General features: G+C 69.2%; 54 protein-coding genes and 1 tRNA gene (1 of these 55 only partly in view). 22 read left to right on the forward strand and 33 right to left on the reverse strand.

Going from position 1 to position 55,578, the window contains the following annotated elements:
• Positions 1–120: 120 nt before the first annotated feature.
• Positions 121–459: a hypothetical protein gene (locus HCC78_RS16000; RefSeq protein WP_172329800.1), complete on the reverse strand. Its 339-nt coding sequence runs from the start codon at positions 457–459 to the stop codon at positions 121–123.
• A gap of 81 nt (positions 460–540) precedes the next feature.
• The gene (locus tag HCC78_RS16005; protein ID WP_253949199.1) at positions 541–2,379 is read right to left on the reverse strand and encodes an ABC transporter ATP-binding protein/permease; all 1,839 of its coding nucleotides are present in this window, start codon (positions 2,377–2,379) and stop codon (positions 541–543) included.
• A gap of 860 nt (positions 2,380–3,239) precedes the next feature.
• On the opposite strand from HCC78_RS16005, the gene HCC78_RS16010 reads away from it, so the two are divergent.
• Positions 3,240–3,620, forward strand: a complete 381-nt coding sequence (locus HCC78_RS16010) for a hypothetical protein (RefSeq protein WP_172329801.1) — start codon at positions 3,240–3,242, stop codon at positions 3,618–3,620.
• On the opposite strand, the gene HCC78_RS16015 is transcribed toward HCC78_RS16010, so the two are convergent.
• From HCC78_RS16015 to clpS, 3 genes are all read right to left on the reverse strand, one after another.
• Complete coding sequence (locus tag HCC78_RS16015) at positions 3,601–4,410, reverse strand: SDR family NAD(P)-dependent oxidoreductase (protein WP_172329802.1); 810 nt, start codon at positions 4,408–4,410, stop codon at positions 3,601–3,603. The two genes, HCC78_RS16010 and HCC78_RS16015, sit on opposite strands and share 20 nt — an antisense overlap.
• Complete coding sequence (locus tag HCC78_RS16020) at positions 4,407–5,369, reverse strand: class I SAM-dependent methyltransferase (protein ID WP_253949200.1); 963 nt, start codon at positions 5,367–5,369, stop codon at positions 4,407–4,409. The genes HCC78_RS16015 and HCC78_RS16020 overlap by 4 nt, the downstream gene beginning before the upstream one ends.
• 68 nt (positions 5,370–5,437) lie before the next feature.
• Complete coding sequence (clpS, locus tag HCC78_RS16025; protein WP_108262804.1) at positions 5,438–5,758, reverse strand: ATP-dependent Clp protease adapter ClpS; 321 nt, start codon at positions 5,756–5,758, stop codon at positions 5,438–5,440.
• Between the two features lie 152 nt (positions 5,759–5,910).
• Here clpS and HCC78_RS16030 point away from each other — a divergent pair, with 152 nt between their 5' ends.
• Positions 5,911–6,618, forward strand: a complete 708-nt coding sequence (locus HCC78_RS16030) for an HAD family hydrolase (RefSeq protein ID WP_172329804.1) — start codon at positions 5,911–5,913, stop codon at positions 6,616–6,618.
• Between the two features lie 6 nt (positions 6,619–6,624).
• Here HCC78_RS16030 and HCC78_RS16035 read toward each other — a convergent pair whose 3' ends face one another.
• Positions 6,625–7,344 (reverse strand): Crp/Fnr family transcriptional regulator, encoded by a 720-nt coding sequence (locus tag HCC78_RS16035; protein WP_172329805.1) that lies wholly within the window; start codon positions 7,342–7,344, stop codon positions 6,625–6,627.
• Positions 7,345–7,861: 517 nt separating this feature from the next.
• Here HCC78_RS16035 and HCC78_RS16040 point away from each other — a divergent pair.
• The 3 genes from HCC78_RS16040 to HCC78_RS16050 all read left to right on the forward strand — a co-directional run bounded on the left by HCC78_RS16040 (position 7,862) and on the right by HCC78_RS16050 (position 16,347).
• Entirely contained in the window at positions 7,862–9,499 is a 1,638-nt protein-coding gene (locus tag HCC78_RS16040; protein WP_253949201.1) for a D-alanyl-D-alanine carboxypeptidase family protein, read from the forward strand.
• 320 nt (positions 9,500–9,819) lie between these two features.
• Positions 9,820–15,621: an ExeM/NucH family extracellular endonuclease gene (locus tag HCC78_RS16045; RefSeq protein ID WP_172329807.1), complete on the forward strand. Its 5,802-nt coding sequence runs from the start codon at positions 9,820–9,822 to the stop codon at positions 15,619–15,621.
• A 258-nt stretch (positions 15,622–15,879) separates the two neighbouring features.
• Positions 15,880–16,347 carry a MarR family winged helix-turn-helix transcriptional regulator gene (locus tag HCC78_RS16050; RefSeq protein ID WP_371743845.1) on the forward strand — a complete coding sequence of 156 codons (468 nt, stop codon included), beginning with the start codon at positions 15,880–15,882 and terminating at the stop codon, positions 16,345–16,347.
• A gap of 2 nt (positions 16,348–16,349) precedes the next feature.
• On the opposite strand, the gene HCC78_RS16055 is transcribed toward HCC78_RS16050, so the two are convergent.
• Genes HCC78_RS16055 through HCC78_RS16090 form a run of 8 tightly spaced genes read right to left on the reverse strand, consistent with a single transcriptional unit; the run spans position 16,350 to position 22,985 of the window.
• The gene (locus tag HCC78_RS16055; RefSeq protein WP_172329808.1) at positions 16,350–16,838 is read right to left on the reverse strand and encodes a flavin reductase; all 489 of its coding nucleotides are present in this window, start codon (positions 16,836–16,838) and stop codon (positions 16,350–16,352) included.
• A complete protein-coding gene (locus HCC78_RS16060; protein WP_172329809.1) occupies positions 16,835–17,785 on the reverse strand; it encodes a PDR/VanB family oxidoreductase in 951 nt (316 codons plus the stop codon). The genes HCC78_RS16055 and HCC78_RS16060 overlap by 4 nt, the downstream gene beginning before the upstream one ends.
• An 8-nt stretch (positions 17,786–17,793) precedes the next feature.
• Positions 17,794–18,543 (reverse strand): SDR family NAD(P)-dependent oxidoreductase, encoded by a 750-nt coding sequence (locus tag HCC78_RS16065; RefSeq protein WP_253949202.1) that lies wholly within the window; start codon positions 18,541–18,543, stop codon positions 17,794–17,796.
• A gap of 11 nt (positions 18,544–18,554) precedes the next feature.
• The gene (locus HCC78_RS16070; RefSeq protein ID WP_172329811.1) at positions 18,555–19,070 is read right to left on the reverse strand and encodes an aromatic-ring-hydroxylating dioxygenase subunit beta; all 516 of its coding nucleotides are present in this window, start codon (positions 19,068–19,070) and stop codon (positions 18,555–18,557) included.
• Entirely contained in the window at positions 19,067–20,341 is a 1,275-nt protein-coding gene (locus tag HCC78_RS16075) for a Rieske 2Fe-2S domain-containing protein (RefSeq protein ID WP_172329812.1), read from the reverse strand. The genes HCC78_RS16070 and HCC78_RS16075 overlap by 4 nt, the downstream gene beginning before the upstream one ends.
• Positions 20,342–20,356: 15 nt before the next feature.
• Positions 20,357–20,722, reverse strand: coding sequence for a hypothetical protein (locus tag HCC78_RS16080; RefSeq protein ID WP_108259982.1), 366 nt, complete (start codon positions 20,720–20,722; stop codon positions 20,357–20,359).
• 11 nt (positions 20,723–20,733) lie between these two features.
• Positions 20,734–21,882, reverse strand: coding sequence for an acyl-CoA dehydrogenase family protein (locus tag HCC78_RS16085; RefSeq protein ID WP_172329813.1), 1,149 nt, complete (start codon positions 21,880–21,882; stop codon positions 20,734–20,736).
• Positions 21,879–22,985, reverse strand: a complete 1,107-nt coding sequence (locus tag HCC78_RS16090; protein WP_172329814.1) for an amidase — start codon at positions 22,983–22,985, stop codon at positions 21,879–21,881. The genes HCC78_RS16085 and HCC78_RS16090 overlap by 4 nt, the downstream gene beginning before the upstream one ends.
• Positions 22,986–23,283: 298 nt before the next feature.
• On the opposite strand from HCC78_RS16090, the gene HCC78_RS16095 reads away from it, so the two are divergent.
• Positions 23,284–23,907 (forward strand): nuclear transport factor 2 family protein, encoded by a 624-nt coding sequence (locus tag HCC78_RS16095; RefSeq protein WP_253949203.1) that lies wholly within the window; start codon positions 23,284–23,286, stop codon positions 23,905–23,907.
• A gap of 12 nt (positions 23,908–23,919) precedes the next feature.
• Here the strand turns inward: HCC78_RS16095 and HCC78_RS16100 are convergent, their stop codons facing one another.
• Positions 23,920–24,525 (reverse strand): riboflavin synthase, encoded by a 606-nt coding sequence (locus tag HCC78_RS16100; RefSeq protein WP_172329815.1) that lies wholly within the window; start codon positions 24,523–24,525, stop codon positions 23,920–23,922.
• A 106-nt stretch (positions 24,526–24,631) separates the two neighbouring features.
• On the opposite strand from HCC78_RS16100, the gene HCC78_RS16105 reads away from it, so the two are divergent.
• The 3 genes from HCC78_RS16105 (at position 24,632) to HCC78_RS16115 (ending at position 29,102) form a co-directional block, all read left to right on the forward strand.
• Positions 24,632–25,987, forward strand: coding sequence for a capsule biosynthesis protein CapA (locus HCC78_RS16105; protein ID WP_172329816.1), 1,356 nt, complete (start codon positions 24,632–24,634; stop codon positions 25,985–25,987).
• The gene (locus HCC78_RS16110) at positions 25,972–27,108 is read left to right on the forward strand and encodes a polysaccharide biosynthesis/export family protein (protein ID WP_172329817.1); all 1,137 of its coding nucleotides are present in this window, start codon (positions 25,972–25,974) and stop codon (positions 27,106–27,108) included. The genes HCC78_RS16105 and HCC78_RS16110 overlap by 16 nt, the downstream gene beginning before the upstream one ends.
• A 122-nt stretch (positions 27,109–27,230) precedes the next feature.
• A complete protein-coding gene (locus HCC78_RS16115) occupies positions 27,231–29,102 on the forward strand; it encodes a capsular polysaccharide biosynthesis protein (RefSeq protein WP_253949208.1) in 1,872 nt (623 codons plus the stop codon).
• 423 nt (positions 29,103–29,525) lie between these two features.
• Here HCC78_RS16115 and HCC78_RS16120 read toward each other — a convergent pair whose 3' ends face one another.
• The 4 genes from HCC78_RS16120 to HCC78_RS16135 all read right to left on the reverse strand — a co-directional run bounded on the left by HCC78_RS16120 (position 29,526) and on the right by HCC78_RS16135 (position 32,974).
• Complete coding sequence (locus tag HCC78_RS16120) at positions 29,526–30,350, reverse strand: DUF4167 domain-containing protein (protein WP_172329818.1); 825 nt, start codon at positions 30,348–30,350, stop codon at positions 29,526–29,528.
• Positions 30,351–30,584: 234 nt separating this feature from the next.
• Entirely contained in the window at positions 30,585–31,421 is an 837-nt protein-coding gene (prmC, locus tag HCC78_RS16125; protein ID WP_172329819.1) for a peptide chain release factor N(5)-glutamine methyltransferase, read from the reverse strand.
• Complete coding sequence (prfA, locus tag HCC78_RS16130; protein WP_172329820.1) at positions 31,418–32,473, reverse strand: peptide chain release factor 1; 1,056 nt, start codon at positions 32,471–32,473, stop codon at positions 31,418–31,420. Before prfA ends, prmC begins: the two co-directional genes overlap by 4 nt.
• Before the next feature lie 42 nt (positions 32,474–32,515).
• A complete protein-coding gene (locus HCC78_RS16135; protein WP_172329821.1) occupies positions 32,516–32,974 on the reverse strand; it encodes a DUF1499 domain-containing protein in 459 nt (152 codons plus the stop codon).
• 100 nt (positions 32,975–33,074) lie between these two features.
• Here HCC78_RS16135 and mazG point away from each other — a divergent pair, with 100 nt between their 5' ends.
• The 3 genes from mazG (at position 33,075) to HCC78_RS16150 (ending at position 36,209) form a co-directional block, all read left to right on the forward strand.
• Positions 33,075–33,905 carry a nucleoside triphosphate pyrophosphohydrolase gene (gene mazG, locus HCC78_RS16140; protein WP_172329822.1) on the forward strand — a complete coding sequence of 277 codons (831 nt, stop codon included), beginning with the start codon at positions 33,075–33,077 and terminating at the stop codon, positions 33,903–33,905.
• Positions 33,906–33,976: 71 nt separating this feature from the next.
• Positions 33,977–34,981: a Fe(3+) ABC transporter substrate-binding protein gene (locus HCC78_RS16145; RefSeq protein ID WP_172329823.1), complete on the forward strand. Its 1,005-nt coding sequence runs from the start codon at positions 33,977–33,979 to the stop codon at positions 34,979–34,981.
• Between the two features lie 112 nt (positions 34,982–35,093).
• Complete coding sequence (locus HCC78_RS16150) at positions 35,094–36,209, forward strand: M12 family metallopeptidase (RefSeq protein ID WP_172329824.1); 1,116 nt, start codon at positions 35,094–35,096, stop codon at positions 36,207–36,209.
• Positions 36,210–36,221: 12 nt separating this feature from the next.
• On the opposite strand, the gene HCC78_RS16155 is transcribed toward HCC78_RS16150, so the two are convergent.
• The 3 genes from HCC78_RS16155 to HCC78_RS16165 are packed head-to-tail and all read right to left on the reverse strand — an operon-like array spanning position 36,222 to position 38,587.
• Positions 36,222–37,262, reverse strand: a complete 1,041-nt coding sequence (locus tag HCC78_RS16155) for a succinylglutamate desuccinylase/aspartoacylase family protein (RefSeq protein WP_172329825.1) — start codon at positions 37,260–37,262, stop codon at positions 36,222–36,224.
• 30 nt (positions 37,263–37,292) lie between these two features.
• Complete coding sequence (locus HCC78_RS16160) at positions 37,293–38,063, reverse strand: GNAT family N-acetyltransferase (protein ID WP_172329868.1); 771 nt, start codon at positions 38,061–38,063, stop codon at positions 37,293–37,295.
• Entirely contained in the window at positions 38,060–38,587 is a 528-nt protein-coding gene (locus HCC78_RS16165) for an outer membrane protein assembly factor BamE (RefSeq protein ID WP_253949204.1), read from the reverse strand. The genes HCC78_RS16160 and HCC78_RS16165 overlap by 4 nt, the downstream gene beginning before the upstream one ends.
• A gap of 53 nt (positions 38,588–38,640) precedes the next feature.
• Between HCC78_RS16165 and HCC78_RS16170 the strand changes: the two genes are divergently transcribed.
• The 9 genes from HCC78_RS16170 (at position 38,641) to queF (ending at position 46,940) form a co-directional block, all read left to right on the forward strand.
• Positions 38,641–39,237 (forward strand): DUF177 domain-containing protein, encoded by a 597-nt coding sequence (locus HCC78_RS16170; RefSeq protein WP_172329826.1) that lies wholly within the window; start codon positions 38,641–38,643, stop codon positions 39,235–39,237.
• Positions 39,238–39,424: 187 nt separating this feature from the next.
• Entirely contained in the window at positions 39,425–39,631 is a 207-nt protein-coding gene (gene rpmF, locus HCC78_RS16175) for a 50S ribosomal protein L32 (RefSeq protein WP_108261419.1), read from the forward strand.
• A 21-nt stretch (positions 39,632–39,652) separates the two neighbouring features.
• Positions 39,653–40,765: a phosphate acyltransferase PlsX gene (plsX, locus tag HCC78_RS16180; protein WP_172329827.1), complete on the forward strand. Its 1,113-nt coding sequence runs from the start codon at positions 39,653–39,655 to the stop codon at positions 40,763–40,765.
• Positions 40,762–41,736: a beta-ketoacyl-ACP synthase III gene (locus tag HCC78_RS16185; protein WP_172329828.1), complete on the forward strand. Its 975-nt coding sequence runs from the start codon at positions 40,762–40,764 to the stop codon at positions 41,734–41,736. Before plsX ends, HCC78_RS16185 begins: the two co-directional genes overlap by 4 nt.
• Before the next feature lie 103 nt (positions 41,737–41,839).
• Positions 41,840–42,148: an integration host factor subunit alpha gene (gene ihfA / locus HCC78_RS16190; protein WP_172329829.1), complete on the forward strand. Its 309-nt coding sequence runs from the start codon at positions 41,840–41,842 to the stop codon at positions 42,146–42,148.
• A gap of 79 nt (positions 42,149–42,227) precedes the next feature.
• Positions 42,228–45,188: a MerR family transcriptional regulator gene (locus HCC78_RS33230; protein ID WP_216671190.1), complete on the forward strand. Its 2,961-nt coding sequence runs from the start codon at positions 42,228–42,230 to the stop codon at positions 45,186–45,188.
• A 67-nt stretch (positions 45,189–45,255) separates the two neighbouring features.
• A tRNA-Pro gene (locus HCC78_RS16200) sits at positions 45,256–45,333 on the forward strand.
• Positions 45,334–45,363: 30 nt separating this feature from the next.
• On the forward strand, positions 45,364–46,479 hold the full coding sequence (locus HCC78_RS16205; protein WP_172329830.1) for a 2'-deoxycytidine 5'-triphosphate deaminase: 1,116 nt from the start codon (positions 45,364–45,366) through the stop codon (positions 46,477–46,479).
• Positions 46,476–46,940, forward strand: coding sequence for a preQ(1) synthase (queF, locus tag HCC78_RS16210; protein ID WP_172329831.1), 465 nt, complete (start codon positions 46,476–46,478; stop codon positions 46,938–46,940). Before HCC78_RS16205 ends, queF begins: the two co-directional genes overlap by 4 nt.
• A gap of 4 nt (positions 46,941–46,944) precedes the next feature.
• On the opposite strand, the gene HCC78_RS16215 is transcribed toward queF, so the two are convergent.
• From HCC78_RS16215 to HCC78_RS16240, 6 genes are all read right to left on the reverse strand, one after another.
• Positions 46,945–47,298, reverse strand: a complete 354-nt coding sequence (locus HCC78_RS16215; RefSeq protein ID WP_172329832.1) for an Mth938-like domain-containing protein — start codon at positions 47,296–47,298, stop codon at positions 46,945–46,947.
• 53 nt (positions 47,299–47,351) lie between these two features.
• Positions 47,352–47,900: a hypothetical protein gene (locus tag HCC78_RS16220; protein WP_172329833.1), complete on the reverse strand. Its 549-nt coding sequence runs from the start codon at positions 47,898–47,900 to the stop codon at positions 47,352–47,354.
• A 43-nt stretch (positions 47,901–47,943) separates the two neighbouring features.
• A complete protein-coding gene (locus HCC78_RS16225; protein WP_172329834.1) occupies positions 47,944–48,693 on the reverse strand; it encodes a sulfite exporter TauE/SafE family protein in 750 nt (249 codons plus the stop codon).
• A 74-nt stretch (positions 48,694–48,767) separates the two neighbouring features.
• Positions 48,768–49,601 (reverse strand): 1-acyl-sn-glycerol-3-phosphate acyltransferase, encoded by an 834-nt coding sequence (locus HCC78_RS16230; protein ID WP_172329835.1) that lies wholly within the window; start codon positions 49,599–49,601, stop codon positions 48,768–48,770.
• Positions 49,601–50,395: a GNAT family N-acetyltransferase gene (locus HCC78_RS16235; RefSeq protein ID WP_253949205.1), complete on the reverse strand. Its 795-nt coding sequence runs from the start codon at positions 50,393–50,395 to the stop codon at positions 49,601–49,603. The genes HCC78_RS16230 and HCC78_RS16235 overlap by 1 nt, the downstream gene beginning before the upstream one ends.
• Positions 50,396–50,514: 119 nt before the next feature.
• Complete coding sequence (locus HCC78_RS16240) at positions 50,515–50,688, reverse strand: DUF3553 domain-containing protein (RefSeq protein WP_172329871.1); 174 nt, start codon at positions 50,686–50,688, stop codon at positions 50,515–50,517.
• A 32-nt stretch (positions 50,689–50,720) separates the two neighbouring features.
• Between HCC78_RS16240 and HCC78_RS16245 the strand changes: the two genes are divergently transcribed.
• Entirely contained in the window at positions 50,721–51,317 is a 597-nt protein-coding gene (locus HCC78_RS16245; protein ID WP_172329836.1) for a histidine phosphotransferase family protein, read from the forward strand.
• Between the two features lie 23 nt (positions 51,318–51,340).
• Here the strand turns inward: HCC78_RS16245 and HCC78_RS16250 are convergent, their stop codons facing one another.
• The 5 genes from HCC78_RS16250 to HCC78_RS16270 all read right to left on the reverse strand — a co-directional run.
• Positions 51,341–52,606 (reverse strand): glutamate-5-semialdehyde dehydrogenase, encoded by a 1,266-nt coding sequence (locus HCC78_RS16250; protein WP_172329837.1) that lies wholly within the window; start codon positions 52,604–52,606, stop codon positions 51,341–51,343.
• Positions 52,603–53,706 (reverse strand): glutamate 5-kinase, encoded by a 1,104-nt coding sequence (gene proB / locus HCC78_RS16255; RefSeq protein WP_172329838.1) that lies wholly within the window; start codon positions 53,704–53,706, stop codon positions 52,603–52,605. The genes HCC78_RS16250 and proB overlap by 4 nt, the downstream gene beginning before the upstream one ends.
• Complete coding sequence (gene obgE, locus HCC78_RS16260; protein ID WP_172329839.1) at positions 53,694–54,731, reverse strand: GTPase ObgE; 1,038 nt, start codon at positions 54,729–54,731, stop codon at positions 53,694–53,696. The genes proB and obgE overlap by 13 nt, the downstream gene beginning before the upstream one ends.
• Positions 54,732–54,844: 113 nt before the next feature.
• Positions 54,845–55,375 carry a GNAT family N-acetyltransferase gene (locus HCC78_RS16265; protein WP_172329840.1) on the reverse strand — a complete coding sequence of 177 codons (531 nt, stop codon included), beginning with the start codon at positions 55,373–55,375 and terminating at the stop codon, positions 54,845–54,847.
• A 1-nt stretch (position 55,376) separates the two neighbouring features.
• Positions 55,377–55,578: the final stretch of a GNAT family N-acetyltransferase gene (locus HCC78_RS16270; protein ID WP_172329841.1), read on the reverse strand. The gene runs 347 nt beyond the window's last position; 202 of the gene's 549 nt are visible here — the last part of the coding sequence; its start codon lies off the right edge, out of view — the gene reads right to left on this strand; the stop codon is at positions 55,377–55,379.

Below are 55,578 nucleotides of genomic sequence, written 5' to 3' on the forward strand. Positions count from 1 at the left end.
GGCTCACACCATACGAATACATCTGCAAGATATGGACATCAGAGCCAGACAGATTCATCCTCGATCCGATCCACCAGATGCCGGGACTGAACAACTAGGCGCCGCCGCGGCGGGGGCGGCTCAGCACTCGCCGTGCGGAACCATCACGACCGAGCTGTAGACCCCGCCCGACTGTTCCATCCGCGCGCAGGCGGCGGTCATCGAATTGTACCAGTAGGCCACCTGCCCGGAATTGCGGGTGTTGTCGTAGCCCAGCCCGGACAGGGTCGCCGCGGAGCCGTCGACGGAACGACCCTGGAACCCGGTCAGGTCGGTCGAGTCGCCGCCCGAGGCCTGGACGGTCCCGGCCCCGCCCATGGCCGGCGCGCCGCCGCCCGCGGTCATCATCGGCATCTGGTCGCAGGCCGACAGCGCGGCGAGGCCGAGAACGAGGGCGGCGGAGGCTCTGGGGAATGTCATGGCGGGTCCTTTTCTGTGCATGCGGCCCGGAGGCGCGTCGCGACCGACCCTAGCAGCCGCCGCCCGCGCCGTGAACCGCCCTCACCCCGCCGCATCCGCCTGCGCCGCCCAGAGCGCCGCGTAGCGCCCGCCGGCCGCCAGCAGCTCGGCATGGCGGCCCTGCTCCACCACGCGCCCCGCCTCCAGCACCAGGATGCGGTCGGCATCGACCACGGTCGACAGCCGGTGCGCGATGGTCAGCACGGTGCGCCCCTTGCCCATCGCCTTCAGCGCGCCCTGGATGTCGCGCTCGGTCTGCGTGTCGAGCGCGCTGGTCGCCTCGTCGAGCAGCACGATGGGCGGGTTCTTCAGGATGGTCCGGGCAATGCCGACCCGCTGCTTCTCGCCGCCCGAAAGCCGCAGCCCGCGCTCGCCCACCTGGGTCTGGTAGCCCTGCGGCAGCGCCGCGATGAAGCTGCCGAGCTGCGCCGCCTCGGCCGCCGCCTCGATCTCGGCGCGCGTCGCCTCCGGCCGCCCGTAGGCGATGTTGTAGAGCAGCGTGTCGTTGAACAGCACCGTGTCCTGCGGCACCACGCCGATCTGCGCATGCAAGCTGTCCTGGGTGACGTCGCGCACGTCCTGCCCGTCGATCGCCACCCGTCCCCCGGTCACGTCGTAGAATCGGAACAGCAGCCGGCCGATGGTGCTCTTGCCCGCGCCCGACGGCCCGACCAGCGCCACGGTCTCGCCCGGGGCGGCGGCGAAGCTCAGCCCGTGCAGGATCGGCCGCGCCGCCTCGTAGCCGAACTCGACCGCCTCGAAACGGACCTCGCCCCGCGGCACCTTCAGCGCGGGCGCCCCGGGCTTGTCGGCGACCTCGGGCGGCTGGTCGAGCATGTGGAACATCGCGCCCATGTCGACGAAGCTCTGGCGGATGTCGCGGTAGACCGAACCGAGGAAGTTCAGCGGCTGGATCACCTGGATCATGTAGGCATTGACCATGACGAAATCGCCCACGGTCAGCGTCGCCCGCTCCACCCCGACGGCGGCCATGACCATCACCGCGACAAGTCCCGCGGTGATCAGGAAGGACTGGCCGAAATTCAGTGCCGAAAGCGAATAGGAGGATTTGACGGCCGCCGTGATGTAGCCCTCCATCGCCCGGTCGTAGCGCGCGGCCTCGCGCGCCTCGGCCCCGAAATACTTGACCGTCTCGAAATTCAGCAGGCTGTCGATCGCCTTCTGGTTGGCATCCTGGTCCTGGGCGTTCATCTCGCGGCGCAGCCCCAGCCGCCATTGCGTCACGCGGAAGGTGAAGGCCATGTAGGCGGCCAGCGTGACCGCGACGGCGACCAGGTACCAGATGTCGAACAGCGTCACGAGGACGGCGCAGATCAGCACCAGTTCCAGCACCAGCGGCCCGATGGAAAAGAGCATGAAGCGGAGCAGGAACTCGATGCCCTTCACGCCGCGCTCCATCACGCGGCTGAGCCCGCCGGTCTTGCGGGTGATGTGGTAGCGCAGGGACATCCGGTGGATGTGGGTGAAGGTCTCCACCGCCACCTCGCGCAGGGCCTGCTGGCCGACGCGCACGAAGATCACGTCGCGCAGCTGCTGGAACCCCACCGTCATCAGCCGCGCCATGCCGTAGGCGACGGTCAGCCCGACCGCGCCGAGCGCCAGCATCGGGACGCCCTCGCCCGAGAGCCGGTCCACCGCGCCCTTGTAGAACAGCGGCGTCGCCACGCCGACGAGCTTCGCCAGAGCCATCGATAGCACGGCCAGCACGACCCGCAGGCGGAATCCGGGACGGTCCCTCGGCCAGAGATACGGGCCGACCCGGGCGAGGATCTCGCGCGGGCGGGCTTCGGCGGCAGGTTCGGCCGCATCGGCAGGAAGGGCGGCGGCACCGCGGGCGGCGGGAAAGGAGGATGATCGCAAGGCTGGCTCCGGCGGACTGGCCCGGCGACGCTAGACCGCCCCGCGCCGCTTGGCCAGCACCCGCGGGCAGCACCGCGGGCCGGGACGTGCCGCGGCAGCGCTGCGGGGCCAGGGCCATTGCCCAGGCAGCAGCCGCCATCCGAGCGCGTCGGCCTGAAGATCAGAGGCCGAGCCGGACCGGGGGCCGACGGAATGGCCGCCGGGGCGCACCGCCGGAGCCACCCGGCCGCCGCAATTGCTCCGCCCCGGCCATCCGCGCGTCATTCCGCTTCCAACGGGGACCTGGCAAGGCAGCAAAGGCCCCCCCCGGGCCTGCCGCCATCATGCGCCATCCCGACGCGGCCGGGTTCCGCGCAACCGGTGAACACACAGAGCTGGCTCGGGCCCGTTGCGCCATTCGATCCGTCTGCGCCGAGAACAGGGCAACCGGCATGCGGCCCGATTGCGTCCCAGGTCCGCCGATGATGCCGCCGCGACGCGATCCGCGGAGAGACTGCGGCAGCTCAGGCAGATCGGACAGCCGCTGAAACCGCCCGGCCCCGGCGCATCATGCAGGGCTTGCAGCCTTGCGATCGAGCCGGCGCGGCATTGCCTTTCCCATGGCACGCGGGGGCGGGAACGCCCGCCCGCGGAGCGCTGGACGGCCTGCCGCACGGTGCGGTCCGCGCCCGCACCCGAAGCCTCCCCAGGGAACGCTCCCCGGCCGGCACCTGCCCCGGAGCGCGACGCCAATGGATCGATCAGCTGCCGGGCCACCGGAGAGATGGCGGACCCGACGATCCGGCAAGGGCAGCCGACGCCGCATTTGACCGCGCCTGCTCCGCCGCGCATGATGGCAGCGAAACCGTCAGGAACACCCCATGCGCCTGCTTGCTCCGTCCCTGCTCCTCGGACTCTCCCTCATCGCCGCCTGCGGCACCCCGCAGGAGCGCTGCAGCAGCGACATCGCGCGCGAGCAGCGGCGCGTGGAGTCGCTGATCTCGGAGACGCGCACCAACCTGGCGCGCGGCTATACCTACGAGACCGAATACAGGGACGTGAATGTCGGGATGACGCTGTGCAACCGCGGTCCCAGCGTCGGCTGGTGCGTCGACAACCGGACCCGGCCGATCCGCCGCGCCGTCGCGATCGATCCCGAATCCGAGCGGCGCAAGCTCGACGCGCTGCTGAAGAAGCGCGACCAGCTGCGCAGCGCCTCCTGCACGGCCGATGGCCGGCCGGTCAGTGCGCCGGTGCGCTGACCGGGTCGATCAGGGTGCGGCCGCCGTCGATCGTCAGGATCTGGCCGGTCATGAAGGCCGAGCCTTCCGAAGCGAGAAACTGCACCGTCTCGACGATTTCCTTGGGGCCCGCAATGCGCTGCAGCGGCGTGTTGTCGACGATGCTCTGGCGGTAGTCGCGGTTTTCCTTCAGCGAGGATTTCAGGCTGTCGGACATGACCGAGCCGAAGGCGACCGAGTTGACCCGGATGCGGTGCTCGGCCAGCGCCACGGCCAGTGATCGGGTCAGCTGGTCGAGCGCGGCGGTGGAGACCGAGAAGGCCAGAAGCTCGGGCTGCGAGCGGCGCGCCGCGATCGAGGAGACGTTGATGATCGAGCCGACCGGCCCGTCGGCATTCTCGTCGGCTTCGGCCTGGGCGATCATCCGCTTGGCCGCGAGCTGGCTGAGCCGGTAGGCCGGCATCAGGTTCTGCTGCAGCAGCTCCTTCAGCGTCTCGTCCCCCGAGGCGCTCAGCGGGTCGTCGGCGATCACCTGCCGGCTGCCATTGACGAGGATGTCGAGCCGGTCGAAGGCATCGAGCGTCGCCGACATCAGGTTGGCCAGCGTCAGCCGCTCGCGCAGGTCGCCGGCGAACCAGGCGGCATGCTCCTTCTCGGGCAGCGCGTCGAACTCGTCCGAAAGCTTGTCCTCGTCCATGTCGACCATCATGACGCGCGCGCCCTGGTCGAGAAGATGCCGCGAAACCGCCAGGCCGATGCCGTTGGCGGCTCCGGTCACGATCGCGGTCTTTCCTTCCACGGACAGGCTCATGCGCGTCTCCCTGCAGTCTTGCCGGTTTTCGGAGATGCGGCTTCTATCACCTTGTAGCCCGACTGGGCCACCACTTCCGTGACGGAAGCGAAATGTGCCTCCAGCGTCGCCTCGTAGGGAAGGTGCCGGTTGGCGACCATCCAGAAGCGGCCATGCCGCGACAGCATGCGCGCGGCCGCCTGGATGAAGGCGCGGCCGAGATCGGGGCTGGTCTCGCGCCCGGTGTGGAAGGGCGGGTTCGACACCACGAAATCCATCCCCTCGGGCTCGTGCCAGGCGGTGGCGTCGGCCCAGTGGAAGCGCGCGCGCGGATCGGAGATGTTGGCCTTCGCGGCTTCCAGCGCGCGGTGGTCCTCCTCGACGAGATGCAGCCGGGTGACGGCGGCATTCTCCAGAACGGCGGCCGAGAGATAGCCCCAGCCCGCGCCCAGATCGGTGCCCGCGCCCTTCAGCGGCGGCAGGGACTCGGCCAGGAGCTTCGACCCCGGGTCCACCCCGTCGGCGGAGAACACGCCGGGCCCGGTGCGGAACTTGCCGACCATGGGCCAGTCCGCGGCGATGCGCGCCCAATCGCCAAAGACCGGCGCGGCGGCGAACCAGAACAGCCGCCCGTGGGATTTGACGAAGCTGTCGGACACCTCGACCCGCTCGCGGCATTCCTTCAGCGCGGGCTCGACCCCGTCGGTCTTCTGGCCGTCGACCAGCAGCGGCGCGCCCTCGGGCAGCGCGGCGGCCGCCTCGGCGATGCGCAGCCGGGAAGCCGGGCGGGCGCGGCCGAGGAAGACCAGTGCCGCGGCATAGCCGCCGCCCGGTTCGGTGCGGGCGGCGATGCCGCGCGCGGCGCAGGCGGCATGCAGCCTCGCGGAGGGGGAGATCACCTCGATCCGCTCGGGCGCGATGCCCGGCAGGACCGGCGGCTCGGGCGGGTCGAAGACGGCGATTCGACCGGCGGCAGGCATCGGCGCTGCGCCCGTCTCGAGGGCCAGGGAAACACGTTTCAACATGGGAAGACGGGCCGCGGCGGCCGCTATTCCTTTTCCATTGTGCATTGCAGCGGATGCTGGTGGCGGCGGGCGAAATCCATCACCTGCCCGACCTTGGTCTCGGCCACCTCGAAGGAGAAGACGCCGACGACGGCGACTCCCTTCTTGTGGACGGTCAGCATCAGCTCGAAAGCCTGGCTGTGGCTCATGCCGAAGAACCGCTCCAGCACATGCACGACGAATTCCATCGGCGTGTAATCGTCGTTCAGGATCAGCACCTTGTAGAGCGGCGGACGTTTCGTCTTGGGCCGCGTCTTGGTGATGACCCCGGTGTCGTTGTCGGTCTTGCCGTCCTTGCCGGACATGATCGGGTCGATTAGAGGCACTTACGCGGGCTCCGGAGCTCTTCAAATTCTCTCAGGTGCAGCACAATATACTTCGGCGCCCCGATGATGAAAGGGGTTTGCGCCAGGATGGTGACACTCGTTACCGAATCGTTCCCGAGAATAGGTGCCAAATGGTCAAGAATGTAACAACGGTGGCCTTCGATGCCGATGACACGCTGTGGCACAACGAACAGTTCTTCAAGCTGACCGAAGCACGATTCGCGGATCTTCTTGCAGATTACGCCGCGCAGGACCACCTGGCGGAGCGGCTTCTCGCTGCGGAGCGGCGAAATCTCGGCCAGTACGGCTACGGCATCAAGGGCTTCATGCTGTCGATGATCGAGACCGCGCTGGAGGTGACCGAACACCGGATCCCGGGCAAGGTGATCCAGGAGATCATCGAGGCCGGCCAGGAGATGCTGCGCCATCCGATCGAGCTGCTGCCCCATGCCCGCGAGGCGGTGGAGGCAGCGGCCGGGACGCATGAGGTGCTGCTGATCACGAAGGGCGACCTGCTGGACCAGGAACGCAAGCTGGCGCAGTCCGGACTGGGCGACCTGTTCGACGGGGTGGAGATCGTCTCGGAAAAATCCGAGGAGACCTACTGCGCGGTCTTCGCGCGCCACGGCCACGCGCCGGAGCGGGCGCTGATGGTCGGCAATTCGCTGCGCTCGGACATCCTGCCGGTGATCGGCATCGGCGGCTGGGCGGCCTTCGTGCCCTACCACCTGAGCTGGGCGCTGGAACATGCCGAGGCGCCGGAGGGCCATCCGCGCTTCCGCGAGCTGCGCGACCTGGGCGGGCTGGCCGGCATGATGCAGCACGCGGAAGCGGACTGAGCGCCCTCAGCCCGCGCCGCGTTCCGCCATCGCCTCCGTGTCGCGGAACACGATCCGCTTGCGGCCGGTCTCGATCAGCCCAAGCCGGTTCAGCCGGGAAATCGCGCGCGACACCGCCTCGCGGTTGGCGCCGACCTGCGCCGCCATCGACTCGTGGGTCGGCGCGGGCTGCAGCACCCCGCCCGGCCGGCATTCCCCGGCATCGCGCGCCATCCGCAGGAGCAGCTGGCAGAGCCGGGTCTCCACGTCGTGCATCACCAGACCGAAGACCTGGTCGTTGAGCAGGCGCGTGCGGCGCGCGAGCTCGGTGGCGAGGTTCAGCGCGATCGCCGGTTCGGACAGCAGCAGTTCGCGGAAGCTGCGGGTCGGCATGTGCAGCAGCTGGCTGTCGGTCTCGGCATGGACCGTCAGGGAGCGCGGCTCGGCATCCAGCACCGCCATCTCGCCGAACAGCGTGCCGGGATGGATCCTGCTGAGCACCAGGTCCCGCCCGCCCGGCGAGCTGTCGCGGCCGACAAGGCAGCCGGAGAGCAGCACGAAGACCCTGTCGCCCGCATCGCCCTTCTCGAACAGCGTCTGCCCGGCGGACAGCCCCCGGCGGCGGACCCCCCCCTGCAGGCGGGCCAGCGCGGGACCGTCCAGCGAGGCGAAGATCGGCACCTCGTGCAGGATCTTGCGGATGTCTTCCTCGGCAAGGTCCGTCTCGGGATCACTGGGCATGGACATGCATCCGTCCTCTCTCATGGCCGCGCAATCCTAGCCGCGGCGGCCCGTGCCGCAAGGCGCGAGCGCATCGCAGCCGGGGCGGAATCGCCGCAGCGGCACCGGATTCCCTGAGCCCGCAGGAAGGAACGGCCGGACCCGGCCGCTTTCCGCCGCCCGCCGCGGCGGCAAAACCGATGTGCATTTGCAACAGGCACCGGACCAAAATCGCCATACATGTTGGGGGACACCCAGACTGTCCCCTCAACATGCCCGATTCGTTAAAGCAGGGTAAACGGCACCGCGGCGAAAACCACAGTGCAAGCAACTAAATGCTCTGACATGCAAACGGGGCTGTGCTAGCCTTTCGGCCAAAGGCAGGTGCCGACCGGAAAACCGGCGGCAAGAAATCAGGCAGGTGACGTCAATGAAACGTCTGGGGCAGCGGGCAGGCTGGGCCGCCGTGATTGCGGCGCTCCCCCTCATCATACTCGCATCCATATCCACACCCGCAGCCGCGCGGCAATATGCGGATTTCGTCATGGACGCAAGAACCGGGGAGGTGTTGCATTCGCAGAACGCCGACACCCGGCTGCATCCGGCATCGCTGACCAAGATGATGACGCTCTACGTCACGTTCGAGGCGGTCGAGCACGGGGAGATCTCGCTGGACACCAAGGTGCGGATCACAAAGGCGGCGGCGGCGGAGCCGGCGTCGAAGCTCTATCTCAAGGCAGGCAGCTCGATCGAGCTGCGCTACCTGATCCGGGCGGCGGCGGTGAAATCCGCCAATGACGCGGCCCATGCCATCGCCGACGCGGTGGGCGGGTCGGTCCCGGGCTTCGCGGCGCGGATGAACCGCACGGCCAAGGCGCTGGGAATGAAGAACACCACCTTCAAGAACCCGCACGGCCTGACCACCCCCGGCCACCTGTCGACGGCCCGCGACATGTCGATCCTGGGGCGGCACCTGTTCTACGACTATCCCGAATACTACAACCTGTTCTCGCGCATCACGACGGATGCGGGCGTGACGACGGTGGCCAACACCAACCGCCGCCTGCTCAGCTCCTACCGCGGCGCGGACGGGATCAAGACCGGCTACACCAATGCGGCCGGGTCGAACCTGGTGGCGTCGGCCGAGCGCGGCGGCGTTCGGATCATCGCCACCGTCTTCGGCGGCTCCTCCTCCGCAGCGCGCAACAAGCGCGTCGCCGAGCTGCTGGATCTCGGATTCCGCAAGGCGCCGAAATACGCGAAGGTCGACAAGCCGCACAAGCCGAACTACGCGATCGCCAGCGCGCGCACCGTCGTCCACAAGAGCGTCGTGCCAATGCGGCGTCCGGACCATGTCATCGCCCTCGCCGCGGCCCGCAGCAACATCGTGATTGCCGAGGCCGACATCCAGGAGGCGCTGGAAGAGGCGCAGGCTGCCCCGGACACCGCCAGCAGCCTGCCCGAGGAAGTCGTGGCGCGCTCCTTCGTGCCGATGCCGCGGCCGGACGACCTGCTGCCCGGCCAGGCGGCGCCGGCGGACGCGGCGACGGACATGGCGCGTGCGGCCCTAGCGGATGAAGAGGTCGAGGAAGCCGCGGCCGAGATCGTCGCCACCACCGCCGCCGTGGACACCTCCGAGGAGGAGGACACGGTCGAGGTCGCCATGGCAGGGACCGCCACCGATGCGCCCCCCGCCCCGGCACCGTCCTCCGCCGCCAACGGCACGCCGCTGCGCATCACCATCGCCAAGGCGCTCGGCCAGGCCGCTTCCCCGGCCGCAGCCGAGGCCGCCGAGGCGCCGGTCGAGACCGCCGCCCTCGCCATCGGCCCGGAAAACATGGAACGGCCCGAGCCGCGCCCCGCCGTGACCTTCTCCACCTCGGACATGGCGCTGGAGGAAGACGGCGGCCAGAATGCGGCGCCGGTCACGGTGTCGACCCGCCAGGGGCCGGACAGCTGGGGCATCGCCGTCGGGCGCTATTCGACCCGCTGGCAGGCCGAGCGCGTGCTGCTGCGCACCGCGCTGCAGCAGGTCGACCTGCTCGGCAAGGCCAAGCGCGCGGTGGTGTCCAAGCCGACCGGATTCGAGGTCCAGTTCGTCGGGCTGAGCGAGGCCGAAGCACAGCAGACCTGCCTGCGGCTGAGCGCCCGGGACGAGCGCTGCTCGGCCTTCGGCTCCTGACGACAGGCAAGAAAATGTCCATCCAGGGGCGGCGGGGCGCGGGCTTCCGCCGCCCCTGCCTTTTTTCCGGGCAGCGAGTCAGGGCCTGCCCCGGCATTGCGATGGCAAGCTTTTTTCCTTTCCATCCGGTAAAACTTTTTACTTGTCGCAAAGATTTCACACAGCCCTAATAACGGTGCAGTGAAATCGGTGGGGGGGGTCCCATTGCACGGCACACTAGCATCCGGCGCGCCCCGCAACGGGATCCGGACAACTGCGCCATGCCCGACGGCCCGCTTCGCCTTGCGTGACCAGACAAGCGAAGAAGGCAGGCACCGGCCATGACCCTGATCTATTCCGAAGGCTTCGAAACCGACGGCAACGGCACCCGCTACGCGACCTCCGTCGCCGAATTCACCGACGGTTCGGGCGATTTCTTCCTGCGCACCGACGGCTCGGATATCGGCAGCTTCTACCAGGTGGCCGGGGCCGAGGGCAGCTACTTCTTCGCCGGCATGGATCTGGACGGCGAAGGCGCCGAGGGCTCGCAGGTCCTGACCATCACCGGCATCGACATCTCCGGCTATTCCGGGCTGGAACTCTCGGTCATGGTCGCCGAGGACGACGACGGCGAAAGCCAGGACTGGGATGCCGATAGCGGCTTCACGGTGGACTATTCCGTCGATGGCGGCGCCTGGCAGACCGCGCTGTCCTTTGTCGCCTCGGACACCAATACCGAGCCGATGCAGGACACCGATTTCGACGGCACGGGCGACGGCCCTGCCCTGTCCGCCACCTTTGCCGCCTTCGCCGCGATGCTTTCCGGCACAGGCAGCACGCTCGACCTGCGCTTCAACCTGTCGAACCTGAACGCGGGCGACGAGGACGTGGCCTTCGACAAGATCGAAATCTCGGGCACCGAGGAAGCGCAGTACTATTACCTGCAGGTCACCGAGATCTGGCCCGGCCAGACCGGCCAGGACATTACCGCCGACTGGTTCGAGATCGCAAACGAGGGCAATGCGTCCTGGATCTCGGGCACCAGCCCCGACCTCTGGTACGACGATGACAGCGCCGATACCGCGGCCGCCGATCCGATCGAGGGCATCTCGCAGATCCTGCCGGGCGAAAGCGTTGTCGTGGTGATCGGCACCGAAGCCGATGCCGAGGCCTTCCGCGCGGTCTGGAGCCAGGTCATCGACCTTTCGGGCGTGCAGGTCGGCTATACGGACGGTGCCGGGCTCGGCCAGGGCGGCGATGCGGTTGTCCTGTTCGAAGGAGCCGAGGGAGCGCTCGAGGAAATCGAAAGCGAAGCCTATCCCGATGCCGACGACGACAGCGGCAAGTCCTGGGATGTCGCGGCGCAGGCCTTCTCGGAGACAGGCACGGAGGGCGCGGTCGCCACGCTCGAGCTGGGCGGCACCGGCGACGAACCGGCCATCGGCTCGCCCGGCAACGGCGCGGCCATCGAAATCGAGGAGCCGTCCGACGCGCCCTCGATCTTCTCCTACATCCAGGATTTCGACAGCGAGACCACCCCCGGCGGCAGCTACACCGATGCCGGCGATGCCGCGACCGACCATGACCTCGCCAACAACGAGGGCGAGCCGCCGGTCAACTCGGTGGTCTCCGGACTGGTCCTGAATGGCCAGCTCGCCTTCTCGGCCTCCTACATCAACACCCGCGGCGGCGAAGGGCTGACCGACGGCGACTTTGTCGGCGTGGCGGACTACACCGGCACCGTGGGCGAATTCACCTCCGGGGCGCAGGGCTACGAACTGCAGGATTCCGACGGCGCGATGCTGCTGGCCTTCGAGACGGTCGACACCAGGAATGCGGCCGAGGTCATCGTCACGCTGGACGCGTTCCTCCAGGAAACCGGCTGGGAGGCCGAGGACCTGATCCGCATCGGCGTCGATACCGACGGCGACGGCGAGATGGACGTGATGCTGCTCGACACGACCGGGCAGGACATCGACGACCTCGGGATCGAGGGCGCCTGGCAGACGCTGTCGGCCACGCTTCCCGCCGAGGCGGACGAGGCCACGCTTATGGTGCTGATCGACAGCGACAGCAGCTCGGAGTCGCTCTACGTCGACAGCGTCTCGGTCGCGACCGCGCCCCTGACCGAGTTCCGCTTCACCCAGAGCTTCGAGAACGAGACCGCCCGCCCGAACATCTATTTCGACGACGGCGATCCCAATGCCGACCATGACCTGGCCAACGAGGACCGGCCGAATGCCCGCCGCGTCGACAGCGAGACGTCCTCCATCGCGACGACCGGCGAACTCGCCTTCGACGCGCGCTTCGAGGCCACCCGCCCTTCGCAGGACGGCATGACCGACGGCTCGCCCAGCGGCGTCAGCGTCAACACCGGTTTCGTGCATGCGATGACGGACGGAGAGAACGGCTACCAGTTCAAGGACACGGACGGCAATTTCGTGCTCGAATTCGAGCGGATCGAGAACATCGCCGCCGACCTCGTGACCGTGTCGCTCGACGTCTTCGTCAACGAAACCGACTGGGAGGCGCGCGACCGCATCGCCATCGGGCTCGATCTCGACGGCGACGGCGCGATCGACCAGTACCTCGTCGATTCCACCGGCCAGCTGGTCGATGACGTGATCGCCGAAGGCGAATGGGTGACGCTGACTGCCGAGGTGGTGATGCCCGACAGCGTCCAGCTGATCGTCGAGCATGACGCCAACTGGAAGGCGGAATCGATGATGATCGACAACATCGTCATCGAGGGGCAGACCGGCGTCGCGGGCATCCCCGCCGATCCCGCCCCCGAAGCGCAGGGCAGCCTCGTCCACAGCCTCGCCTCGGTCACTTCGGTCGAGGGCGGCGCGGAAATCGTCGCCAAGCTGCACGGGCTGGACCTGCTGGCCGTCGGCAACGGCGCGGGCGTCAGCCTCTTCGACATTTCCGACATCGCCGATCCGGTTCTGGACACGCAGATCGACCCGGCAAGCCTGGGCGCGGACGCCTCCGAAGTGACCTCCGTCGCCACATGGGGCGAAGGCGACGCCGCCGCGCTCGCCTTCGCGGTCCCCGCGGCCGATGTCACCGCCAACGGCACGGTCTATTTCGGCAACCATGCCGACGGCACCTTCACTGCGGTCGAGGTCGGCGCCCTGCCCGACATGGTGACCTTCTCGGAGGACGGCAGCTACCTGCTGGTCGCCAACGAAGGCCAGACGGCGGATGGCGACAACGCGCCGGACGTCCTGCCCAACCCCGACGGCTCGGTCTCGATCATCTCGCTCGGCCGGGACGGAGACGGGCTGCTGACCGGCACCTACAGCATCGAGAGCTTCGATTTCTCGGACGCCTCGATCACCGCCGAGGCGCTGGCCGCCAAGGGCGTGCGGATCGATCCCTCGGCGCCCTCCATCGCGGCGGATATCGAACCCGAGTTCATCGCCGTGATCGGCAGCACCGCCTACATCTCGCTGCAGGAGAACAACGCGGTCGCGATCATCCCCGACATCGCGACCTTCACCGGCTTCACCATCGACAACATCGTCTCGGCCGGAGAGATCGACCACCTGCAGCTCGGCTTCGGCCTCGACACCTCCGACAAGGACGGCGGCGCCGAAATTGCCACGGCGGACGTTGTCGGCCTCGCCATGCCGGACGGGCTGGTGGCCTTCGAGATCGGCGGCGCCTCCTATTTCGCGGGCGCCTCCGAGGGCGACACCCGCGGCACCGACGAGGAACGCGCGGCCGATGCCAATGTCGATCCGGACGCCTATTCGGAAACCGATCTGGCCGATGAAAACCTCGGCCGCCTGACCGTCTCCACCATCGACGGCGACACCGATGGCGACGGCGACATCGACCAGCTGACCGCCTTCGGCACCCGCTCCTTCGCGATCTACGATGCCGACGGCAACCGGCTCTACGACTCCGGCGACCTGCTGGCGCGGATCGTGCTCGCCGAGCAGGGCGAGGAGCGCTATCCCGACGGCCGGTCCGACAACAAGGGCGTGGAGCCCGAATATGTCGAATTCGGCGAGATCGGCGGCACGCCCTACCTCTTCGTCGGGCTGGAGCGCGCCCAGAGCGTCGTGGTCTTCGACATCACCGATCCGGAAAACCCTGTCTATGACAGTTTCATCGACCTGCCGGGCGTGGACGAGCCCGAGGGGCTGAAATTCATCCCCGCAGCCGACAGCCCCACCGGGACCCCGGTTCTGGCCGTCGCAGGCGAGGCAAACAGCACGCTGGCGCTGGTCGAACTGGGATCGAACATCCCCGAATACACGATCGGCGAAGTCCAGGGCTCGGGCGCCGAAAGCGCCATGGTCGGCCAGCAGGTCACCGTCTCGGGCATCGTGGTCGGCGACTATGACGACGAAGGCGAACTGAGCGGCTTCTACCTGCAGTCGGCGGACGGCGCGACCGACGGCGACGACGCCACCTCGGACGGCATCTTCGTCTATGTCGGCGACGCCGGCGGCGATGTGACGAATGTCTCGGAAGGCGACATGGTCACCGTCACCGGCACGGTGGACGAGTATTTCGGCCAGACCCAGATCGACACCGTCACCTCCATGGCCGTCACCGTGCCGGACGAAGGCAGCGCGGTCCTGCCCACCGCGGCGGTGCTCGACCTGCCCGGCAGCGGCTCCTATGCGGACGAGGCGACCTACGAGCAGTACGAGGGCATGCTCGTCAGCATCGAGGACACGCTCTATGTCAGCGAATACTACCAGCTGGCGCGCTACGGCCAGGTCACGCTGACCGAGGGCGGACGGCCCTATACCTACACCCAGGTCAGCGAGCCCTCCGTCGAGGGCTATGCCGCCTGGCTGGAGGAACTGGGCAGCCGCCAGATCATCCTCGACGACGCCAGCAACGCCCAGAACGCCTATACCGGCGACGGGGACGTGATCCCCTTCCCCGATGGCGGGCTCTCGGTCGACAACTACTTCCGCGGCGGCGACACGGTCACCGGCCTGACCGGGGTGCTGAGCTGGAGCTGGGCGGGCTCTTCGGGCACCGATGCCTGGCGCCTGCGCCCGACGGAGTCCGCGCCGGTCACCTTTGACGGGGAGAACCCGCGCGAGGACAGTCCGGAAGATGTCGGCGGCTCGCTGAAGGTCGCCAGCTTCAACGTACTGAACTACTTCACCACGCTCGATGACGGCTCTTCCTCGGTGAACGGCGATCCGCGCGGCGCCTCCAGCCAGGCGGAGCTGGACGCCCAGACCGGGAAGCTGGTCTCGGCCATGCTCGGCATGGATGCCGACGTGTTCGGCCTCGTCGAGATCGAGAACGAGTTCGGCGACCAGAACGGCGACGGCCGATTCGCTGTGCAGCACCTGACCGACGCCCTGAACGCGGCGGCCGGATCGGACATCTACGCCTGGGTCGATCCCGGCCAGGGCACCGTCGACAGCACCGACGTGATCACCGGCGCCTTCATCTACAATGCCACCACGGTCGAGGTGACGGCGGGCTCGACCGTCGCGATCCTCAACGACACCACGAACCCGCTCGAATTCGACAACGCGGTCTTCGACGGCTCCTCCACCAACCGCGCCTCGCTGGCGGTCAGCTTCACCGAGCTGGCCACGGACGAAAGCTTCACGGCGGTGATGAACCACTTCAAGTCGAAGGGCTCGGTCAACCCGGCCGAGGGCAACGCGGATGCCGGCGACGGCGCGGGCGCGAACAATGCCATCCGCCTGCAGGCGGCGCAGTCGGTCGATGCCTGGCTGGCCACCGATCCCACGGGCTCCGGCGACACCCGGACACTGGTGATGGGCGATCTCAACGCCTATGCGATGGAGGATCCGATCGCCTGGCTGGAAGAGAACGGCTATGCCGATCTCGCCCGCGCCTTCGCCGGGGACGACGCCTACAGCTACGTCTTCGACAGCCAGCTCGGCACGCTCGACTACGCCCTGGCCAATGCCGACATGTTCGACTTCGTCACGGGGGCAACCGAATGGCACATCAATGCCGACGAGGTGCCGCTCTTCGACTACAATGACGACGTGCTCGACAGCGGCGAGAGCAGCTACGAGGAAGAGCCCGGCGGCACCGAGCTCGACGATGCCGGGCCCTGGCGCACCTCGGATCACGACCCGGTGCTGGTCGGGCTGGACCTCACCGCGGACAACCTGCTCTGAGCCCGCCACGCGGAGGCGCCCGAGGCGCCCCCGCCATGCGCCGCCTGCCCCCGGGCCGCGGCGCTTCCGGAGAGACCTGGCCCGACCCGGCTGCCCCATGGCCTTCCTTCCCGGGGGCAGCCGGGTCGGGCCTTCCTGCAGGTCCGGGCGATGCCGCGCGGATGGCTGGCCGCGGACCGGGTCTGCGGTCATTTTCACGTTTCGCGCCCTTTCCGCATGGGTTAGGACCTCTGCAGGACAAGCAGGGCGGCAGGACGCGTGAGCAGCCGGAAAAGCAGGATTTGGGATGCCGGGCTCGACCATGAGCGGCGGCGCTGGCCGTTCTTCTGGATCAGCCAGGTGAACGAGGCCTACATGCGCGCTCTCGAGCGGCGCATCAAGCCGATCGGCATCGACGCGCCGCGCTGGCGCGCGATGATGAGCCTCTACGAGGAGGACTACCTGTCGATCTCGGAAATCGCCGAGCTGTCGGCGGTGAAGCTGAACACGACCACCAAGGTGGTGCAGCGGATGATCGCCGACGGGCTGGTGACGACGCGGGTGCGCCCCACCGACGGACGCGTGACCGAGGTCTGCCTGACGGCGGAAGGCAACCGCCTGCGCGCGCTGGCCGTCAAGGAAGCCGCCTTCGTCTTCGAGGCGAGCTTCGGCAAGGTGCCTGTGGAAGACATGGACCGGATGAACGCCCTTCTGGCGGGCGTCCTCGAGGATTTGCGGAAGCTCTGAGATCAGGCCGGATGGGCGAGCCGGTGATAGCCGCGCCCGAACCAGACGAGCCCATGGTCGGGCCTGTCGCGCAGGCGCACCGCCTCGACCTCGCAGAAGATCACCGAATGCGTGCCCTGCACCTTGCGCGACACGATCCGGCAGTCGAAGGCGGCATTGGCGTCCCGAAGCACCGGCGCGCCGGTGGCGAGCCGCAGCCAGCTCCCATGGGCGAAGCGGTCGACGCCCTCGCGGTAGCGGGCGAAGACGCCGGACAGCTCCTCGTGCCCTGCCCCCAGCACGTTGACGCAAAGGACGCCGTTGGCGACCAGCCGGTCATGCGCCCGCGAGGCGGTGTTGATGCAGGCCAGCAGCATCGGCGGCGTGTCGGTGACCGAGCAGACGGCGGAGGCGATGATGCCGTGCCGCCCCTCCGCCCCGTCGGTGGTGATCAGGTTGACTGCCGCGCCGAGACGGCTCATCCCCTCGCGGAAGGCGCCGACATCGCTCATATGTCCAGCACCAGGCGTTTTCCGGAGGCGCGCGAGCAGCAGGCGCAGATCATCTCGCCCTCCTCGCGTTCCTCTTCGGTCAGGAACTGGTCGCGATGGTCGATGCCGCCCTCGATCACGTCGGTGACACAGGTGCCGCAGACGCCTTCCTCGCATTTCACCTCGATCTTCACGCCCGCCTTTGCCAGCGCCTTGGCGATCGTGTCCTCGGGGCCGACCGTCACGGTGATGCCGGAGACCGCCGCCTCGACTTCGAAGCTGTCGCCGGTGACGTCGACATCCGCCGAGAAGTACTCGCGATGGACATTGGCCGTCGCATGGCCCGCTGCCTCGGCCGCGCCGATCACCCAATCCATGAAGCCCTGCGGGCCGCAGACATAGAGATGCGTGGCCGCATCGGGTGCAGGCAGGTCGCGGGCGAGGTCGAGCTTCTGCCCAACCGCGCCATCGTCGAAATGGAAGGCGACGCGATCCGCGAAGGGCGCGTCCTCCAGCAGGTCGAGGAAGGCGGTGACCTCCTCGGAACGGGTGCTGTAATGCAGCGTGAAATCCCGCCCCAGCGCATGCAGCCGGTGCGCCATGGCGATCATCGGCGTGATGCCGATGCCGCCGCCCAAAAGGACCGTCTTCGCCGCGCTTTCCTCCAGCGGGAAATGGTTGCGCGGGCCTTCCACCGTGAAACTCGCCCCCGGCACGGCCAGGCGGTGCACCGCTTCGGAACCGCCGCGCGAGGCCGGGTCCTTCAGGACGCCGATCTCGAATTGGCCGGTTTCCGCCGGATCGGAACACAGCGAATACTGCCGCCAGAGGTCCAGCTCCGGCAGGTACAGATCCAGATGCGCGCCGGCCGTCACCGGCGGCAGCGCGTCGCCGGTCAGGCGCAGGCGGATGATGTTGCCGCGGTCCTCGATCCTCTCGGCAACCGTCAGCGTCATGGGATTCGTCATGTCGAAGCTCATCTGAGGTAGAGTCCGCCGTTCACGTCCCAGCAGGCGCCGGTGACGAAGCGCGCCTCGGGCGAGGACAGCATCGCCACCATCGAGGCCACGAAGGACGGGTCGCCGAGCCGGCCGACGGGAATGTTGGCGAGCATGCCCGGCATCTTGTCGGCGGGCACGATGTCATGGACCATGGGCGTATCCATCGGTCCGGGCGAAATGGCGTTGCAGGTCACGCCGTACTGGGCGAGGTCGCGGGCGAAGACCTTGGTCAGGGTCAGGATCGCGCCTTTCGAGGCCGCGTAATGCGCCCCGGTCGCCGCGCCGCCATTCTGGCCGGCAAGCGAGGCCATGTTGACGATGCGGCCATAGCCGCGGTCGCGGAAATGCCGCCCGAAGGTCTGGCAGCCGGCAAAGACGCCGCCGGCATTCACCGCCATGATGGCGTTGAACTCGGCCGGGTCGATCTCCAGGATCGGCTGCGCCTTGGTGCGGGCGGCATTGTTCACCAGCACCTCGACAGAACCCCAGCGCTCGATGCACTTGTCGAGCACCGCCGCGAAGTCCCCGGGTTGGCCCACATCCAGCGTCGCCGTCACCGCGGTTTCCCCGGCAAGGTCCAGCTCCGAGGCCAGCGCCGCGGCGGGCTCCAGGTCGATATCGGCGATCACCACGCGGAAGCCCGCGCGGTGGAGCGCGCGGACCGCCTCGGCGCCGAAACCCTTGGCGCCCCCCGTAATGACGGCGGTCTGGATCTGTTCGGGCAAGGGCGCCGCCATCAGAAGAGGTAGCTGATCGAGGTCAGCATCCCGTCGGAGTTCAGCAGGCGCACGACCTTGTCGCGGATCTTCAGCCCCTCGGGCGTCGAAACCAGCACATAGCCCATGTCGGCGGCGAACAGGCGCTGGCGGCCGAACTTGTCCTCGACCACCGTCTCGGCAGCGCGGACATGGATCAGCTCGCCCTCGACCGCCTCGATCACGATGCGCGACACGGTGCGCACGGTCTGGGCGGGCGGTGCCGAGGAGATGGAGAACCCGGCCTGGAAGCGCGCGACGCGGTCCTTGCGCATCTTCGCGCCATCGTAACAGAGGTTCAGCGCCTCGGCATAGCCGGAGGCGGGCTTCAGCGCCTCGCCCGGCTCGGTGATCGGCATGACATAGGTGCCCTGCCCGTCCCAAAGCGCCAGCCACGGGTCGTAATCCTTGCGGTCGAGCATGTCCGCCTCGGCCCAGAGGAAAGCGGTCACCTCCATCAGCGTGGCGCCGGTCTCGATCCTGGTCATCTCGGTCATGCCGACATCATCCTCTTCCACATTGCGTAGGCCGCGCGCATGCCGGTTTCGGCGCTGATATGGCCGCGCGGACCGTCGGTGCCTGCCGTTTCGTCGACCATGCCGCGGTTGACGAGGATCGGCAGCGTCTCGCCGCCCTTGGTGCCGCGCTGCACCCGTTCCCAGACTTCTGCGTCATCGGGGCTGCCGAAGCCCATCGGCCCCTGGAAATGCTCGTGAAGCCGCAGCCGCATGCGGTTCGCCGCCGCCGGCCCGCCCTCCATGCCGAGCGCGATATGGCGGATCTCGGTCTCTTCCACGGTCACGGGCCGCAGCACGCGGAAGAAGGACAGCGAGAAGGACACGTTGGGGAAGAGGTTCAGGTTGAAGCCTGCGCCGCCGACGGCACGGACGATCTTCTTCACCTGCTCTTCCGGATAGCCCTCGCCGCGCAGCTCTTCGGCAAGCTCGGCAAAGCGCTCGGGGATCGGCGCGTCGAGATTCTCGTCGAGATCCACGAGTTCCGGCATCATCACCATGACCGAATGGCCGTTGCCCAGATCCTCGACGAAGCCGCGGCCATGCTCGAGGAAGCTGAAGACCTGCTCGGTCTCGCCATCCAGCGACTGCAGGAAGGACTTGTGGACGATCGGGAAATGGTAGGCGTCGGTGGTGTTCTCCAGCTGCACCTTCCAGTTCATCGGCACCTTGAACTGGTGCTCGCCCAGCACCTTCACCGGGAAGCCGCCGCCCTGCTTCATGAACAGGTCGATCCACTTCTTCACCGGGCCGAGGAAGTCCGAAAGCGGCTCCAGCTCGTCATTGAACGTGGCGAAGACCATGCCGGCATAGCTGTCGGTGCGGAGCTTCAGCAGCCCGTGCTGCGCCTTGTCGAAATCGTCGCCGTACTGTTCCGGATAGGGCAGCGCCCGGAGCGAGCCGTCGAGCCCGTAGCCCCAGCCGTGATAGGGGCACTGGAAGGACGAGGTCTTGCCCTTCTTCACCTCGCAGACCGTCGCCGCGCGGTGGCGGCAGCGGTTGACCATGCAGTGGATCGCGCCCTTGCGGTCGCGCACCACGATCACCGGCTCCTTGCCGACATGGGAGAGCTTGAAGGAGCCCTTGTCGGGGAATTCGCTTTCATGTGCGACCCAGACCCAGGTCTTGTGGAAGATCTTCTCCATCTCGGCGTCGAAAAGCGCCGGATCCTCGTACATCGAGGTGGCGACCTTGGCCTCGGCCTCGTCGTAGAGCGCGTCGAGATCGCTGAATTTCGGCATGTCGAGAGACATCTCTGCCCTCCGGTCTCAGATGTTTTCGGGGATCTGGAGCGCGCGGCCCATCCGCGCCTCCACGGTCATGTATTTCCACAGCCGGTGGTTTTCCTCGCCCACGACGATGGTGCGCAGCAGGTTGCAGGCCGCCTGCACCGCCTCGCGGTTGGGGAAATCGGCGAGGATGTACCAGGTGTATGGGAAGCCGCGCGACGAGCCGACGAAGGTCTGGTCGTCATCGAAAGTGCCGACGATGGTGACGCCCTCCATCTGGTCGATGGAATACATCAGCTCCTGCGTCGCCTTCCAGACCGGGCCGATGCGGTCGAAAGGCAGCTCGAAGAAGGCCGGGTGGTTGTTGAAGCACAGCAGCGTGCGGAGGGCTGGGGTCTCGGTCATGTTCGGGGTCCTCACGGGTATCCGGGGGCGGTGGGCTGGTCGAAGAACCCGGCGCCGGCAAGCGTCCAGGTTCCCTCGTTCAGGAAGGCGTGCTGCGCAACGCAGGCGGCGTCCATCATGCAGCGGCCGAGCGGATGGCCCGCCAGCATCGCGCCGGAGCCGCCCAGCACGAAGGCGCGGCGCGCGGCCTCGGCGCCGTCGCGGGCGGCCATGGTGGCGGCCATGCGCAGGCGGATATGGGTGTCGCGGTCGGTCTCGCCATTGGCCAGAACCTGGCTCCAGCCCTCCTCGATCGTGTCGAAGAAGGCGGCGCGGGCGCCGGAGAGCAGGCCCCTGGCCTTGGCGAATTCGCTTTGGACGTAGGGGCGTGCGCCGGGCGCGGCGGCACCGGTGATCGAGGCGCGGGACAGCGAGTTCTCCTGCACCCAGCCGAGCGCCTCCTTCGCCGCGCCGAGCGCGACGACGGCCAGCACCTGCGAGGCGATGGCCATGGCCGGATAGCGGAAGACCGGATCGTCGAAGGACGGGGTCGAGCCGCGCACGAAGGTCCAGTCAGGCGCGACGGTCACGTCTTCGACCACGACATCGTGGCTGCCGGTGGCGGAAAGCCCGATGGAGTCCCAGGTCTCGTCCACCGTCACGGCGGATTTCGGCATGACGGCGACGCGGGGCAGCGGCGTGGTCTCGCTGTCGAGGCGGATGCCGACGCCGACGAGGTCAGCGCCCATCACGCCCGAGCACCAGGGCCAGCGGCCGTTGACGACATAGCCCCCTGCCGTTTCCGTTGCGGGCTGCGGCGGGAACATCGCGCCGGCAAAGACCGTGTCCGGGTCGGCGCCGTAGATCGCGGCGTAGGTCTCGCCGGGCAGCGCGCCGAGATAGAGCGCCGAGACACCGAAGCTTGCCACCCAGCCGGTCGAGGCGTCCGCCGCCGAGATGTCCTCGATCAGCGCGCAGAATTCGGCGGGGGACAACGCGTCGCCGCCGAAGCGTTCCGGCACGAAGGCGCGGTAGGCGCCCAAGGTCTTGAGGTCCGCCACCACGTCGCGCGGGACATGATGGAGCGCGGTGAATTCCGCGCGGCGGGCGCGGATGCGGGCCAGGATCGCGGCGCGGTCGGCGACCGGCCGCGGCCCCGCCAGGGTCGCAGGAGCTGTCATGCTGTCTCCGTCTGGGTCTGGAGGCTCTCGGCGAGCCGGATGGCGATGGCGCAGAGGCGGGCATCGTCGCCCTTGCGTCCGATGATCTGCAGCCCCGCGGGCAGCCCGTCGGGGGTGGGCCGCGGGATCACGATGGCCGGATGGCCGGACAGGTTGAACGGCCGCTGGTACCGCGTCAGGCCCAGCACCGTCTTCGGGTCGCGCGCCTCGGCCAGCGTCGGGGGAATGCCGTCGAGCGCCGGGGTGACAATGGCGTCGCAGCTTGCCAGCAGGGCATCCACCTCGGCAGTGAAGGCCATGCGGAGGCGCTCGGCCTCCGCAACCTTTTGCGCCGGGATCTCGCGCGCCGCGGCGAGCCGCGCGGCGATGTCGGGGCCGATTGGTGCGCCTCGGTCGAGAAGATGCCCGAAAGCCGCCTCGGTCTCGGTGGCGATCAGCGTCATGCCGGCGGCGAAGGCAGCGTCGAGCCCCGGCAGCTCTGCCGTTGCGATGCCCGGCAGGCCGGCATCGACCTGCAGCAGCACCGGCTCCGCCTCTAGCGTCACCGGCACGAAGGACGGGTCCATGGCGGCCATGGCGCGGGTGAGCATCCCGCCGTCGCGGGCGAAGGCGCCGATGCAGTCGAGCGTGCTGGCGGCAGGCGTGGCACCCTCGCGGCTGATCCGTCCGAAGGTGGGCTTGATCCCCCAGACACCGCAGCAGGCCGCGGGCTGGCGGACGGAGCCGCCGGTGTCGGTGCCGACGGCGAAATCGCACAGCCCTGCGGCCACGGCCACGGCCGAGCCTGAGGAAGAGCCGCCGGGAATGCGGTCGGGCCAGCGCGGATTGACCGGCGTGCCGAAGGCGGCGTTCACCCCGGTCATGCCGAAGGCGAGCTCGTGCATGGCGGCTTTCCCGATGATCCGGCAGCCGGCGCCGAGCAGGCTGTCGACCGCCGCGGCATTTGCCGCTGCGGGCGCCGCGTCGCGGAAGGCGGCCGAGCCGCAGGCGGTCGCGTGCCCGGCAATGTCGAGGCAGTCCTTGACCGCGACGCAGAGGCCGTCGCCGCCGAGGGAAAGCCGGGCGACAAGCGCGCCGTGATCCTCTGTCCTCTGGCCGTCCATTGGGTCTCCTTCCGTGATCCGATGTTTACGTGAATATTACCGCATTTAGCGCCGGTCAAGGAAAAGCACGCGCGATCCTGAAATTTATTGTTTTATTTCATATACCTGGCAACGCAGGCAGAGGACGCGCCAGCTAAGGCCGGGCGCATCCTGTCTGGTCTTTTCGGGCTGCCCGTTCCTGCACCAGCCATGGCGGCTCTGCGGCAGGAAAGCGCATCCCATGGCAAATAACTACCTAATTCACGTGATTTTAAAAATAACTTCTTGTGCCGCTCCGGTCCCCTCCGGCAAATACAAGATGAAAATTCACGCAAATGCCCGGGAAACCGACACGATGGAAACCGTTGCTCCGCCGAACGCCACCGCCGAAGACGCCATTGCCGCCCTGACAAGGAGAATCGAGGTTCTGGAGGCCGAGGCCGACATCCGCCGCCTGCAGGCGCGCTACATGTTCCTGTGCGACACGCCCCTTCCGGAATTCGGCGTCGCCGATGACGCAGAGCGGATCGAGAGGATCGTGGAGCTCTACACGGCGGACGCGGTCTGGGAAGGCGTCGGCGAATACTACGACGGCCAGTTCGGCCGCGCGGCGGGCCATGACGCGATCCGCGCGCATTTCACCAAGTTCTGGGGGCAGAAGCAGGACCCGGAACTGATCCTCAACTGCCACTACCTGACCTCGGAGCAGATCCGCGTGCATGACGGCGGCGCCACCGCCGAGGGCCAGTGGGTGCACATGCAGCCCTGGCTGTTCTCCGACGGCAAGGCATTGCTGCGCTCGTCGCGGCTGAACAACGCCTTCCGGAAGGAACCCGGCGGCTGGCGGATTTCGCGCACGCGCACCGAAAACGTGTTCATCGCGCCGCTGCCCGCGACATGGGCCTCGGACTACCCGTCGAAATCGGTGCTGATGGCGCCCTGAGCGGCCGGGGCGTCAGCCCCAGTCCTGCAGCCGCGCCACGTAGCGGGCGAGCGTGTCGATCTCCAGGTTGACCGCGTCGCCCGTGCGGATCCCGCCCCAGGTCGTGTGGGCCTTGGTATGCGGAATGAAATTCACGCCGAACTCGCAGCCTTCGACCTCGTTCACGGTCAGGGAGGTGCCGTTCAGCGCAATCGAGCCCTTGGAGGCGATGAAGCGCGCCAGCGGTTCGGGCGCGCGGAAGGTGACGCGGGTGCTGCCGCCCTCCTCTGCCATGGCGACCACCTCGGCGATGCCATCGACATGGCCCGAGACGATATGGCCGCCAAGCTCGTCGCCGACCTTCAGCGCGCGCTCCAGGTTGACCCGGCTTCCCGGCGCCCAGGGCGTCCGCGCCAGGGAGGTGCGCGACACGGTTTCGGCGGAGAGGTCGACCTCGAACCAGGCGCCGCCCTCCAGCGGGCCGCGGTCGGTAACCGTCAGGCAGATGCCGTCGCAGGCGATGGAGGCGCCGATCTCGATGCTGCCGGGATCGTAGGAGGAGGCGATGCGCACCTCGAGGTCGCCTTTGCGCGCGACCGACGCGACCTGGCCGATATCGGTGATCATGCCCGTGAACATGGCGTCTCCTCTCAAGCTGCCCGTCCTGACTAGCCCCCCGCCCGGCAGGGTTCAAGCCGGGCGGATTCCGCTTGATCGGCGGGCGGGGATGCCGCACCAAATCGGCATGCGTCTCCGCAACCGCCGGTTCCTGATGCTGCAAGGCCCGCACGGCCCGTTCTTCGCCGAACTGGCCGCTGCGCTGCGTCTGGAGGGCGCCTCCGTGCTGCGCGGCGGGGTGAATGCCGGCGACGAGGCCGAGTGGCGCGGGCCCGGCTATCTGGCGCTGCGCGACGCGGCCGGCGCGGCCGGGGCGATGGAGCGGACCGGCGCGACCGACCTGCTGCTCTACGGCGAGGCGCGCCCCTTCCATGCCGGGGCGCTGGAGGCGGCGCGCGCGCGCGGCCTGCGCACGCATATTCTGGAGGAAGGCTATCTGCGCCCGGCCTGGATCACCTATGAGCGCGAGGGCAGCAACGGCAATTCTCCTGCTGCGGGCTGGCCGATCGCCGGCATGGCGGAGGGTCCGGGCGGCGCCCCGCCCTGTCCCGCGGCAAGCTGGGGCGCGCTGCGCCACCATGTGTGGCACGGCGCCGCCTACCACCTGGCGCTGCTGGCCGGGGCGCGGCGCTATCCCGGCCACCGCCCTCACCGTCCCGTCCCCCTGAGGATCGAGGCGGCGCGGGCGCTCGGCGCGGCGGCGGGGCTGCCCTTCGCGATGGCGTGGCGGCAGGCCGCCCAGGCGCGCGCCATCCGGCGGCGGCCCTATGACGTGCTGCTGCTGCAGCTCGAACATGACAGTTCGCTGGGCCCCGCTGCGGAGCTGGCCGGTCATGCCGCCTTGCTGGAGCGGGTCATGGCCGGCTTCGCCGCCGCCGCCCCGCAGGAGCAGCGCCTGGTCGTGAAGATGCACCCGCTGGAGGCCAGGCGGCTGCATGTCGCGCGGCTGGTGCGGCAGATCGCGGACCGCCACGGGCTGCAGGACCGCGCCGCCGCCCTGCCCGGCGGCCGCCTCGCGCCGCTGCTCGACGGCGCGCGCGCCGCGCTCACCGTCACCTCCACCGCAGGACAGCAGGCGCTGTGGCGCGGCCTCCCGCTCTTCGCCTTCGGCCGCACCGTCTACAGCCATCCCGAGCTTCTGCCCTGCAGCGACCTCGCCGCCTTCCTTGCCGATCCGCGCCCGCCGGCCCCCGGAGCCCATGCCCGGTTCAGCGCCTTCCTGCTGCGCAGCTCGCAGATCGCCGGCAGCTACTACACCGCCCCGGGCCGCAGAATGGCGATCGCCGCGCTGGTGCCGCGGATTGCGGCGGAACGCTCCGCCTATGACTTTGAAGCCGCACCCCTCGCTGCAGCTGCACACAAGCACTTGATCCCAAGGTCAGCTTTTGGTCATCATGTGGCAAGAAAAACAGCGCGGACCGCCCGGGAAGCCGAAGAGCGCCCGGGACATGAGGTGGAGAGCACAGAATGGCTTGGACAGTGACTGCACGGGGCCTTCGCCTGGCCCTGCTCGTGGCCCTCGGCACGGCCGTTGCCGGATGCGGCATCCCCCGGTCCGGACCCACCAAATCCGAAGTGATGGACAGCTCGGTCAAGCGCAGCGGCTCGACCCATGTCGTGCTGGCGACGCGCGGCGTGGCCAAGGCGGCCAACTACGCGCCGACGCTGGGCTTCTCCTCCAGCTTCCGCACCACCGGCGTGGTCGGCTCCGACACGATCCGCGCGGGCGACACGCTGGGCCTGACCATCTGGGAGAATGTCGACCAGGGCATCCTCAGCGTCAGCGGCGCGCCGACCCCGCTCAATTCGGTGCAGGTCGACGGCGACGGCTACATCTTCGTGCCCTATGCCGGGCGCATCCGCGCCGCCGGGCTGACCCCGGAGCAGCTGCGCATGCAGATCACGGACTCGCTCCAGGCGCAGACCCCCGACCCGCAGGTCATGGTGGTCCGACAGGCCGGCGACGGCGCGACCGTCTCGGTTGCGGGTTCGGTCAGCGCCCAGGGGGTCTATCCGATCGAGCGGCCGACGCGGACGCTGAGCTCCATGCTGGCGCAGGCTGGCGGCCTGACGATCGAATCCGACATTGCCCAGGTGACAATCCTGCGCGGCGGCCAGCGCGGAACGATCTGGTTCAACTCGCTCTTCGACAGCCCGCAGAACGACATCGCGCTGCGCGGCGGCGACCGCATCCTGGTGGAGGCCGACCGTCGCGCCTACACCTCGCTGGGCGCGACCGGGGCCCAGACCCGCATCAACTTCAACAGCCAGGAGCTGACCGCGATGGAGGCCCTGGCCCAGGTCGGCGGCCTGCAGACCAACGCGGCCGACCCGACCGGCATCTTCGTTCTGCGCACCGAACCGGAAGCCGTCGCCCGCGTGGTCACCGGCGATCCCTCGCTCTACGGCCCGCAGCAGGTGGCCTACGTGCTCAACCTCACCTCGGGCGAAGGCCTGTTCGTCGCCAAGGACTTCATGATCCGCAACGATGACACGATCTATGTCACCGAGGCGCCCTGGACCCAGTTCAACAAGGCGCTGGCCACCTTCTTCGGCAGCCTGAACACCGTCGCGTCCACCCAGCAGATCGCGGGGACTCTCTGAACCAGCCGCCGCCCGGGCCGGGCCCCGCATCGGGGCCGCTCGGCTGCCTCGGCTGGGGGCTCTTCGCGGCGCCGGGCATCCGGCGCATCCTCGGCCACTGCGGATACGACCTGCGCCCCGGACTGCCTGCCGCAGCCCGGGGCGTTGCCGTCTGGGGACAGCGTCCCTCCGCCCGGCGCGGCGCCTGGGCGGCACGCGCGACCGGACGAGGGCTGGTGCGGCTGGAAGACGCCTTCCTGCGCGGCCTGCATCCCGGGCGCGGCTCCGGCGTGCCGCCCTGGGGGCTGCTGATCGACCGCCGCGGCATCCATTACGACGCCGCCAGCCCCTCGGCCTTGGAAGACCTGCTGGCCTCCCATCCGCTCGACGATCCGCTGCTGCTGTCGCGGGCCGCCGATGCGCTGGCGCGGCTGAAGCGGCTGGGCGGCAAGTTCACCTTCCACGATCCGGATGCCGCGCTGCCGCCCGAAGGCCATGTGCTGGTCGTCGACCAGCGCCGCGGCGATGCCTCGGTTGCCGCCAGCGGCGCCTCGCGGCGCAGCTTCCTGGCGATGCTGTCCGCCGCGCGGGACCGGTTTCCGGGCCACGTGCTGGCGGTGCGCGCCGCGCCCGATGGCCATCTGCTGCCCGGCGACCTGCGCCGCGGCGAGCTCTACCTGACCGGCCCCGCCAGCCCCTGGCCGCTGCTCGAGCGCGCCCATGCCGTGCTGTCGGTCAGCTCGCAGATGGGGGCCGAGGCGATCTGGGCCGGGCACCGGCCGCTGCTCTTCGGCACGCCGGTCCATGCCGGCTGGGGGCTCAGCGAGGATCCCGCGCCGCTGCCCCGCCGCACCCGCACGCTGTCGCCGCTGCAGCTCTTCGCCGGGATGATGCTGCTGGCGCCGCACTGGTACGACCCGTTCCGCGACCGGCTCTGCGATTTCGAGACCGTGCTGGAGCTGGCAGAAGCCGAGACTGCCGCCGCCATTGCCGACCGGCACGGCTATGCCGCCTGGGGCATGTCCCTGTGGAAGCGCCGCCACCTGGCCCGCAGCTTCGGCGGCGACGTGCGCTTTCCGCTGACCGCGCGAGGCTTGCGGCGGCAGGCCGGAACCCGGCCGGTCCTGGCCTGGGCGAGCCGCCCCGCGCCCGACCTGACGGGAACGATCCGGGTCGAGGACGGCTTCCTGCGCTCGCGCGGGCTGGGCGCGCGGCTGGTGCCGCCGGTCAGCCTGATCGCCGATGCGCAGGGCATCTACTACGATCCGGCCCGGCCGTCGGACCTTGAAGGGATGATCGCCGACAGCCGTTTTCTGCCGCCGGTGGCGCTCGACCGCGCGGCGCGGCTGCGGCGGTCCGTGGCGGCGTCCGGGGCTACGAAATACGGCCAGGGCGGCACGCGGCCGCCTCTGCCCGGCGGGCGGCTGGTGCTGGTGGCGGGCCAGGTGGAGGACGATGCCTCCATCCGCTGCGGGGCGACCGGAACGGTGCGCAGCAACGCGGCGCTGCTGCAGGCGGCGCGCGCGGCGGAACCCGGGGCCGTGCTGATCTACCGGCCACATCCCGACGTGACGGCCGGGCTGCGCCCCGGCGCGCTGGCCCCGGACGAAGCGGCCCTTGCCGATCTCGTTCTCGGCGATGCCGATCCGGCCTGGCTGCTGGGCGAGGTCTCGGCGCTCTGGACCATCACTTCGCTGATGGGGTTCGAGGCCCTGCTGCGCGGCGTTCCGGTGACCTGCCTCGGGGCGCCCTTCTATGCCGGCTGGGGACTGACGCGGGACCTCGCGCCGGTGCCGACCCGGCGCCGCGTGTCCGGGGTGGCGCTGGACGGGCTGGTCCATGCCGCACTGATCGGCGCGCCACGCTACCGCGATCCGGTGACCGGGCGGATCTGCACCGCCGAAGTGGCGCTGGAGCGGCTGGCGGCGATGCCCGCCGACACCCGCGGCCCGGTTGCCCGCCTCGCCGCCAAGGCGCAGGGCCTCTGGGCGACGCTTCATCCGCGGCGCTGCTAGCAGCGGCGGGGGCAAGCCTTTTCCACGAGTGCCGCTCCGGCGCCGCCCATCCGGCACCATGGCGCGGCGCAAGCGAAATGCCGCTTGGCCCTGCGGGGGTCCAGACACAGGCCCGGCGGACGGCGAAGCCGCAGCGGCCAGTGGCAGAGTGCAGCTCCGGCATGCCAGGCCCGGCGTGCCTGAAGGCCTCGCCCCGATCCCAAGGCTTCCCGCTCCGGCCATCCTCAGGCGCCGCCCGGTCCGCTCCTCATTGGACAGTCCCGTCCGCGGCTGCAGGCTCTTCTTATCCATGCCTCCATGAAGGGATCACCAGGTCGCCGCGCTGACCTTTCCACGCAGTTCCGGCAATGCTGGACCCGGACATGCAAAGGCCGCGCCTGCCTCACGGCAGCGCGGCCAGAACCTGTCGTTGCGGGCCGGAGATTACTCGGCCGCTTCCTTCGGACCGTCGGCGCCCGGCGCGTCCTTGTCGGCCGCTGCCTTCTTGGAGCGCGTGCGTTTGGGTTTCGGAGCCTCGGCTGCCTCCTCGCCGCCTGCCTCGCCCGCATCGGCCTTGGGCTTGCGGGTGGTGCGGCGGCGGCGCGGCTTGGGCGCGGCGTCTTCCGGCGTCTCGACGAGGCCGGAGACCTCCCCGGATTCGGTGCCGGTATCGACAACGCCCATCGCCTCCGCGGCGGGCTCCTTCGTCGGCTGGGCAGCCGCGGGGGCCTCGGCGGCGGCGGGCTGTTCGGGCTGCGGCGCAGGCTCGGGCGCCTTCTCGGCACGGGGTGCCGGAGCAGCTGCCGCGACGGGCGCCTGGGCCGGAGCGGACTCGGCAAGGCCGGGCTGCGGCTGGGCGGACCGGTCGGCGCCGAAATCGAGGTCGGGACCGTAATCGCCGTTGCCGCGCTGGTCGTCGTCGCGCGACTGGCCGCGCTGGTCGTCACTGCGGTCGCGCTGGCGCATCTGCTGGCCGCCGTCGCGGTTCTGCTGGCCTTCCTGCTGCTCGCGGCGCGCCTCGGCGTCGCGCTGCGCCTCGCCGAGCAGGCGGGTATAGTGCTCTGCGTGCTGCTGGAAGTTCTCGGTGGCCACGCGGTCGTTGCCCAGCTGGGCATCGCGCGCCAGCTGAAGGTACTTGTCGATGATCTGCTGCGGCGTGCCGCGGACCTTGCCCTCGGGGCCGGAGCTGTCGAACACGCGGTTGACGATGTTCCCGACCGAACGGTTACGGTTCGACTTCGACCGTGATCGTGACTTCGAAGATCTCATTGTACTGCGGGTTCCAGCCTTGTTCGAATTTTCCTTGGCCAAACTCTAATTCCGCGGCCTTCACCGACCGATGCAACTCATGCTGTTTGGCTTGGGGCTGAGGGGTGCCCGCTCGGGCACCACTACTCTGCAGATCGTTCTAAACACGGGACTGCGCAGGAAACAAGCGCAAAATCGATCCGGACCCCACAAATCTTCCAAAAATTGCAGATAACCTCAGTCCGGAAACGGTTTTCAGCCCTTCGACCCTGCCACGACGCGGTCCCGCCCGTCCAGATCGGCAAGCACGCGGACATCCCGGAAACCTTCTTTCCGGCACAGATCCGCGACATCCGGTCCCTGCGAGGCGCCGATTTCCAGCAGGATCCGGCCTGCGGGCGCCAGCAGATCCGCCGCCTGCGGCAGGATCGCGCGGTAGGCCGCCAGCCCGTCCTCCCCCGGCGACAGCGCCATGGCCGGTTCCCAGCGGGTCACCTCCGGCTCCAGCGCCGCCAGCTCGTCCGCGGCGATGTAGGGCGGGTTCGACACGACCAGATCGAAGGGCCCCTCCGCCCCCGCGGACCAGTCGCCCAGGTGGAATTCGGCCCGCGCCGCGAGTCCCAGATCGGCCGCATTGGCGCGCGCCACCTCCAGCGCGGCCGGGGAGGCATCGGTTGCCACGCCCGCCGCATCCGGCCATTCTGCCAGCAATGTCAGCAGGATGCAGCCCGATCCGGTGCCGATGTCGAGGACCCGCGAGGCCGGGGCGCGCAACGCCTCGACAATCAGCGCCTCGGTCTCGGGGCGCGGGTCGAGCACGTCGGAGGTCACGCGGAATCTGCGGCCGAAGAAGGCGCGCGATCCGACGATCTGCGAGACCGGACGGCGCGCCTCGCGGGCGGCGACCATCGCCTCCCAGGCCGCAGACGCCGTGTCCGGCCAAGGATCATGCGCCATCAGCGAGATCCGCGAAGGATCGACCTGCAGCGCCGCCGCCGCCAGCCGCCTTGCGTCGCGGGCCGGATCGGCGACGCCTGCGGCGCGCATCCGGGCCATGCCCGCGCGCATCGTTTCGCCGACTGTCTGGCTCATGCGTCGAGCTCGGCCAGCCGCGCGGCCTGGTCGGAGGCGATCAGCGCATCCGTGATCTCGGCCAGATCGCCCTGCATGACCTGCTCCAGCCGGTAGAGCGTCAGGTTGATGCGGTGGTCGGTCACCCTGCCCTGCGGGAAATTGTAGGTGCGGATGCGTTCCGAGCGGTCGCCGGAGCCCACCTGGCTCTTGCGGTCGGCGGCGCGGGCGCTGTCGGCCCGCTGCCGCTCCAGGTCGTAGAGCCGCGTGCGCAGCACCTGCATGGCAATCGCGCGGTTCTGGTGCTGGGACTTTTCCGAGCTGGTGACGACGATTCCCGAGGGAATGTGGGTGATCCGCACGGCGGAATCGGTGGTGTTGACGTGCTGTCCGCCTGCACCGCTGGCGCGCATCGTGTCGATGCGGATGTCGCCCGGGTCGATCTGGATGTCGACCTCCTCGGCCTCTGGCAGCACGGCTACGGTCGCGGCCGAGGTGTGGATGCGCCCGCCGGATTCGGTTTCCGGCACGCGCTGGACCCGGTGGACGCCGGATTCGAATTTCAGCCGGGCGAAGACGCCCTCGCCCTCGACATGGGCGACGACTTCCTTGATTCCGCCAAGCTCGGTCTGGCTTTCCTCGAGGATCTTGAACTGCCATCCCTGCGATTCCGAGAAGCGCTGGTACATCCGCAGCAGGTCGCCCGCGAAAAGCGCGGCTTCCTCGCCCCCCGTGCCGGGCCGGATCTCGATCATCGCCGGGCGGGCATCGGCCGCATCCTTGGGCAGCAGCGCCAGCTGCAGCGCATGCTCCGCCTCGGGCAGCGCCGCCTTCAGCCTCGGCAGCTCTTCCTCGGCCAGGCTCTTCATCTCGGGATCGGCGAGCATTTCCTCGGCTTCCGCCATGTCCGCCACAATCCCGCGCCAGGCCTGGATCTGGCCGACGACGGGCTTCAATTCGCTGTATTCGCGCGACAGCCGGACGATCTCCGCGGGCGCAGCGCCGGAGGCGAGCTTGGCTTCGAGGAATTCGAACCGGCCGAGGATCTGGTCTAGCTTGTCTTCGGGTATCATGGATCGGCAATGCCCAAGCCCGCGGGCGCCGTCAAGACCGGCTCAGGTGATGGCGTCGAGCCAGCCGAGCACACGCTTGCGGTTCACGCCGAGATCGTAGGATCCGAAGCGCAGCCGCGAATAGACGGCCAGCTTGGAGCCGCCCTCCGCGGGCCAGGCTACGACCGAGATGTAGTCGGGAAAGCCGAAGAGCCGCGATCGGGCGACATAGGTGACATGGCCCTCCTCGGGCGTGCCCGCCAGGCGGCTCACCCGCGGGGCGGCCATCGCCACCGCGTCGAGCCTGGCCATCACTTCGGACGGGCTGCCCGCGAATTCCGGCGCGGCGCCGTCCGAAGGCGGCTCGTCGCGCAGCAGGAATGCGCCGTCCTGTCCGGGATCGACCACGACGCGCGGATCCACGTGCCAGATCCGCGGATCGCTGGGCGCGAAACGGACATAGAGCGAGAAGAGGACGGCCACGGCCAAGCCGATGGCCGCGAACATGGTCACGAGTCGCATGGAACACCCCCAGATCTTCCGACAAGACTAGCCGGAAATGCCGCCCGGTCCTCCCTGCCCGGCGCGGACCAATTGTCCCACTGAGCCCGGAGGCTGCCCCATGAGCGACCGCGACCCGATCTTCGACACCGCAGAAGGCCTGCCGCGGCTCCTGGAGATCATGCGGCGCCTGCGCGACCGCGAGACGGGCTGCCCCTGGGACATCGAGCAGGATTTCGGCACGATCGCCCCCTACACGATCGAGGAGGCCTACGAGGTCGCCGACGCCATCGAGCGGCAGGCCTGGGGCGAGCTCGAGGGCGAGCTGGGCGACCTGCTGCTGCAGACGGTCTATCACGCGCAGATGGCAGACGAGGCGGGGCTGTTCGACTTCCACGCCGTCGCCGACACGGTGGCGCAGAAGATGATCCACCGCCATCCGCATGTCTTCGGCGACGAGAGCCGCGACAAGTCCTCGGAACAGCAGACCGCCGACTGGGAGACGATCAAGGCGGCCGAGCGCGCGGCACGGGCCAAGGGCGGCGTGCTCGACGACGTGGCGCTGAACCTGCCGGGGCTGACGCGGGCGGTGAAGCTGCAGAAGCGCGCCGCGCGGGTCGGATTCGACTGGCCCTCGACCGACGAGGTGCTGGCGAAGATCGCCGAGGAGACCGCCGAGCTGGTGGAGGCGCGCGACGAACTGAGCCAGGACGAGGTCTTCGAGGAGATGGGCGACCTGCTCTTCGTCATGGCCAATCTCGCGCGGCACCTGAAGGTGGAGCCCGAGGAGGCCCTGCGCGCGGCAAATGCCAAGTTCACGCGCAGGTTCCGCGCGATCGAGGCCGAGCTGGCCGCCCGCGGCAAGACCCCGGACGAGTCCGACCTGGCCGAGATGGACTCGATCTGGGACGCGGCGAAAGCGGCGGAGAAGGCTGCGGCAAAAGCCAAGTGAAACACTCGGACTATTGACCGACTGTTTTAGTCATGTTCTACTCCCGGTAGTTTCGCAACCGGAGTACCCCCATGCGCCTGTCCGCCCTCTCCGTCCTCGCCGCTTCCCTTCTGGGCAGCACCGCCATGGCCCAGGAGGTGAATGTCTATTCCTACCGCCAGCCGGAGCTGATCGAGCCGATCTTCGACGTCTTCACCGAAGAGACCGGCATCGCGGTCAATGTCGCCTTCCTCAACAAGGGGATGGTCGAACGGCTGCAGGCGGAGGGCGACCGCAGCCCGGCCGACCTGGTGTTCACCGTCGACATCGCGCGGCTGATGGAAATCGTCGATGCCGGCGTGATCCAGCCGGTCGGTTCCGACATTCTGACCGCCGACATCCCGGCAGAGTTCCGCGATCCCGACAACCGCTGGTTCGCCGTGACCAGCCGCGCCCGCGTGGTCTATGCCGCCAAGGACCGGGTCGCGGATGACGAGATCACCACCTACGAAGACCTGGCCGATCCCAAGTGGAAGGGCCGGATCTGCACCCGCTCGGGCACGCATGAATACAATGTCGCCCTGGCCGGGGCCTACATGCTGCATCACGGCGAGGACGCCACCAAGACCTGGCTGGAAGGGCTGAAGGCCAACTTGGCGAAGAAGCCGCAGGGCAACGACCGCGCGCAGGTCAAGTCGATCTGGGCGGGCGAATGCGACATCTCGCTGGGCAATACCTACTACATGGGCCAGATGCTCGACGATCCCGAGCAGGTGCCGTGGGCCGAAAGCGTGCGCCTGCTGTTCCCGGTCTTCGAGAATGGCGGCACCCATGTGAACATCTCGGGCATCGCGATGACCAAGGCGGCGCCGAACCGCGAGAACGCGGTCAAGCTGATGGAATTCCTCGCTTCCCCCGAGGGCCAGAAGCTGTATGCGACGCTGAACGACGAATACCCGATCTCGCCAGACACGCCGCCCTCCGAGCGGGTCGCCTCCTGGGGCAGCTTCGAGCCGGACACGCTGCCGCTGAAGGACCTCGCCGCCTCGCGCCCGCCGGCGCTGCGGCTGATCGAGGAAGTCGATTTCGACGGCTGACCTGACCACGCCGGACGGGTATTCCATGCCCGTCCGGCACTCCGTGCCCCAGCGCACAGAGCCCGGCCGCCGCCCGGCCTAGCGTCTCCGCAGACCAACAACGGAGGCCGACATGACCGACACCCACCGCAACCGGCGGCAATTCCTTCTTTCCGCTCTCGGAGCCGCCGCCGCGGCGGCCCTGCCCGGCACCCCGCTGCGCGCGGCAAGCCGGAAGAACCCGAAACTCTGGCCCGGCGGGCTGGTGCCGATCCACATGGAAAGCGCGGTCACCCATAGCCAGATGCCGGTGATCATGGCGGCCATCACCGAGCTGAACCAGAAGACCAACGCCTTTCTGAGGCTGACCCCGAGCGGGCTGCTGACTGCGCCCGGCCAGAGCTATGTCACCTTCATCGACGACGGCACGGGAAACTTCACCCGGATCGGCGCGCCGTCCAGCGGATCGCGGGACGTCCACATCAACAAGAATGTCCGCTCCCTGCACGAGCTCGGCCATGTGCTGGGCCTGATCCACGAGCAGAGCCGCTCGGACCGGGACCAGTTCATCCGCTTCCTCGACCCCGCGCTGGCGGCCAGCACCGACGGCGACTGGGCCCGCGTCGACGACTCCGAGAATTACGGCATTCCCTACAATCTCGGTTCCTTCATGCAGTACTGGGACACCGCCGGCAGCAGCAGCGGCAAGCGGACGATGGAATACATCCCCGACCCGTCGCGCCGCTGGGACACGCCGGAATGGCTGAATGCGGATGCCGTGCGCGCGGTCAACGCGCTCTATCCCCGCCGCTGCGCGGACAAGCCGGCCTTCGCGACGGTTGAGGGCATCGGCCGCGACTGCGTGCTGCACTGCGCCCAGGCCGCGGGCTATCTGGACGCCGGGCCCGACCACATCCGGCTGTCCAAGCACGATGACGGGCAGACCAACCCATTCCTCCGCTGGCAGCCCGTGCGGCCGGACAGCCGCGGCTACCTGCTCCACAACGCCCATGCCGACCGCTATCTCGATGCCGGACCGGACCACACCCGCGACGGGTCCCACGGGGACAGCGCGCGCAATCCGTTCCTGCGCTGGCAGTTCGAGCGGATCGGCGACTATTACGTGCTCTACAACCCCCACACGGCGAGCTATCTCGACGGCGGCCCGAACCACGCCCGGAAAAAGCAGGGCGAAGAGAGCTATTCCAACCGCTACCTGCGCTGGACGCTGGACTTCGCCCGCAGCTGAGCCGGGCGGCCTTCAGATGATCTCGTCCTCGTCGAAGAGCGGCGCCGCGTCGAGCTGGGCCGAGAGGCTCTCGATCCGCCGCTCGGCGCCTTCCGTCTCGACATCTGCGATATGGAACAGCGCGTCGCCCTCGTTGACGATCGGCAGGTTGGTGCGCCCGACGATCAGCCCGCCCGCAGAGGCCGTCAGTTCGGCCTCTGCCTCGCCGAACGGATCGGAGATGATCCCCAGGAGATCCCCCGCCGCGACCATCTCGCCGCAGCTCTTGAAGGCGCGCATCAGCCCGCCCGCGGGCGCGCGCTCCCACTCCGTCTTCGACGCCCTGAGCGGCGCCACCGAGGGGATCGGCACGCCGCGCTTGGGAATCATGCCGAGGCTGTGCATCACCCGCAGCACCCCGGCAACGCCCGCCCGGGCCGATGTCTCGTCGAAGCGCAGCCCCTCGCCAGCCTCGTAGAGCAGGATATCGACGCCTTCGGCCTGCGCGACGGCCCGGAGCGACCCGTCGCGCAGCTTCGAGCGGATGATCACCGGCGCGCCGAAGGCCTCGGCATGGGCCATGGTCTCGGGCTTGCCGGGACTGACGCGGATCTGCGGCATGTTCATCCGGTGGATCGCGGCGGAATGCAGGTCGATGCCCAGATCGGCACGGCCGACGATTTCGGTCATGAAGAGATGCGCGAGCCGCCCGGCCAGCGAGCCGGTCTCGGAGCCCGGGAAGGACCGGTTCAGGTCGCGCCGGTCCGGCAGGTAGCGGGAATGGTTGAGGAAGCCGAAGGTGTTGACGATCGGAATCACCATCAGCGTGCCCGAGATCCGGTCGAGATGCGGGCTGCGCAGCAGGCGGCGCGCGATCTCAACCCCGATCACCTCGTCGCCGTGCACGGCGGCCGAGACGAACAGCACCGGACCGTCCTTGCGGCCGTGGATGACATGGACCGACATGCTGACCGGCGTGTGGTCCGACAGCACGCTGACCGGCAGGTCGACGGTGCGGCGGGAACCCGGCGGGATGCGCTGGCTGCCGATCAGGAAAGGGGCACGGTTGGTCACGGCGGCACTCCTCGGGCTGGTCCGCGCGAGCTAACCACCCGTCCCCGCCGCTGGCAAGCGCCCGGCGGAAAGCTGGCGCAGCCGCGCCGCGCGCTGCGGCGGAACCGCCGCGGTTTCGAGCCCGGTGAAGACATGCAGCGTGCCCAGATCCCGGTCGATCACCGCATGGTCGCCCACCCGCCCGCCGAGCCGCAGATAGCTGCGCAGGAGCGGCGGCATCCGCTGCATGGCGCGCAGCGGATCGGGCTTCGCGACGGCGGCGAGGGCCACGCGCTCCGCCGCCCCGCCGGGGCCGGGACGCCAGGCGGCGGGGGCAAGATGGCGCTCGGCCAGCAGCGCGAAGCTCTCGGCATGGGCGGCCGGATCGGTGCCCGGAAAGGAGCTGCAGCCGAAGATCATCGCGGCGCCGGTCTCCTCGACCATGGACGCCAGCCCCGCCCAGGCGAGCCGCAGGATGTCGGGATCGCGCAGCCCCGGCGCCAGGCAGAAGCGGCCGAGCTCCAGCAGCGGCCCCGGCGCCGCGGCCAGCGGCGACAGGTCGTAATGGCGGGCGGCATAGCTGCGCTGCGCCTCTGCCCCCGAGGCCAGCGGCAGCACGCGGAAGCAGCAGGCCAGCGCGCCGGTGGCCGCCTCCTCGACCAGCACATGGCGGCACGCCGCGTCCAGGCCGTCGAAATCGGGCAGTGCGGCATCGCCGCGGAAGGCCAGCGCGCGCAGGGACTCCGTGCGGCGCAGATCCTCCGCGCCGCAGGCTTCGCGCAGCCGGAAGCGTCCGCCCGACGGGGCGACGGCCTGGCTCAGAGCGTGTCTTCGGCCGGCAAGGCCGGACGCAGCGAGGTGTTGTTGAGCAGGCCGCGCACGAATCCCATGTCGGGCACCGCGCTTTCGGTGACGCGGCGCGACAGGGTCACGACCTCGCCGTCCTGCAGGCCGAAGCGCTCGATATTGGTGACGGAGCCGCCATCGGCGAAGCGGATCGCAACCACCTGGCGCTCGACCGTCTTCGGCGCCTTCCAAGCATAGGTCTCGGTCTTCGAGGACACGTAGTACCAGACGTTGTCGCGGCGGAAGTCCTCCAGCGGCGGCGCGCCGACCTTTTCGGCGACGCTGTCGCGGGTGTCGCCGCCGACCTGGATTTCGGACAGCTGCATGTCCGTCGGCACGTAGCCGTAATTGTCGACCATCGTGGTGCAGGCCGAGAGCCCTGCCAGGGCCATTGCCAGGCCCGTGCCCAGAATCGCGCTCTTGATCCGACCCACCGCCATCACCTGCACTTCCGTCCGTTCCGATTGCGCGGTCAGCCGGTCCTGCCGGCTTGCCCGCATGCTGCCCCCCGAGTTATCCAAGCCGGCGCGCCACTTCAAGGAAGGATGCAGCCATGAGCTCCAGAGCCGCCGACAAAGGCGAGGGCCCCCATCGAATCGAGGGCACGGAAGTCGTCTTCTCGAAGCTGCCGAAGGACGGCGGCGCCTTCCGGCTGGAACCCGGCGCCGCCGACATGGAGGCGCTGCGCGCGGATCTCGACCTGCTTGGGCTGCGCAAGCTCCGCTTCGAGGGCCGGGTCCTGCCCGAGAACAGCCGCGACTGGCGGCTGGAGGCGCATCTGGGCGCCACCGTGGTGCAGCCCTGCACCGTCACGCTGGAACCGGTGACCACCCGGCTGGAGGAAGACACCGAGCGGCGCTATCTCGCCGTCTGGGAGGATCCCGACGCCTCCGCCGAGGCCGAGATGCCCGAGGACGACACCGCCGAACCGCTGCCGCGGGTCCTGGACCTAAAGGAAGTGATGCACGAGGCGCTGGCGCTGGCGCTGCCGCTCTATCCGCGCGCGGAAGGGGCGGGATTCGGCGGAACCGCGGTGACCGAACCGGGCAAGGCCCCGATGACGGACGAGGAAGTGAAGCCCTTCGCCGGTCTCGCCGCGCTGCGCGGCAAGCTTTCGGGCGGGGATTCGGGCGAAAGCGGCGGAGAATAGCGCGGCTCCGGTCCCGGAACCGCAAAAAACGGTTGCACTTCCGCCCGAGAAGAGTATTGAACCGGTCTCGTTTTCAGGGCTGGTCAGCCGCGGGCTCCGGCCCTGTTGCCGTCCCTATTCACCGGGCCCCGGAAGGCCCAGAACGCAAGCAAACCCGGGCATGCCCCGGCCTACCTGAGGTTGAGACATGGCAGTCCCCCAGAATAAAGTCACGAAATCCCGCCGCAACATGCGCCGTTCGCACGACGCGCTGACCGCCGGCAACCCCGCCGAATGCCCGAACTGCGGCGAGCTGAAGCGCCCGCACCACGTCTGCGGCGCCTGCGGCCACTATGACGACCGCGAAGTCGTCGCAGCGGCAGAAGAAGTCGATCTCGAAGACGACGCGGCATAAGCCACGGCCCAGACGCAGGACATGACGAAGGCGGCACAGCCCAGAAAGGGCAACGGCGACTCCGGTGCTATCGTCCTGTCCATTGACGCGATGGGCGGGGACAACGGCCCCGCCGTGGTCATGAGCGGCCTGAACAAGGCCCTCTGGCGCAACCGGCGCATGCGCTTCCTCGTGTTCGGCAACAAAGCCGAGCTCGAGCCGCTGTTGAAGAAGCGCCCGCTCCTGCGGGAACGCTGCGAGATCCGCCATGTCGAAGGCGTGGTCACGATGGACTCGAAGCCGAGCCACGTGATGCGCCACGGCAAGGGCACCTCGATGTGGGCCGCGGTCGACGCGGTCCGCGAGGGCGAGGCCAGCGCCTGCGTCTCCTGCGGCAATACCGGCGCGCTGATGGCGCTGTCGATGATCCGGCTGCGCAAGCTGCCCGGCGTGAACCGTCCTGCCATCGCCTGCCTCTGGCCGTCGCGCACCGCGGCCGGGTTCAACGTCATGCTCGATGTCGGCGCGGATATCCGCGCCGAGGCCGAGGACCTGGTCCAGTACGCGATCATGGGCGCCTTCTACGCGCAGATCGCGCTGGAGCTGGAGCGCCCGCGCATCGGCCTGCTGAATGTCGGCACAGAAGAGCACAAGGGCCGCGCCGAGCTGAAGGTCGCGCATGACATGCTGCTCGACGCCGCCAAGACCGGGCTGTTCGACTATGTGGGCTATATCGAGGGCGGCGACATCCCCTCGGACAAGATCGACGTCGTGGTCACCGACGGCTTCACCGGAAACATCGCGCTGAAGACCGGCGAAGGCACCGCGCGGCTGATCTCGGACGCGCTGAAGCAGGCCTTCCGCCATTCCATCCTGTCCCGCATCGCCTCGCTGCTGGCGCTGACCTCGCTGCTGCGGCTGCGCAAGCGCATCGATCCCCGCCGGGTCAACGGCGGCGTGTTCCTCGGGCTGAACGGCACCGTGGTCAAGTCGCACGGCTCCTCCGACGCGATGGGGGTGCAGTCCGCGGTCAAGCTTGCCTTCGAGCTCGCCAAGGCCGACCTTCCCGGCCAGCTCGCCCATCGGGTTGCATCCCTCGACGAGGCGCGCCAAGGTGCCCAGCAGCTCGGGCAGTTATACGGTAACCAAAAATGACACGACGCGCGATGATCCGGGGGGTGGGCCACTGCCTGCCCGAACGCATCGTCCCCAACAGCTACTTCGAGAGCCTGGTGGACACCTCGGACGAGTGGATCCGGACGCGCAGCGGCATCGAGCGGCGGCATTTCGCGGCCGAGGGGCAGACGACCTCGGATCTGGCGGCTGCAGCGGCCGAGGCCGCGCTGAAGGATGCCGGGCTGAAGCCCGACGACATCGATGCGATCGTCGTGGCGACCTCCACCGCCGACCTCACCTTCCCCTCCTGCGCGACCATGGTCCAGGCCAAGCTGGGCATGACCCGCGGCTTCGCCTATGACGTCCAGGCAGTCTGCGCGGGCTTCATCTTCGCGCTGACCAATGCCAACGGCCTGATCCTCTCGGGCCAGGCAGAGCGCGTGCTGGTGATCGGCGCCGAGACCTTCTCGCGCATCATGGACTGGACCGACCGCGGCACCTGCGTGCTGTTCGGCGACGGCGCGGGGGCGCTGGTGCTGGAGGCCGGCGAAGGCAAGGGCGACGTGACCGACCGCGGCATCCTCGCCTCGGACCTGAATTCCGACGGCCGCTACAAGGATATCCTCTATGTCGACGGCGGCGTCTCCGAGACCCAGACCACCGGCCACCTCCGCATGCAGGGCAAGGAAGTCTTCCGCCATGCAGTGGAGAAGCTGGCCTCGACCGCCAAGACCTCGCTCGGCAAGCTGGGGTTGAGCGGCGAGGACATCGACTGGATCGTCCCGCACCAGGCAAACCTGCGGATCATCAAGGGCACCGCGCACAAGCTGGGCGTGCCGATGGAACGGGTGATCGTCACCGTGCAGGACCACGGCAACACCTCCGCGGCCTCGATTCCCCTCGCCCTCTCGGTCGGCAAGGCAGAGGGCAAGATCAAGCAGGGCGAGCTGGTCGTGGTCGAGGCAATCGGCGGCGGACTCGCCTGGGGATCCGCCGTCATCCGGTGGTAAACCGGCCTTTCCCCCAACCCATTGAGTTCCGGGGATATTGACTCTCGTTCCGCGCCGTTCCTATGGTCGTGCAACCATAGACCGCAAAAGACGGGGGGACAGCATGACCGGAAAGACGCTGACACGGATGGACCTGAGCGAAGCCGTGTTCCGAGAAGTCGGGCTGTCCCGGAACGAATCCGCGCAGCTCGTGGAGACGGTCCTGGCGCATCTCAGCGATGCGCTCGCCTCGGGGGACAGCGTGAAGATCTCCTCCTTCGGGACGTTCAACGTCCGCGAGAAGGCGGCGCGGGTCGGCCGCAACCCCAAGACCGGCCAGGAGGTTCCGATCCATCCCCGCCGCGTCCTGACCTTCCGCCCGTCGCACCTGATGAAGGAACGCGTCGCCCAAGGTAACCGTTCGGAAACCTGATCCCGGTTAACAATCCCTGACCCGGCCGGCCGCCGCACCCGTGGCGGCGGGCCCATTGCAATTCGCTGGCGGGCAGATCATGGAAAAGTCTCCGGACGCGTTCCGTACGATTTCCGAAGTGTCGAAATGGCTGGACACGCCGACGCATGTCCTGCGCTTCTGGGAGAGCCGGTTTCCCCAGCTCGCCCCGGTGCAGCGCGCGGGCGGGCGGCGCTACTACCGCCCCGAGGACGTTCGGCTGCTCGGCGGGATCAAGGAGATGCTCCATGTCCGCGGCCAGAGCATCCGCGAGGTGCAGGAGCTTCTCAACGCCCGGGGCACCGACGCCGTGGCTGCCTATGCCCCGGATGCCGGACCCGATATCGGCGGCGCAGCGCCCCGCCCCGTCTCCCGCCTGACATTCGCCTCCACCGGGCAACCATCGGAGGAACCGGCCGCTGTGCCGTCCGGTCCGGACATGGACAGCGGCCCTGGCACGGCGCCGACCGATCCCGTTCCGGAAAGCAGCGGCCAGCACGGCAGTGCACCCGCCCCAGCGGACGTCGCCGGAGACAGCGACCCCTCCGGCTCCCCGATGCCAGACGCACCGCCGCCGCAGGACGCCTTCCGGCAGCCGGACATGTCCAGTGACGGCAGCCTTGAAGACTCCCGGCCGGCGGCGCCCTTCGACGCTGCGGAGCCGGAGGCACCGCCAGTGGCGGCGTCCCTGACCGAGCCCTGGCCCGCGTCCTTCGGCGAGGCCTATGACGAGGCAGCCGCCGCTGACGGCCTGGGCGATCTTTCCGGCGGCGATGCCGCGGACTTGAATGCCGAAGGCGGCCCACAGGCCGCCCCGGCAGACGATGCGGCATGGCAGGACAGCCCGCCATGGGATGCGTCGGCCTCCGCCATGCCGGACAGCGGACGCCCTGCCCCGGCCACCTCGCCCCCCTCCTTCGTCGATGCACCGGAGGAAGCGGCACTGCCAGATGCCGATTCTGGCGAGGCGCTCAAAGCGGACAGCGATGCATCCTGGCCGGCGCCGTTCGGCAGCGCGGACGACCCGGACAGTCCCAACGACATGGCGGCAGCCGATGAGGCCACCGGCACATCCGCCGGCACCGAGATGGTTTCCGACCAGGACGCGGAAGACGCCGGGGCCTGGCCGATTTCCTTCTCTTCCAGCCGGATCGCCAAGGGGGCCGGCACGGAGCCCGACGCCGCGCATCCCGTCCCCGGGCCTGCCACCGGAGCGCCTGCAAGCCAGACCGAAGACCTTGCCCCCCCTGCTGCCGCCTCCGAAGCCGCACCCGAATTTGCGACAGATGTCCCTTCGGCATGGCCAGAGTCCATCTCCCCCGGCGGCGGGGAGGCCGATGCGCCGTCCGATCCGGCGCAATCTTCCCCAGATTCTGCTGCGCAGGCCCATTTCGATCGGCCCGAGCCCGGCCCGGACGAGGCAACCTTCCTTGCTGGCGGAACCGCCGGGGAGACTTTTCCGGATGAGCCCGCCGAATGGCAGGATTCCGGCTCGCCCGGCAGCGAGGACAACGGCGCGGTGACCGAACCTGTCCAATCCGGCCCCGATGCGGAAGAGCCTGCCGAGTGGACGCCACCCGCCGCCGGTCCCGACATGCAGCCGCCGGCTCCGGTCTGGCAAGCTGCCGGCGCAGCGGAATTCGAAGCAGTTCCGCCCCCCGAGATGGAGGACGGCGCGCATCCCGAGCCCGAAGTTTCCACCCCGGCGGATCTCCCGCAGGGAAGCTGGCCCGACGCCCCCTCCGACGACGGAGCGGAGGGAGACTTCGGCGCCGCAATGGATGCAGAGCCCGGCGCGGACGAGTTCCCCGGCACCGGCGAACCTGTCAGCGCGGGCGGCATGGCGGAATTTGCGGGGGAGAGCGCCGGGCCGGACCGTCCGGCCCGTGCCCCCATGGCAACGCACGACCCGGCAGCCACGAGTCCGTTGCAAGAAGACATGCCCCAAGCGGCAGCAGACGATCCCGCCCCCGCGGCGCAGTTCGGCAATGCTCCTGACCTGGCAGACGGCGAAGCCCCGGCCAGTTGGGGCGGGCTCCAGCCGGACGATGCGGCAGACGCTCCGACCATGGCCGCAGCAGAGGACCAAATCGCCGCGCCGTTCGCGACGGGCACGGAGGACGATGATCCCCCCGAAGAATACGCAGGCGACACGGCGGCTTGGCCGATCTCCTTTGCGCATGACGCCAGTGACGCTCCGGAAGAATCGGCCGATGCCGCACCCGAGCCTGCCGGCTTCGTTGCCGGGCCGGAGGATGTTCCTGGCGGCGAAAGCTTCGCCCCGGCGACGGAAGACGGCGACGCAGGTGATTTCCCGGCAGATGCAGCCGCGGAGGAAGAGACCGGTGACCGGACCGACCCGCTTCCGGAAGACGCTGCCGGTCCGGAGGCCATGTCCGCCGACGCCTCCGGAGGCAACGGGTCCGCAGCAGGAGATCCGGCCGGATCCGCCCCGCCGCCTCTCTTCCCGCATCGCTGGAAGCGCCCGGCCCAGCCGCCGGCCGCGCCGGCGCCCGACCAGCCGTCAAGCGGGTTCCGCACCCGGCGCAGCGACGCGCAGCCGGGGGGGCGCCCGCAGATCCAGGGGTTCTTCTTCAACGATCTGGAGCAGGACGTGCTGCCGCCGCCGGCTTCGGCCGAGGAAAAGGCGGAACTGGAACCCGGACAGGGATATTCGGCGCTGGATGCGCTGGCGGCAGGCCATGCAACGGACGGCCTGGACGCGTCCGATGCCGCGCAAGAGCAAGGGCTACCCGGCCAGCCGGGGCCTCAGGGCGGCGCGCCCGGCGCCTCTCCGGCGGCCGGGAGCGGCGCGCAGGGCGACGTTCCGGCCTGGGCCGTGCCGCGCCCGGCGATGCCGCAGGATCCGCCCGAGACCCCGCCGCGTCCCGGCGCGCCCGGCCTGGCGGCAGAGCTGCGCGGGCTTGGCAGGGAAGAGCTCCTCGACCGTCTCGGCGCCGGAACCGTGGCCGTGCAGGCCGAGCGCCTGCGCGCCCTGCAGGCCCGGCTCCGGGCCGCATAGGTCAATCTGAAAAAACTGAAATTTTCGCCTTGCAGCCGCCGGAGAAAACAGTAGAAGACCCAAACGTCGGGCCATGGCGCAGCCTGGTTAGCGCGTCCGTCTGGGGGACGGAAGGTCGTGAGTTCGAATCTCGCTGGCCCGACCATATAACCGCACGAAGATACGTGGAGGAACCATGACCGAAGCAAACGGACAGGGGGTTCTGCCACGTCAGGAGCTGGCGCAGCTGGTGGACACCGGCGTGATCGCGCCGCTGCAGCCCCTCGTCGAGGGGCAGATCCAGCCCGCTTCGCTCGACCTCCGCCTCGGCCATACCGCCTATCGCCTTCGCGCCTCCTTCCTTGCCGGAAAGGACGCGAAAATATCCGACCGCCTGCCCGATTTCCTGATGCACCGGATCGACCTGTCCGATGGCGCCGTGCTGGAGAAGGGCTGCGTCTATCTCGTCCCGCTGATGGAGCGCCTGCACATGCCGGTCGGCATCGAAGGCGTGGCAAACGCGAAAAGCTCCACCGGCAGGCTCGACCTGCTGACCCGGCTGGTGACCGACAACGGCACAGAATTCGACCGGATTCCCGCCGGTTACGACGGACCGCTCTATGCCGAGATCTGCCCGCGCAGCTTTTCGGTGCTGGTGCGTCCGGGCATGCGGCTGAACCAGCTCAGGCTGCGCCGCGGCCGCGCGGTGCTGGACGACGCGGAACTGGCGGCACGCCACGCGGCCGAGCCGCTGGTCGATGGCGGCCCGGCGGTGATCTCCGAAGGCCTGGGCTTCTCGGTCGATCTCAGCCCCGGCCCCGGCGGGCTGGTGGGCTACCGCGCCAAGCCGCATACCGGGGTGATCGATCTCGACCGGATCGGCGAGTATCCCGTCCGCGAATTCTGGGAGCGGCTGGAAACCGACGAGCGCCGCCTGATCCTCGATCCCGGCGCCTTCTACATCCTGGTCAGCCGCGAGGCGGTGACGATCCCGCCCGACTGCGCCGCGGAGATGGCCCCATATTTCGCCATGGTGGGCGAGTTCCGCGTGCATTACGCGGGCTTCTTCGACCCCGGCTTCGGCCACGCCGCGGCGGGCGGACACGGCGCGCGCGGCGTGCTCGAGGTGCGCTGCCACGAGGCGCCCTTCGCGCTCGACCACGGCCAGGTCGTGGGCCGGCTGCTCTACGAACGGATGACCGAACGGCCCGACGTGCTCTACGGCGCGGATCTGGCCTCGAACTACCAGGGCCAGGGCCTGAAGCTGGCCAAGCATTTCGCCCCCGACCCCGCCTGCGGAGGACATTCATGACCGAAGAGCGCTTCTCTGCCCTGACCCAGCTGGGCGGCAGCAACGAGATGCCCGCCAGCCCCGAAGCCGCCACGCTGGAGCGCGTGCCGAATGCGCGTGCCGAGATGGATTACGTCGTGCGCTTCGCCTGCCCGGAATTCACCTCGCTCTGCCCGATGACCGGCCAGCCGGATTTCGCGCATCTGGTGATCGACTACGTGCCGGACCAGTGGCTGGTGGAATCCAAGTCGCTGAAGCTGTTCCTCGGATCGTTCCGCAACCACGGCTCGTTCCACGAGGACTGCACGCTGATGGTCGCCTCGCGGCTGGTGGAGACGCTGAGCCCGCGCTGGCTGCGCATCGGCGGCTACTGGTACCCGCGCGGCGGCATCCCGATCGACGTGTTCTGGCAGACCGGCCCGGTGCCCGAGGGCGTCTGGATCCCGGACCAGGGCGTGCCGCCCTATCGCGGCCGCGGCTGAGCGCCTAGACGGCGAGGGCCGCCAGCCCGATGCGGCGGCCCTCGGCGAGAAGCACGTTGTAGGTCCGGCAGGCCGCCGGGCTTGCCATCGGCTCCACTCCGATCCCGGCGCCTTCGAGCCGCGCCTTCAGGTCTGCGGGCAGATAATCCATTTCCGCCCCGGTGCCGACGAACAGAACGTCGATCTGCGCCGCGCGCGCCAGGATCGCGTCGAGGTCGCCATAGCCGCCCCAGGCGCTGCGCAGCCCCGGCAGCACCAGCAATCCGCCCTCCACCACCTCGCCGCCGATGCGGAAGAAGCCCGGGCCATAGCCCTCCACGGGCGGCGTGTCGCGGTAGTCTATCTCGGTCAGGCGCATGTCGCGGTCCTCCTTCCCCGTATCTAGCGCCATTGCCGCCGCGCGGCCAGCCGTCACGCCGCTTCGGCAGCGCGCGCGATCATAGCCAGCATGCGCCGCCGGATCAGCCCGCTGACCGGCCGGATGAGGTGCCAATAGGGCGCAAAGGCCCGTCGCGCTGCCGCATCGGCGCAATGGACGCGGGTTTCGGTGACCAGCCGGGCGATGCCGGGACCGGCGGCATCGGCCCGGAAGTTCAGCGCCAGCCGCGCCGTGCCGGGGGCCTTCCAGCCAAGGAACGCCGCGCCGTCCGGGATCGGGGCCAGCCCGTAATCCAACCGCCAGAACTGCCCCGCCAGACCGAAGACCGCCTCGCGCCCTTCCTCGGTCCCGAGGAGGGCGAACCGGTCGAGTCCGAATGGCGTGCCCACGGCGCGCGCCGCCCCGGCCCCGGCAAGCAGGCGGCCCGGCAGCTCGCGCAGCGCGATGGCACCGCGGAACAGCGGGTCCTGCTGGGGATCGGCAGCCAGGGCCGCGGCCAGAACTTCGGCCGGAGACGCGGCCACCCTGCATTCATGCCGTTCGCGGAAATGGAATTCGGGAAGGTAGGTGTCGATCAGCATGGCGCTGCCTCCGGACGGGATCCCGCGGCAGCATGGCCCCGCCTCAGCCTTTCGGCAAGCCGAGGACCACCGCCGCGGCAATCAGCACATACGCGCTGCGCCGGTAAAGCGTCTCGCGCGAGGGATCGAAGATTGCCTGTCCCAGCCTCGACCCCGCCGCATAGGGGATGAGCTGCAGGAGGCCGAGCCCGATTGCCGGTGCCGAGAGCAGCCCCTGCAGCGCCAGCTGCGGCAGCAGGAGCAGCGACAGCACGGTGAGGAAGACCAGCGTGTTGGCGCGGTTGGCCGCGGCGCTGCCCTGCCCGCCGAGATGGAACAGGATCACCACCGGCCCGGTCAGCCCGGTCGCGCCGCCGACCACTCCGGTTGCCGCGCCGACCAGCGCGCGCGCCGCCCGCCCGGGGACCGCGCTGTACCGCCAGCCCGCCATCAGCGCCGCCAGGGTCAGCGCGACGAAGCCCGACATCATCCAGCGCAGCGCCAGCGGATCGGCCGTGCGCAGCACCCAGATGCCGAGGGGCGCCGTCAGCAATGCCGCGCCGATCATCAGCGCGGTCGGTCCCGGCTCGACCTGCCGGATGGCGCGCGGCACCACCGTCACCAGCGAGCTGACCGCCGACAGGGCCAGCCCCGCCACCGCAACCGGCGGCGGCACCCAGATCGTGGCGAGCGGCATGTAGATCAGCGCGGCGCCGAAGCCCGCGAAGCCGTAGACCAGCCCGGCGGCAAAGGTCACCAGCAGCACCGGCACGAGTCCCGGCATGGAAAGGGTGGCTTGGAACAGGTCGGTCATGGTCGTCTCGCGCGGGTCCGGCCCCGCCTATCCCGATCGCCCCGCCCCGTCCAGCGCCAGCGCGCGGCGGCCGATCAGGCCAGTTCGCCCAGTTCGGCGGCCAGCCCGGCGCGCACCGCGTCCTCGGTGCCGCGGGCCAGCTCCTTGCGGCCGGTGCCGGCCGCGGGAACCGCCGGATGCCAGATCACCCGCACCCGGCCGCGCCGCGGAGCCGACAGCAGCTGCAGCAAGTGCGGGCCCATGTCCATGTCGCCCCACCAGCCGTAGAAGCGCGGATCGGCGCCCTCGGGCGGATGGTAGGCCACGGTCAGCGGCTGCACCTTCAGCTCCGGCGCGGCGGCGTCGAGCGCGCCGAACATCGCGCTGCGGAACGGCACGACGCGCCGGCCGTCGGTGCTGGTCCCCTCGGGGAAGACCATCAGCCGGTGCCCGGCCCCGAGCCGCGCCTTCAGCATCGCCGCCTGGGCCGCCGAGGCCCGCGGATCGCGCGAGATGAACACCGTGCCCGTGGCCCGCGCCAGCAGGCCGATGCCGGGCCAGCCCGAGACCTCGGACTTGGCGACGAAATAGAGCGGGCCGAGCGCGTTCAGCACGAAGATGTCCGTCCAGGACACGTGGTTCGACACCAGCAGCCGCGCCTGCGGATCGGGACGCCCCTCCACCGAGAGCGGCAGCCCCAGCCCGCGGAGCGCGATCCGGCAGACGCCGACGGTGATCCAGGGCGTGACCGGCCGCGAGGACCGGCAGAGCGGTGCCTCAACGAGCCGCAGGAGCGCCGTCAGCAGCAGCCCAGTGGCAATGGCCAGGATGACGGGACCGCCCCTCAGCAGGACGCGCAGCCAGCCTGCGGCGCCTTCGGGCCGCGCGGTGACCGGCGGCGTGTCGGAATGCCAGGTGACGCCCGCCATCACAGCCCCTTGGTGTAGATCGCCCGCTGGCGCGCGTTCATCCGCGCGACGTCGAGCACGAGGAAGACGTCGGTGGTGTTGAACTCGCGGTCGACGAAGGCGCCGTCGCCGACATGGCCGCCGAGCCGGAGATAGGCCTTGATCAGCGCGGGCACTTCGCGCATCGCGGCGGGCTTGTCGATCTCAGCCTCCGGCATCCGGTCGAGCGTATGGTGGAACTGGGGCAGCGTGCGCACCCGCAGGTCCTCCGGCGCGAGGTGGCGGTGATGCAGCAGCGACAGCGGGGCGGCCAGCTGCTGCAGATCGGTGCCGTGGAAGCTGGCCGTGCCGAAGAGGATCTCGATCTCCTGCTCCAGCGTGTAGGCGGCCAGCTGGGTCCACAGATGGAACATCGCCGCCCCGCCGCGGTAGTCGCGGTGCAGGCAGGAGCGGCCGAGCTCCAGCAGCTTGCGGCCGGAGGATTTCAGCACCGACAGGTCGTATTCGCCGTCGCCGTAGAAGCCCCCGGTTTCCGCGATCCGCTCGCCCGGCAGCAGCCGGTAGACGCCGACGACCTGCTCTTCCGGCACAACGGAACGGGCGCGGTCGAAGACCAGCATGTGGTCGAAGACCGGGTCGAAGCGGTCGCGCTCCAGCCGCGCGGCGTGATCCACCATCGGCCCCGTTGCGCCCAGTTCCTCGGCGAAGACCTCGTAGCGCAGCCGCTGCGAGGCGCGCAGCTCCTCCTCGCTGCGCGCCAGGCGGACTTCGAAGTCCGGTGCAGCCTGCGCAGGTCTGGTTTCGGTCATGGCCATGGCCGCGGCCTCCCGCAAAATTACCACATTCGTCCCGCCCGGCCGGTCATACCTTGACGCGGCCGAACCAGTCTTCCTAAGCTTGTCACATGAAGCATTCCGGTCATCGCGGCGCAGCGTCAGGGCTCGATCTCGAGAACCAGCTCCACCGACGCCCCGTCGATTACAACCTTGCCCGCATGCTCGAAGTTAACGGTGATTTTACCATTTATGTTGGATTGAACCTGTCCGAGACCCCAGTCCGCGCGCGTGGGATGGCGGACCAGCATGCCCGGCTCGAGCAGCGAATTCATCATGGCCGGTCTCTCATAGGAAAGAGCGTGGAATGACGAAGAATGCACATGATCTGACCGCCTTGCTGGGTTCCCGGATCTGCCATGACCTGATCAGTCCGCTGGGCGCGATCGGCAATGGCCTTGAGCTGCTTTCCATGACCGGCGCGGGCGGCGCCGAGATGTCCCTGATCGCGGAAAGCGTCGCCAATGCCAATGCACGTGTCCGCTTCTACCGCATCGCCTACGGCGCGTCGAGCAGCGACCAGGCCATGGGCCGCACGGAAGTCAGCGGCATACTCGACGACATCACCCGCGGCGGCCGGGTGAAGATCGCCTGGAACTGCAGCGGGCCGGTCAGCCGCCCCGAGGCGAAGCTGGCCTTCCTGCTGATCCAGTGCCTGGAAACCGCGATGCCCTATGGCGGAGAAATCGTGGTGACCAGCCAGGACGGCACCTGGCGGATCCACGGGCTGGCGGAGAAGCTGAAGGTCATGCCCGAGCTGTGGGACCGGCTCACCAGCCCCTCGGCCGATCTCGACATCACGCCGGCACAGGTGCAGTTCGCCCTCGCCCCCGAAATGATGGACAGCCTCGGCCTGACGGCCGAGGTCCAGATCCGCGACCGCGACATCCTCGTTAGCTACTGACGGGGCCTGCCGCGGCGGTCCGTTCAGGCGCGGGTCGCGCCGTCGCCGGTCACGATGTACTTGAAGCTGGTCAGCTGGGTGGCACCGACCGGACCGCGGGCATGAAGCTTGCCGGTGGCGATGCCGATCTCGGCGCCCATGCCGAACTCGCCACCATCCGCGAACTGGGTGGAGACGTTGCGCATCAGGATCGCGCTGTCGAGCCGGGCGAAGAAGCGCTCGGCCACGGCGTCATCCTCGGTGATGATGCAGTCGGTATGGTTCGACCCGTAGGTGCGGATATGGGCGATCGCCTCGTCCACGCCCTCCACGATCCGGGCAGCGATGATCATGTCGAGGAATTCATTGCCGAAATCCCCGTCCTCGGCCGGAACCGTGCCCGGCACCGACTGCAGCACCGGATCGGCGCGCACTTCGACGCCCGCCGCGATCAGGTCCTCGACGAGCGCGGCGCCGTGCTCCTCGAAGAAGGCACGGTCGATCAGCAGGCATTCGGCGGCGCCGCAGATGCCGGTGCGCCGGGTCTTGGCGTTCAGCACGACCTTGCGGGCCTTCTCCGGATCGGCGGCCTGGTCGACATAGATGTGGCAGATGCCCTCCAGATGGGCGAAGACCGGCACCCGCGCCTCGCGCTGCACCAGCCCGACGAGGCCCTTGCCGCCGCGCGGCACGATCACGTCGATATGGTCGGTCATGCGCAGCATGGCGGTGACGGCCTCGCGGTCGCGCACCGGCACCAGCTGGATCGCGTCGATCGGCAGCTTGGCGGCGCGCAGCCCGGCCTGCAGGCAGGAATGGATCGCGCCCGAGCTGTGGAAGCTCTCCGAGCCGCCGCGCAGGATCACCGCGTTGCCCGATTTCAGGCAGAGCGCGCCGGCATCGGCGGTCACGTTGGGACGGCTTTCGTAGATCACGCCGATCACGCCGATCGGCGTGCGGACGCGCCGGATGTGGATGCCGGTCGGCTGGTCCCACTCGTCCATCACTTCGCCCACCGGGTCGGGCTGTGCGGCAACGGTGCGCAGCCCGTCGACGATGCCGCCGATGCGGGCCTCGTCCAGCTTGAGCCGGTCCATCATCGCCGGCGTCAGGCCCTTCTGGCGGCCGTATTCCAGGTCTTTCTCGTTGGCCTCGAGGATCTCTGCGCGGCGCTCCCAAACCGCATCTGCTGCGGCGTTCAGGGCTGCCTGCTTGCGTTCCGGACCGGCAACGGCCAGTTCCATTGCAGCTGCCCGCGCGCGCAGACCCATGGAAGCCAACAACTCGGAAACCGTTTCGAGATCCTTCATAACACCATATCGTCCCTGTGGATAAGCGCTGCCCTTCCCGAATAGCCCAGAATTTCGGCAATGTCACGAGATTGTCGTCCAGCAATCGCGCCGATCTCGGACGAAGTATACCTTGTAAGACCAACGCCCACACGGTTTCCGTCCGAGTCGCGGATGGTCACGGGCTCGCCCCTGCCGAAGCTGCCGGCGACGTTGCGGACGCCCGCGGGGAGCAGCGATTTGCCCCGTCCCAAAGCGGTTCGGGCGCCGGCGTCGATCACCACTTCGCCGCGCGGTTTCATCGCCAGAATCCACGCCTTGCGCGCGGTCGCAGGGTCGGTCTGCGCCTTGAACCAGGTGGAGGCGGCGCCGTCCTGCAGCGCGCGCAGCGGATTGTCGCGGGCGCCCAGCGTGATCGCCATGTCGCAGCCCGCCGCCGTCGCGGTGCGCGCGGCCATCAGCTTGGTGATCATGCCGCCCTTGGAGACGCCCGAGACGCCCTCCCCGGCCATCGCCTCGATTTCCGGAGTGATCTCCTCGACCACGTCGAAGCGCACCGCCGAGGGGTCGATCAGCGGATTCGCCGTGTAGAGCCCGTCGACATCGGAGAGCAACACCAGCTGGTCTGCCCCTGCCACGACGGCGACCTGCGCCGCCAGCCGGTCGTTGTCGCCGTAGCGGATCTCGTCGGTGGCGACGGTGTCGTTCTCGTTCACCACCGGCACCACGCCCAGCGTCAGCAGCTGGTTCAGGGTCGCGCGGCTGTTGAGATAGCGGCGGCGGTTCTCGCTGTCGGCCAGCGTCACCAGCACCTGGCCGGAATGCAGCCCGTGCGCCCAGAGTACTTCCTCGTAGGCACGCGCTAGCTGCACCTGCCCGACCGAAGCCGCTGCCTGGGCCTGTTCGAGCGGCAGTTCGCCGTCTGGAAGGCCCAGCACCCGGCGTCCCAGCGCAATCGACCCCGACGAGACCAGGACCACCTCGGTCCCGGTTCCGCGCAGCCAGGCCACATCCGCGGCCAGGGTTTCCAGCCAGTCCTTGCGCAGGCCTTTCGCCCGGTCGACCAGCAGGGCCGAACCGATCTTCACGACAAGGCGTCGTGCCCCTGTCAGGGTCGCCATTTTTCGGGTTCTTCCTTCGATTTCCGTTCCCGCAGCCGGTCATCGTCGATCTGCGCGCGCACGGCGCGCAGCACGTCCTGGAGCCCCTCGCCGGTCACCCCGGACATCGCGAAGACCGGCCCGCCGACCGCGTCGCGCAGTTCGGCAAGCTTCTCGGCACGCTCCTCGTCATCGAGCGAGTCGACCTTGTTCAGCGCGGTCACCCGTGGCTTGCGCGCCAGATCGCCGCCATACATCTCCAGTTCGGTGATGATGGTCTCGTAATCCTCGGCCACCGTCTCGGAGGTGCCGTCGATCAGGTGCAGCAGCACCGCGCAGCGTTCCACATGGCCGAGGAACAGATCCCCCAGGCCCCGGCCCTCGTGCGCGCCCTCGATCAGGCCGGGAATGTCGGCCATGACGAATTCCGCGTTGTCGATGCCGACGACGCCCAGGTTGGGGTGCAGCGTGGTGAAGGGATAGTCGGCGATCTTCGGACGCGCGTTCGAGGTCGCGGCCAGGAAGGTCGACTTGCCCGCATTCGGCAGGCCCAGAAGGCCGGCATCGGCGATCAGCTTCAGACGCAGCCAGATGGTGCGTTCGACCCCCGGCTGGCCCGGGTTGGCGTTGCGCGGCGCCTGGTTCGAGGAGGTCTTGAAATGCAGGTTGCCCCAGCCGCCGTTGCCGCCCTTGCACAGCACGACGCGCTGGCCCAGCTCGGTGAGGTCGGCAATCACCGTCTCCTCGTCTTCGTCGAGGATCTCGGTGCCCACCGGGACGCGCAGCACGATGTCGTCGCCCGACTTGCCGGTGCGCTGGCGGCCCATGCCGCCCTGGCCGTTCTGGGCGAAGAAATGCTGCTGGTAGCGGAAGTCGATCAGGGTGTTGAGCCCGTCCACCGCCTCGACGACCACGTCGCCGCCGCGGCCGCCGTCGCCGCCATCCGGACCGCCGTATTCCACGAATTTCTCGCGCCGAAACGAGACGGCCCCATTGCCGCCGGAGCCGGAACGCAGATAGACTTTTGCAAGATCGAGGAATTTCATCGGACAGCCTTGAAACGGAAGTTGCTGGGGCGATACTCCCTCCGCGGCGGAGTCTCAAGCCTCGGGAGCGGCATTTTCGCGCGGCCGGGCGACTCGTGCCGCGCGGCCGCAGGTTACAGCGGGACCGATCCCGGGGCCAGATCCGCAGGGCGCGCCTGCCAGGCGGCCGGGTCCAGTTCGAAGCAGCGGATCTCCACAGGTGTGCCCCAGTATTCGCTCCGCGCGACGTCGCAGCCGGTTTCCTGGAAGCCAAGCTTCGCCAGCACGCGCGCGGAGGCATCGTTGCCCAGATGGACATCCGCCCGGACCCGACCGCCGCCTTGGCGGAAATGCAGGCCGACCAGCGCATCCGCGGCCTCGGTCGCAATCCCCTGCCCCCAGGCCCCGGGCCGCAGCCAGTAGCCCAGCGGACCGGTCAGCGAGACCGAGCCCAGCGGCGCGCCGTCCCGTTCGATGATCCGGCGCATCGGCAGGGTCGCGCTCTGCGCCACCCAGTCGGCCGCGTCTTCGGGACGGTAGGGACAGGGCACGCCGCGCAGCCATCGATGCACCTCGGGGCGCGCGATCTCGGCGAGGATCCAGCCCTCGTCCCCGGGCCGCGCGGCACGCAGCACGAGCCGCCCGGTCCGGATCGGCGCACCCATGTCAGGCGGCGGGCTTCAGCCGCTTGAGGTAGGTCCAGGTCTGGACCATGCGGTTCTGGGCGACGCAGAAGGCCTCGGCATCGCCGATATATTCGAAGCCGGCATGCATCAGCACCCGCGCGCTCTGCGGGTTGCTCTGGAAGACCGAAGCATAGATGGTGTCGAGATCGAGCGGATTGGACTCCAGCAGCGTCTCCACCGCC

Origin of the sequence: Mangrovicoccus sp. HB161399 (genome assembly GCF_013184745.1) — a bacterium.
GTDB lineage: Bacteria > Pseudomonadota > Alphaproteobacteria > Rhodobacterales > Rhodobacteraceae > Mangrovicoccus.

Coding starts and splice junctions, on each gene's coding strand:
- HCC78_RS16000 (WP_172329800.1), bottom strand. CDS start 459: ATGACATTCCCCAGAGCCTCCGCCGCCCTCGTTCTCGGCCTCGCCGCG.
- HCC78_RS16010 (WP_172329801.1), top strand. CDS start 3,240: ATGCGCCTGCTTGCTCCGTCCCTGCTCCTCGGACTCTCCCTCATCGCC.
- HCC78_RS16015 (WP_172329802.1), bottom strand. CDS start 4,410: ATGAGCCTGTCCGTGGAAGGAAAGACCGCGATCGTGACCGGAGCCGCC.
- HCC78_RS16020 (WP_253949200.1), bottom strand. CDS start 5,369: ATGCCTGCCGCCGGTCGAATCGCCGTCTTCGACCCGCCCGAGCCGCCG.
- clpS (WP_108262804.1), bottom strand. CDS start 5,758: ATGTCCGGCAAGGACGGCAAGACCGACAACGACACCGGGGTCATCACC.
- HCC78_RS16030 (WP_172329804.1), top strand. CDS start 5,911: ATGGTCAAGAATGTAACAACGGTGGCCTTCGATGCCGATGACACGCTG.
- HCC78_RS16035 (WP_172329805.1), bottom strand. CDS start 7,344: ATGTCCATGCCCAGTGATCCCGAGACGGACCTTGCCGAGGAAGACATC.
- HCC78_RS16040 (WP_253949201.1), top strand. CDS start 7,862: ATGGACGCAAGAACCGGGGAGGTGTTGCATTCGCAGAACGCCGACACC.
- HCC78_RS16045 (WP_172329807.1), top strand. CDS start 9,820: ATGACCCTGATCTATTCCGAAGGCTTCGAAACCGACGGCAACGGCACC.
- HCC78_RS16055 (WP_172329808.1), bottom strand. CDS start 16,838: ATGAGCGATGTCGGCGCCTTCCGCGAGGGGATGAGCCGTCTCGGCGCG.
- HCC78_RS16060 (WP_172329809.1), bottom strand. CDS start 17,785: ATGACGAATCCCATGACGCTGACGGTTGCCGAGAGGATCGAGGACCGC.
- HCC78_RS16070 (WP_172329811.1), bottom strand. CDS start 19,070: ATGACCGAGATGACCAGGATCGAGACCGGCGCCACGCTGATGGAGGTG.
- HCC78_RS16075 (WP_172329812.1), bottom strand. CDS start 20,341: ATGTCTCTCGACATGCCGAAATTCAGCGATCTCGACGCGCTCTACGAC.
- HCC78_RS16080 (WP_108259982.1), bottom strand. CDS start 20,722: ATGACCGAGACCCCAGCCCTCCGCACGCTGCTGTGCTTCAACAACCAC.
- HCC78_RS16085 (WP_172329813.1), bottom strand. CDS start 21,882: ATGACAGCTCCTGCGACCCTGGCGGGGCCGCGGCCGGTCGCCGACCGC.
- HCC78_RS16090 (WP_172329814.1), bottom strand. CDS start 22,985: ATGGACGGCCAGAGGACAGAGGATCACGGCGCGCTTGTCGCCCGGCTT.
- HCC78_RS16095 (WP_253949203.1), top strand. CDS start 23,284: ATGAAAATTCACGCAAATGCCCGGGAAACCGACACGATGGAAACCGTT.
- HCC78_RS16100 (WP_172329815.1), bottom strand. CDS start 24,525: ATGTTCACGGGCATGATCACCGATATCGGCCAGGTCGCGTCGGTCGCG.
- HCC78_RS16105 (WP_172329816.1), top strand. CDS start 24,632: ATGCGTCTCCGCAACCGCCGGTTCCTGATGCTGCAAGGCCCGCACGGC.
- HCC78_RS16110 (WP_172329817.1), top strand. CDS start 25,972: ATGGCTTGGACAGTGACTGCACGGGGCCTTCGCCTGGCCCTGCTCGTG.
- HCC78_RS16120 (WP_172329818.1), bottom strand. CDS start 30,350: ATGAGATCTTCGAAGTCACGATCACGGTCGAAGTCGAACCGTAACCGT.
- prmC (WP_172329819.1), bottom strand. CDS start 31,421: ATGAGCCAGACAGTCGGCGAAACGATGCGCGCGGGCATGGCCCGGATG.
- prfA (WP_172329820.1), bottom strand. CDS start 32,473: ATGATACCCGAAGACAAGCTAGACCAGATCCTCGGCCGGTTCGAATTC.
- HCC78_RS16135 (WP_172329821.1), bottom strand. CDS start 32,974: ATGCGACTCGTGACCATGTTCGCGGCCATCGGCTTGGCCGTGGCCGTC.
- mazG (WP_172329822.1), top strand. CDS start 33,075: ATGAGCGACCGCGACCCGATCTTCGACACCGCAGAAGGCCTGCCGCGG.
- HCC78_RS16145 (WP_172329823.1), top strand. CDS start 33,977: ATGCGCCTGTCCGCCCTCTCCGTCCTCGCCGCTTCCCTTCTGGGCAGC.
- HCC78_RS16150 (WP_172329824.1), top strand. CDS start 35,094: ATGACCGACACCCACCGCAACCGGCGGCAATTCCTTCTTTCCGCTCTC.
- HCC78_RS16165 (WP_253949204.1), bottom strand. CDS start 38,587: ATGCGGGCAAGCCGGCAGGACCGGCTGACCGCGCAATCGGAACGGACG.
- HCC78_RS16170 (WP_172329826.1), top strand. CDS start 38,641: ATGAGCTCCAGAGCCGCCGACAAAGGCGAGGGCCCCCATCGAATCGAG.
- rpmF (WP_108261419.1), top strand. CDS start 39,425: ATGGCAGTCCCCCAGAATAAAGTCACGAAATCCCGCCGCAACATGCGC.
- plsX (WP_172329827.1), top strand. CDS start 39,653: ATGACGAAGGCGGCACAGCCCAGAAAGGGCAACGGCGACTCCGGTGCT.
- HCC78_RS16185 (WP_172329828.1), top strand. CDS start 40,762: ATGACACGACGCGCGATGATCCGGGGGGTGGGCCACTGCCTGCCCGAA.
- ihfA (WP_172329829.1), top strand. CDS start 41,840: ATGACCGGAAAGACGCTGACACGGATGGACCTGAGCGAAGCCGTGTTC.
- HCC78_RS33230 (WP_216671190.1), top strand. CDS start 42,228: ATGGAAAAGTCTCCGGACGCGTTCCGTACGATTTCCGAAGTGTCGAAA.
- HCC78_RS16205 (WP_172329830.1), top strand. CDS start 45,364: ATGACCGAAGCAAACGGACAGGGGGTTCTGCCACGTCAGGAGCTGGCG.
- queF (WP_172329831.1), top strand. CDS start 46,476: ATGACCGAAGAGCGCTTCTCTGCCCTGACCCAGCTGGGCGGCAGCAAC.
- HCC78_RS16215 (WP_172329832.1), bottom strand. CDS start 47,298: ATGCGCCTGACCGAGATAGACTACCGCGACACGCCGCCCGTGGAGGGC.
- HCC78_RS16220 (WP_172329833.1), bottom strand. CDS start 47,900: ATGCTGATCGACACCTACCTTCCCGAATTCCATTTCCGCGAACGGCAT.
- HCC78_RS16225 (WP_172329834.1), bottom strand. CDS start 48,693: ATGACCGACCTGTTCCAAGCCACCCTTTCCATGCCGGGACTCGTGCCG.
- HCC78_RS16230 (WP_172329835.1), bottom strand. CDS start 49,601: ATGGCGGGCGTCACCTGGCATTCCGACACGCCGCCGGTCACCGCGCGG.
- HCC78_RS16235 (WP_253949205.1), bottom strand. CDS start 50,395: ATGGCCATGACCGAAACCAGACCTGCGCAGGCTGCACCGGACTTCGAA.
- HCC78_RS16240 (WP_172329871.1), bottom strand. CDS start 50,688: ATGAATTCGCTGCTCGAGCCGGGCATGCTGGTCCGCCATCCCACGCGC.
- HCC78_RS16245 (WP_172329836.1), top strand. CDS start 50,721: ATGACGAAGAATGCACATGATCTGACCGCCTTGCTGGGTTCCCGGATC.
- HCC78_RS16250 (WP_172329837.1), bottom strand. CDS start 52,606: ATGAAGGATCTCGAAACGGTTTCCGAGTTGTTGGCTTCCATGGGTCTG.
- proB (WP_172329838.1), bottom strand. CDS start 53,706: ATGGCGACCCTGACAGGGGCACGACGCCTTGTCGTGAAGATCGGTTCG.
- obgE (WP_172329839.1), bottom strand. CDS start 54,731: ATGAAATTCCTCGATCTTGCAAAAGTCTATCTGCGTTCCGGCTCCGGC.
- HCC78_RS16265 (WP_172329840.1), bottom strand. CDS start 55,375: ATGGGTGCGCCGATCCGGACCGGGCGGCTCGTGCTGCGTGCCGCGCGG.